Source organism: Streptomyces sp. NPDC029138 (genome assembly GCF_055564375.1).
This window is the reverse complement of sequence record NZ_JBVHWM010000060.1, coordinates 1-56569: the sequence shown is the minus strand read 5'-3', so window position 1 is coordinate 56569 and position 56569 is coordinate 1. Positions and strand designations below refer to the sequence as shown.

The following is a 56569-nucleotide window of genomic DNA, read 5'->3' as shown; positions in this document are numbered from 1 at the left end:
CGCCCCGCAGCCGGGCCGTCACGGTCTTGTCGGCCCCGGTGTCCACATGGACGTCGGCGAGCCCGCAGCGGCGCTCCCAGGGTCCCTGGGTGAGCCGTACGCTCTGCACCTTGGCGTGCGGGACGAGCGAGAGGCGGCGACGCAGCAGGCCGCTCCGGGCGGCGAACACCGCGTCGGTGACCGTTAGCCGGTGCCCGCGCCACCACACCGGCACGCACCACCGGGCCCGGCGCGGCACCCGCGACAGCTCCCGGGGCACGGTCACGCCGGGCAGCACGCGCGCGACGACCGATTCGGCGGCCGCGCGCGGGGCGACGGGAATCAGCACGGAGTTGGCGGAGCCGGCCACGTCCAGTTCCACCCGTACCCAGCCCGGCCGCCGCCACAGCAGCGGTTCCACGATCCGCACGGTCTGCACCCGGCCGGGTGGCACCGTCTCGTGCGTACGGTCGAGCAGCCCGTGGTCGATGCGGAGCCCGTCGGGGGACTCGCTCACCGTCCAGTCGAACTCGGTGACGAACCGGCCCACGCCGCTCGCGCCGGCCGCGCCGACCAGGGGCAGGGCGGTCGCGACGACCGTCCACAGGTTGTGGGTGGTGAGCCACAGCACGGTCGGCAGGACCAGCGCGGCGCACAGCGAGCCCCAGGTGGCGCCCGTCAGCACCAGGGAGCGTGCCAGCTCGCGCGGGGGTACGTGCAGCAGTACACGCGCCGGTGCCTCTCCGACCTCGTGCGCCGTCTCGGGCGCGAAGCCCGCCGCGCGCGCGAGCAGCTCCGCGCGCAAGGCGCGCGCCTCCCGCTCGCCCAGGAAGGCCAGCTCGTCCTTGTCCTCGGCGCCGACGACGTCGATCCGCAGCTTCGCGACGCCCGCCACGCGCGCGAGGAGCGGCCGGGAGAGGTCCACGGCCTGGATGCGTTCCAGCCGGATGTGCGCGGTGCGCCGGAACAGCAGGCCGGTGCGTATGCGCAGTTCGGTGTCGGTGACCGCGTAGTGCGTGAACCACCAGGACAGGAAGCCGTAGAGGCCGGCCGCCGGCACCAGTACCGCGAGCCCCAGCAGGAGCACGGTGCCGGTCAGCCGGGTGAGCTGCTCCTGGGCGCCGCTCGGGTCGTGCACGGCCCATCCGGCCAGCACGGCGAGCGGCGCCCACGCCCGGCGGAAGGGCGTGACCGGGTGCAGCCGGCGCTCGGTGACGGGCGGGCGCTCCGGTGCGCCGTCGTGAGACACGTCTTCGTGAGGTGTGCCGTCGTGCGGTGCGCCGCCGCCCGGTATGCCGCCGTCCGGTATGCCGTCGGTGCCGCCGGGGGAGGTCACAGGCCCGCCGATCGTGCCTCGCCCAGCTCGGTCAGCCGGTCGCGCAGGCGTTCCGCCTCGGCCGGGTCGAGGCCGGGGATGGTCGCGTCGGTCGCGGCGGCGGCCGTGTGCAGCTGTACGGTGGCCAGCCCGAAGCGCCGCTCCAGCGGTCCGGAGGTCACCTCCACCAGCTGCATCCGCCCGTACGGCACCACCGTCTCCTCACGCCACAGGACACCGCGGCTGATCAGCAGGTCGTCGGCGCGCTCGGCGTACCGCCACGAGCGCCAGTTGCGCTCCAGCAGCCACCAGCACCAGGCGGCGCACGCCGGCGGCAGCAGCGCCCAGGCCGCCCACGCGGGCCCCGCGAGAAGGCCCGGGAGGAGCCCCGCGGCGAGCGCGAGCACCACCGTCCACACCACCAGCAGCAGCCGGCGCACCCGCAGCAGACCGGGCCGCAGCCCGCGCCACACCGGCTGGTCCGCCGGCGCTTCGGTTCCCTCGGGACTCCCCGTTTCCATGAGCCCAGCGTACGTAGGGGAAACTGGGCCCATGACTCCTACGACGGAGACCACGGTCGGCATCGGCGGCGCGGCGGAGAGCACCGACATGGTGCTCAACATCGGGCCCCAGCACCCGTCCACGCACGGCGTGCTGCGGCTCAGGCTCGTGCTGGACGGGGAGCGCATCGTGCGCGCCGAGCCGGTGATCGGGTACATGCACCGGGGCGCCGAGAAGCTCTTCGAGGCGCGCGACTACCGGCAGATCATCGTGCTCGCCAACCGCCACGACTGGCTGTCGGCGTTCTCGAACGAGCTGGGCGTGGTCCTCGCGGTGGAGCGGATGCTCGGCATGGAGGTCCCCGGGCGCGCGGTGTGGACGCGCACGCTGCTCGCCGAGCTGAACCGGGTACTGAACCACCTGATGTTCCTCGGCTCCTACCCGCTGGAGCTGGGCGGGATCACGCCGGTGTTCTACGCGTTCCGGGAGCGGGAGGTGCTCCAGAACGTCATGGAGGAGGTCTCCGGCGGGCGCATGCACTACATGTTCAACCGTGTCGGCGGCCTCAAGGAGGACCTGCCGGCCGGCTGGACCGCACGCGCGCGGGAGGCCGTCGCCGCCGTGCGCTCGCGCATGGACGTATTCGACGACCTGGTGCTGGGCAACGAGATCTTCCGGGGGCGCACGCGCGGGGTGGGCGTGCTCACGCCGGAGACGGTGCACGCCTACGGCGTGAGCGGGCCCATCGCGCGCGCCTCGGGCGTCGACTTCGACCTGCGCCGCGACGAGCCGTACCTGGCCTACGGCGACCTCCAGGACACCCTGAAGGTCGTCACCCGGAGCGAGGGCGACTGCCTCGCCCGGTTCGAGGTCCTGCTGGAGCAGACCCACAACGCGCTCGACCTCGCCGACGCCTGCCTGGACCGGCTCGCCGAGCTGCCGCCCGGGCCGATCAACCAGCGGCTGCCGAAGGTGCTGAAGGCGCCCGAGGGGCACACGTACGCGTGGACCGAGAACCCGCTCGGCATCAACGGCTACTACCTGGTCAGCAAGGGTGAGAAGACGCCGTACCGGCTGAAGCTGCGCTCGGCCTCGTACAACAACATCCAGGCGCTGACCGAGCTGCTGCCGGGAACGCTGGTGGCGGACATGGTCGCGATCCTGGGGTCGCTGTTCTTCGTGGTCGGCGACATCGACAAGTAGGCCGACCGCGCGGGCCGGCACGGGGACCGGCGGGGGTACGGCTCATCGGCCGGGCGCATCTCATTGGTGGCTGTGCGCGTCCCGCGGGTCCGGCTCCAGGGGGTCCGGGATGCCGACCGGCTGGAGCAGCCAGCCGAAGTCGCCGAGGCCGCCCGGTGCCGTCAGCTCCGCTGCCTCACCGGCGCTCGCCAGGGCGCGCACATAGGCGGAGGGGTCCGTGGAGGCGAGCGCGAGCGGGGGGCGCGCGCCGGTGATGTCGAGGACGTGCAGGGCAGCACGTTGCGTGAGCAGGCGCGCGCCGGGAAGCTCGCGCGCCGTTTCACGGGTCCCCTGCGCGGCGTGCGGGGGTGTCTGCGCCGCGTGCGGGGATGTCTGCGCCGCGTCCGGGGGCGCTGACGCCGTGTCGGAGGGAGTGTGCGCCGTGCTGGAGGGCGTGTGGGCCATGCCGGCCGGCGTGTGTGCCGTACCGGCTGCCGCCGCGCACGCGTCCAGTGCCACGTGGGCCGTGATGTCGCAGGAACCGTCCGGGACGGGGGCCGTCTCGCGTCCCTCGCGGAAGCCGGTGAGGGTGCCGAACGGGGGGCGCGTGTCCACGGTGTGCGCGTAGTCCACGGCCACCGCGAGCCCCCGTACCACCCGGTCCACGGCCGACGCCCAGGCCCGGTCCCGGGGCAGCCCGATCTCCGCCCGCAGCCCCTCCTCGGCCGGCAGCGGCCACCAGCGCGCGAGCCAGTCGGCCGGCGCGCCCGTCACGGGCTCCCCGAGCCGTTCGGAGCCGTCCTCCGCGACGAGCACCAGCCGGGGCACGCCCGTGGAGTCCACCTCCACGACGTCCACGGGGACGTTGTCCAGCCACTCGTTGGCGAACAGCAGCCCGGTGACCGCGTCCGGGAGTTCGCTCAGCCAGGTGATCCGTTCGTCCAGGCCGGCCGGGCGGTCGGCGATCTCGACGGCGTACGCACGCGCGCGTGCGGCCACGTCGGCCGGCAGGGCGGCGAGCACCCCGCTGACCAGTTCACCGCGCCCGGCGCCCATGTCGACGAAGTCCAGTACCGCAGGCCGCCCGAGCGCCGCGTCGACCCGGCACAGCAGCCGGGCCACGGCCCGCGCGAACAGCGGGGAGGCGTGCACGGACGTGCGGAAGTGACCGGCCGGTCCCTCCGGTCGCCGGTAGAAGCCGCCGGGCCCGTACAGGGCCCTCCCGGCCGCCGCGCGCCAGCCGCGCGGACCGGAGTTCCCGCTGTTCCCGCGCGCGTCGTCCGCCGTCGTCCCATCCGTCACCGCACCAGACTAGGCACACAGATGATCACGGCATCCACCTTGGGGAGTACGCGCGCCGGGCACGGATCGACCCTTCGGTTGACCCCTGCACGCATCTGGTTTCCCTACTCTGGGTTACGTGCAGCGCCTCTATGACTTCCTCCGCCGCCACCCGACCTGGGTCGACTCCTTCTGGGCCGTCGTCCTGTTCGGGCTGTCCGCGCTGAGCGTGGTCAATCTCGACGGGGTGCAGGGCCACCACGGGACGATCCCCGGCGGGATGGCCGTGTCCACCGTCCTGTGCGTCGTCGTGGCGCTGCGCCGCCGTTTCCCGGAGCCGATGCTGCTGCTCGCCCTGGTGACCGGGCTGGCCCAGCTGATCCTGGACGTCGAGACGACCGTCGCCGACTTCGCCATGCTGGTGATCACCTACACGGTCGCGACGGTCGGCGCGCGCTGGGCCTCCCGGCTCGCGCTCGCCGTCAGCCTCTGCGCGGCGACCGCGGCCCAGATCCGCTGGCCGGCAGAGAACACCGGCTTCCTCGGGCAGGCCGCCATAGCGGTCTTCCAGACGGTGCCCTTCGCCCTCGCCTGGGTGCTCGGCGACTCCATGCGCACCCGGCGGGCCTACTTCGCCCAGTTGGAGGAGCGCGCGGCCCGCCTGGAGAAGGAGCGCGAGGCGCAGGCGAAGGTCGCGGTCGCCGCCGAGCGCGCCCGTATCGCGCGCGAGCTGCACGACGTCGTCGCGCACAACGTGTCGGTGATGGTGGTGCAGGCCGACGGCGCCGCCTACGTCATGGACACCGCGCCCGACCAGGCGAGGAAGGCCCTGGAGACGATCTCCTCGACCGGCCGCCAGGCGCTGGCCGAGATGCGCCGTCTGCTGGGCGTGCTGCGCACCGGCGAGCACCAGGAGAGCGGGGAGTACGTCCCGCAGCCCGACGTGGAGCAGATCGACGACCTCATCGAGCAGTGCCGCAGCTCCGGCCTCCCGGTCGACTTCAAGGTGGAGGGCACCCCGCGACCACTGCCCAGCGGCGTGGAGCTGACCGCGTACCGGATCGTGCAGGAGGCGCTCACCAACACCCGCAAGCACGGCGGGCCGGGCGCGGGCGCGAGCGTCCGCCTGGTCTACTTCGACGACGGTCTCGGCCTGCTGGTCGAGGACGACGGCAAGGGCGCCCCGCACGAGCTGTACGAGGAGGGCGGCGCCGACGGGCAGGGGCACGGCCTGATCGGCATGCGCGAGCGCGTCGGCATGGTCGGCGGCACCCTGGACGCCGGCCCGCGCCCGGGCGGAGGATTCCGCATCAGCGCCCTGCTGCCACTCAAACCGGCGCACTGACCAGCCGTACGCCCCCACCCGCCCTCCCACGGCAACAGAAGACACGGAAGAGGACCCGATGACGATCCGCGTGATGCTCGTCGACGACCAGGTGCTGCTGCGCACCGGGTTCCGGATGGTGCTCGCCGCCCAGCCGGACATGGAGGTCGTCGCGGAGGCGGGCGACGGTGTCGAGGCCCTCCAGGTGCTGCGGTCCACCGCCGTCGACGTCGTCCTGATGGACGTCCGGATGCCGAAGCTGGACGGCGTGGAGGCCACCCGGCGGATCTGCGAGGAGCCGGACGCGCCCAAGGTCCTCATCCTGACCACGTTCGACCTGGACGAGTACGCCTTCTCCGGGCTGAAGGCGGGTGCCTCCGGCTTCATGCTCAAGGACGTGCCCCCCGGTGATCTCCTTGCCGCCATCCGCGCCGTGCACAGCGGTGACGCGGTCGTGGCACCCTCCACCACCCGGCGCCTGCTGGACCGCTTCGCGCCGATGCTGCCCTCCGCCGGCAAGGAACCCCAGCACAAGGAGCTGGAACGCCTCACCGAGCGGGAGCGCGAGGTGATGGTGCTCGTCGCGCAGGGCCTGTCCAACGGCGAGATCGCGTCCCGGCTGGTGCTGAGCGAGGCGACCGTGAAGACCCATGTGGGCCGCATCCTGACCAAGCTCGGCCTGCGCGACCGGGTGCAGGTGGTCGTGCTGGCGTACGAGACGGGGCTGGTGCGCGCCGGCGGCCACGGCTGACGGCCGCGGGCCCGGGCCCGCTTCATCAGCGCAGGACGCCCTCGATGAAGTCGCTGCCCAGCCGGGCCACCGCGGACAGGTCCAGCTGGTGCTGGACGTACCGGCCGCGGCGGCAGTCGGTGATCAGGCCCGCCTTCTTCAGCACCGTCAGGTGCCGGGATATCTCGGGCGCCGACATGCCGTGCGCGTCGGCCAGTTCGCTCGTGGTGTGCGGGGCGCGCGCGAGGTGCCGGCACAGCCGCATCCGCACCGGGTGGGCCAGCGCCGCCAGCCGGCGCGTGAGCTGTTCGACGGACGGCGCCTGCGGCCGGGGACCGCTCGCGGGGTAGGTGATCGACGGCTGCCAGCCGTACCGGTGCAGGACCATCACGTGCGGCCAGCCGAGGCTGGTCGGCACCAGCACGAGGCCGCCGTCGCCGGTGGCGGTGCGGCCCACGAGCAGCTTGTCGACCGTGACGAGCCCGGCCTCCTCATCCAGGGAGACGGCCCCGGACAGGGCCGCGAGGGCCTCGCCGAGGCCCTTGCGGCGCAGCAGCTCGGTCTTGTGCCGGGCGTCGGCGGCCAGCTGGGGCTGGATGCGGGCCCAGGTGTCGGCGAAGAAGGCGTCGTCGCAGTCGAGCATCAGCTGCCGGAACCAGGCCCGCACGGCTGGCGGATCGGTCAGCAGGCGGCGCGTGAACCGCTCCTGTACGGCACCGCGCGCGGCGGCCAGTTCCAGGGAGCGGCGGCGCAGCTCCGGGTCGTCGAGCGGGCCGGGCTCCTGGACGTCGTAGCGCAGCTGGCAGGTGAACTCCAGGGCCGCGTTGACGAACTGTTCGTCCGTCAGTTTGTCCAGTTGGTCCAGCTCTTCGGCGAGCGTGGCGCCGGGGAGGGCGCGCCCGCCGGGGAGGCCGGCGAAGGGGGCGAAGACGTCCGAGAACGTCGTACGCCACAGGAAGTCCGCCTCGCACAGCCGGTCGGCCAGGCAGGGCTCCAGCCGGGAGGAGACGGCGGTCGCCCAGCCCCGCAGCTCCGGGTGGTGCCCGGGCTCGCTGAGCGCGTGCAGCGCCATCCCCAGCTCCGCCAGCGGAGAGGGCACGACGGAGACCCTCTCCAGGGGCAGCCCGGTGATGTCGATGGTCACGCTCATGCCCTCCATCGTGCACCCGGCCACTGACAGTGCCCGCGTCGATTGACGGCAGGCGTCAATCCACGGGACATCGGGCCCGGGCGGGAGCAGGCTGAAGGCACCGGGCAGCCGCGTAGCCCGATCCGTCACCGAGCGGTCGTGACAGTCAGCGATCACTCAGCAATCGCTCAGCAACCGTCAGGAATAGCACAGCGATCACTCGGTGATCAGTCACGATCAGTCGACGCCGAGAAGGCCATCCGCCATGAGCATCACCCAGCAGTACCTCCTCGACACCCACCGCGCCCGTCTGCACGGTGAGCCCGGGCCGCCCGCGCCGGGCCGGGGCGACCTCGACCTCGTCCGTGAGCTGCGCGACTACCGGCGCTTCCGCGCGGTCATCGCCGAGCGCCCGGCGCACGGGCGACTGCGCGGCGCCCTGAGCCGCTGGCTGCGCCCCCGCGCCCTGGGCTAGGCCCTCTCCGGCAGGCGGTCCACGAAGTCCCGCACGGCCGCGCGGACCTCGTCCGCCGTCCACTCCAGGCCCGTGGCGCGGACGGTGACCTCCGTGCACGCCAGGCCGGGCCCCTTGGCCTCCCAGGCGTTCGCGAAGAGCATCACCGAGGTCTCCTCGCCCTGGCGCACCGCCGCCTCCGCCGCCACCTCGGGCTCGTACGGCAGCCAGACCTGGAACTCGTGGGTGTGCGGCTCCTCCGGGTGGACGCGGGCCCAGGGCACCCCGGCCGCCGCGAAGCCCTCGCGCAGCGCGGCGGCCACCACGCGCGCGTGCCGCACGTACTCGGGCAGCCGGGGCAGCTCACGGTCCAGGCCGACGAGCGCGGACAGGACGGTCGGGAACTGCTGGAAGACCGTGCCGCCGTACCGGTGCCGCCAGGTCCTCGCCTCCTCCACCAGCGTCCTGGGGCCGGCGAGCGCGGCGCCGCCGAAGCCGCCGAGGGACTTGTAGAACGACACGTAGACGCTGTCGGCCAGGCCCGCGATCTCCTCCAGAGGGCGCCCGAAGTGCTCGGTGCACTCCCACAGGCGCGCTCCGTCGAAGTGCACCACCGCGTCGCGCTCCCGGGCCGCCTCGACGACCTCGGTCAACTCGTCCCAGGTGGGCAGCAGGAAACCGGCGTCCCGGAGGGGCAGCTCCAGCATCAGCGCGCCGAAGGGCTCCTCGAGGTCGCGTATACCGGCCGCCGTGGGCAGTCGGTGCCCGCCGCCCACCCTGACCGGACGCAGGCCGCTGACCTGGCTGAACGCGTGCCGCTCATGCACCTCCGGGTGGGCCAGGGGGTGCAGGGCCACCGCCGTGTCGCCGGTGCGGCCCGCCCAGCAGCGCAGGGCCACCTGCTGGGCCATGGTGCCCGTCGGGAAGAACGCGGCGGCCTCCGTGCCGAGCAGCGCGGCCACCCGCTCCTCCAGGGCGGCCACGATCCGGTTGCCGTAGATGTCGGCCGGCTCGTCCAGGTCGTACACGTCGGCCGCCGCCTCGGTCAGCCACGCGAGACGGTCGCGGATCGAGCCGTCCCAGCCCGCGCGGGCCAGCGTGCGGCGCGCCCGCCGCCGGGCCGCCGCGCGCCGCTCGCGCAACCGCTCCTGCGCCGCTTGTCCCGTGTCCTGTTCCTGCGCCGCGACCTGCGCCGCGCCCTCCGCCCCGTCCCGCGTCGCGTCTTGCCCGGTGCCGTGCTCGTCCGTGTGGGTCATGCCGCGGATCATGCCGTGCCGGACCGGTGGGGGCACCGGGATTTCCGCGCGCGCGGAACCGCCGCGGCGGCGTGGCGAAACCCACAGCCTGTGGACAACCGGCCGCCGCCCCACCCGATAGCGTTAACATGACGAGAAATCGTCCGGTACCCAGAGCGGACTGGAACGGGAAGGCCGCCGTCGCGTGAGTACAGTCCACCAACCAGACCTCAAGGACCGCCCCGCGCGGCTCACCGTCGGCGTCGTCGGCGCCGGTCGCGTGGGCCCCGCGCTGGCCGCGTCCCTCCAGCTCGCCGGGCACCGCCCGGTGGCCGTCTCCGGAGTCTCCGACGCCTCCCGCAGGCGCGCCGAGACCATGCTCCCGGACGTCCCGCTGGTGCCGCCCGCAGAGGTGCTCCAGCGCGCCGACCTGGTGCTGCTCACGGTCCCCGACGACGCCCTGCCCGGCCTGGTCGCCGGCCTCGCCGAGACCGGCGCGGTACGGCCGGGACAGCTGCTCGTGCACACCTCCGGCCGGTACGGCGCGAAGGTGCTCGACCCGGCCCTGCGCGCGGGCGCGCTGCCGCTGGCCCTGCACCCGGCGATGACCTTCACCGGCACGCCGGTGGACGTCCAGCGGCTCGCGGGCTGCTCCTTCGGCGTCACCGCGCCCGAGGAGCTGCGGCTGGCCGCCGAGGCCCTGGTGATCGAGATGGGCGGCGAGCCGGAGTGGATCAGCGAGCAGAACCGCCCGCTGTACCACGCGGCCCTCGCGCTCGGCGCCAACCACCTGGTGACCCTGGTCGCCCAGTCCATGGAGCTGCTGCGCGCGGCCGGCGTGGAGGCGCCCGACCGGATGCTCGGCCCGCTGCTCGGGGCCGCCCTGGACAACGCCCTGCGCTCCGGCGACGCGGCCCTGACCGGTCCGGTCGCGCGCGGGGACGCCGGTACGGTCGCCGCGCACGTCACCGAGCTGCGCAAGCACGCCCCGCAGACCGTGGCGGGCTACCTGGCGATGGCCCGCGCGACCGCCGACCGCGCGCTCGCCCACGGCCTGCTGAAGCCGGAACTCGCCGAGGACCTCCTCGGGGTACTCGCCGACGGAGGCCAAACGAGCCAGGGAGGCGAGGGAACCGACGGCACGAACGGCTCCGACGGCACGACCGGCACGGAGGGGAACGACCGATGACCACCGCCCTGCTGAGCACCGCCGAAGAGCTGCACGCGCGCGTGCGCCACGGCCGCCGCGCCGTCGTGATGACCATGGGCGCCCTGCACGAGGGCCACGCGACCCTCATCCGCACCGCGCGGGCGGTCGCCGGCCCGGACGGCGAGGTCGTCGTCACGGTCTTCGTCAACCCGTTGCAGTTCGGCGCGGGCGAGGACCTGGACCGTTACCCGCGCACCCTGGACGCCGATCTCAAGCTCGCCGAGCAGGCGGGCGCGGACGCGGTGTTCGCGCCCGCCGTGGACGAGGTCTACCCGGGCGGCGAACCGCAGGTGCGCGTCTCCGCGGGCCCCATGGGCGAACGCCTGGAGGGTGCCTCGCGGCCCGGGCACTTCGACGGGATGCTCACCGTCGTCGCCAAGCTGCTGCACCTCACCCGCCCCGACGTCGCCCTGTTCGGGCAGAAGGACGCCCAGCAGCTGGCCCTGATCCGGCGCATGGTGCGGGACCTGAACTTCGGCGTCGAGATCGTCGCCGTACCGACCGTGCGCGAGGAGGACGGGCTCGCCCTGTCCAGCCGCAACCGCTACCTCTCGCCGGACGAGCGCCGCACCGCCCTCGCGCTGTCCCGCGCGCTGTTCGCCGGCCGGGACCGGCACGCGGCGCAGGAGGCGCTGCGCGCGCGGGCCCGGGAAGTGCCCTCCACGCACGCGCGTGCCGAGGCGCTGAGCGCCATAGGGGAGTCCCGCGCGGCGGCCGACGCGCACGCGGTGGCCACCGCCGCGCCCGGCGGCCCGGCGGCCGTCCGCGCCGCCGCCCGCCAGGTCCTGGACGAGGCCACCCGCTTCGACCCGCCGCTCCGGCTGGACTACCTGGCGCTGGTCGACCCCGCCGACTTCACCGAGATCGGCGACGACTTCACCGGCGAGGCCGTCCTCGCCGTCGCCGCCCGGGTCGGCACGACCCGGCTGATCGACAATCTTCCTCTCACCTTCGGAGCCGCCTCGTGACCAGCACAGGCATACGACTGCACGCACCCGCCCCCGGGTGGAACATCTCCGCGGACGTGGTCGTCGTCGGCTCCGGAGTGGCCGGCCTGACCGCTGCACTGCGCTGCGAGGCCGCCGGGCTCACCACGGTCGTCGTCACCAAGGCCCGCCTGGACGACGGCTCCACGCGCTGGGCGCAGGGCGGCATCGCCGCCGCCCTCGGCGAGGGCGACACGCCGGAGCAGCACCTGGAGGACACCCTGGTGGCCGGCGCGGGCCTGTGCGACGAGGAGGCGGTGCGCATCCTCGTCACCGAGGGCCCCGACGCCGTGCGGCGGCTGATCTCCACCGGCGCCCACTTCGACACCGACGACGAGGGCGACATCCACCTCACCCGCGAGGGCGGCCACCACCGGCGCCGGATCGCGCACGCGGGCGGCGACGCGACCGGCGCGGAGGTCTCCCGGGCTCTCGTGGAGGCCGTACGCGCGCGTGGGCTGCGCACCATCGAGAACGCGCTGGTCCTGGACCTGCTGACGGACGCCGAGGGCCGTACGGCCGGGGTCACCCTGCATGTGATGGGCGAGGGTCAGCACGACGGCGTGGGCGCCGTGCACGCCCCCGCCGTGGTCCTCGCGACCGGCGGCATGGGCCAGGTGTTCTCCGCGACCACCAACCCGTCCGTGTCGACCGGCGACGGCGTGGCGCTGGCGCTGCGCGCGGGCGCCGAGATCAGCGACCTGGAGTTCGTCCAGTTCCACCCGACCGTGCTGTTCCTCGGCGCGGACGCCGAGGGCCAGCAGCCGCTCGTCTCCGAGGCGGTGCGCGGCGAGGGCGCGTACCTGATCGACGGGGACGGGGTGCGCTTCATGGCGGGCCGGCACGAGCTGGCCGAGCTGGCGCCCCGGGACATCGTCGCCAAGGGCATCATGCGGCGGATGCTGGAGCAGGGCGCCGAGCACATGTACCTCGACGCCCGGCATTTCGGCGCCGACATGTGGGAGCACCGCTTCCCGACCATCCTGGCCGCCTGCCGCGCCAACGGCATCGACCCGGTCACCGAGCCCATCCCGATCGCCCCGGCCGCCCACTACGCCTCCGGCGGCGTCCGCACCGACGCGCAGGGACGCACCACGGTCCCGGGCCTGTACGCCTGCGGCGAGGTCGCCTGCACCGGTGTGCACGGCGCCAACCGGCTCGCCTCCAACTCCCTGCTCGAAGGCCTCGTCTACGCCGAGCGGATCGCCGCCGACATCGCCGCCGTCCGCGCGGCGGACGGCCTCCACGCGCGCGTGCCCGCACCGGTCCCGCACCCCGAGACGCCGGCGCACCCGCTGCTCACCCCCGAGAGCCGCTTCGCCATCCAGCGGACCATGACCGAGGGCGCGGGCGTGCTGCGCTCCGAGGAGTCCCTCGCCAGGGCCGCCGACCAGCTCCAGAAGCTGCACACCGAGGCCCGGGACGCGCTGGAGGAGGACGGCAAGACCGCCGAGCCCGGCGTGGACACCTGGGAGGCGACGAACCTCCTGTGCGTGGCCCGGGTCCTGGTCGCCGCCGCCCGGCTGCGCGAGGAGACCCGCGGCTGCCACTGGCGTGAGGACCGCGCCGAGCGCGACGACGCGAACTGGCGGCGCCACATCGTCGTACGGCTCAATCCCGACCGGTCGCTGGCCGTACGCACCACCGACACCGCAGACTTCCCCCCTGTCCGGTAACACCCCCGCCCCAGGAGCAGTGACAGACGTGAGCACCGACGACCTTCCCCTCGCCTCGACCGGCGGCTGCGGCGACGGCTGCGGCGACGGCTGCGCCTGCGGCGCCGAGGGCGACGAGGAGTACCTGGAGTGCGGGCTGGACCCCGCGCTCGCCGAACTGCTGGCCGCCGCCGGACTCGACCCGGTCGAGGTCGAGGACATCGCCAACGTCGCCATCCAGGAGGACCTGGACGGGGGTGTGGACGTGACGACCGTGTCGACCATCCCCGAGGACGCGGTGGCCACCGCCGACTTCACCGCGCGCGAGGCGGGCGTCGTGGCCGGCCTGCGGGTCGCCGAGGCCGTGCTCTCCGTGGTCTGCACGGACGAGTTCGAGGTCGAGCGGCACGTGGAGGACGGCGACCGGATCGAGGCCGGGCAGAAGCTGCTGTCGGTCACCACGCGCACGCGTGACCTGCTCACCGCCGAGCGCAGCGCGCTGAACATCCTGTGCCGGCTGTCCGGCATCGCGACCGCCACGCGCGCGTGGGCGGACGCGCTGGAGGGCACCAAGGCGCGGGTGCGGGACACCCGCAAGACGACCCCGGGCCTGCGGTCGCTGGAGAAGTTCGCCGTCCGCTGCGGCGGAGGCGTCAACCACCGCATGTCGCTGTCCGACGCGGCCCTGGTGAAGGACAACCACGTGGTCGCCGCCGGCGGTGTCGCGCAGGCCTTCAAGGCGGTACGGGAGGCCTTCCCGGACGTGCCGATCGAGGTCGAGGTCGACACCCTGCACCAGCTGCGCGAGGTCGTGGACGCGGGCGCCGACCTGATCCTGCTGGACAACTTCACGCCCGGCGAGTGCGAGGAGGCCGTCGGCATCGTCGGCGGGCGGGCGCTGCTGGAGGCCTCCGGGCGGCTGACGCTCGCCAACGCGCGCGCGTACGCCGAGACCGGCGTGGACTTCCTGGCCGTCGGCGCGCTGACCCACTCCTCGCCGATCCTGGACATCGGCCTGGACCTGCGCGAGGCGGAGTAACGGCCATGCTCCTCACGATCGACGTCGGCAACACGCACACCGTCCTCGGCCTGTTCGACGGTGAGGACATCGTCGAGCACTGGCGCATCTCCACGGACGCGCGCCGCACGGCGGACGAGCTGGCGGTGCTGCTCCAGGGCCTGATGGGCATGCACCCGCTGCTCGGCGAGGAGCTTGGCGACGGCATCGACGGCATCGCGATCTGCGCGACCGTCCCGTCGGTGCTGCACGAGCTGCGCGAGGTCACCCGGCGGTACTACGGCGACGTGCCCGCCGTCCTGGTCGAGCCGGGCGTGAAGACGGGCGTGCCGATCCTCACCGACAACCCCAAGGAGGTCGGCGCCGACCGGATCATCAACGCTGTCGCGGCCGTCGAGCTGTACGGCGGCCCGGCGATCGTCGTGGACTTCGGTACGGCGACCACGTTCGACGCGGTGTCCGCGCGCGGGGAGTACGTCGGTGGGGTGATCGCGCCCGGCATCGAGATCTCCGTGGAGGCGCTCGGCGTCAAGGGCGCGCAGCTGCGGAAGATCGAGGTGGCCCGGCCGCGCAGCGTGATCGGCAAGAACACGGTCGAGGCCATGCAGGCGGGTATCGTCTACGGGTTCGCCGGGCAGGTCGACGGGGTGGTCAGCCGGATGGCCCGGGAGCTGGCCGACGACCCGGACGACGTGACGGTGATCGCCACGGGCGGTCTGGCGCCGATGGTGCTGGGCGAGTCCTCGGTCATCGACGAACACCAGCCGTGGCTGACCCTGATCGGCCTCCGCCTGGTCTACGAACGCAACGTGTCACGCCTGTGAGGCCCGGCCGGGACCGGCCTGCCGGGAACCTCACCGGCGCCCCGGAAACGCCGCTGGCCCTCGCCGGCTGACTCCAGCGGCTTCCCCGGGACCGCCACCGGCCTGGCCGGGGGCCCAGCGGCCCCGCCAATGTGGCCCCCGCCCGCCGGGGAGCCACCGGTCCCACCTGGCGACACCGCCTTCCGTCCCGTCCGGCGAGCCACCGGCCCCGTCCGGCGAAACCTCCGATCCCGTCCCGCGGCTCCACCGTCCCCGTCGGCGAGCTATTGGCTCCGTCCCGCGGCTCCACCGGCCCCGTCGGCGAGCTACCGGCTCCGTCCCGCGGCTCCACCGGCCCCGTCGGCGAGCTATTGGCTCCGTCCCGCGGCTCCACCGGCCCCGTCGGCGAGCTATTGGCTCCGTCCCGCGGCTCCACCGTCCCCGTCGGCGAGCTGCCGGCTCCGTCCCGCAGCTCCACCGTCCCCGTCGGCGAGCTGCCGGCTCCGTCCCGCGGCTCCACCGGCCCCGCCGGCGAGCTGCCGGCTCCGTCCCGCGACACCTCCGGCCCCGTCAGCGAGCTACCGGCCCCGTCCCGCGACACCTCCGCCCCGTCAGCGAGCCACCGTCCCCCTCCCGTGACACCTCCGCCCCGCCCACGACGACGCCCGCCCCCGTCGTTGGCACCGGATGAGGGAAAGCCGGAGCGACACGCGGGGAAATGGCGTTCGGATTCGTCGGTTTTGTCTGATTAGTCGGTAACGTCGCCGCATGCCCACGCCATACGGATCCCGCGGCGGCATGGCGTTCGGCGTGGAGGAGCTGCGTGTGCTCCGCCGCGCCCTCGCCCTCGCCCTTCACCCCGGCCACGCCTCCGCCGAGGACGTGCAGGACTGTTTCCGGCTCGCCGAGTCGCTCGACGAGGCGATGTGCGAGGGGGCCAGACTGCGCGCCTTCCTGGTGGCCGACCTGGGCCGGTACCGAGCCGCCCTGCCCGGTACCGCCGCCGGCTATCTCACCCTCCTGGAGGAGGCGCTCGGGGCCGGGCACCGGCCGACGCCGGACGACCTCGTCGCACTCCGGGCACTGCGCGGGAACCCCGCGGCGGCGGCGCTGCTGGACCGCTGCCAGGCACTGGCCGAGCAGGACGTACGGGCGCGGTTCGCGCAGGGCGCGCGAAAGGTGCCGGCGCCCGCCGTGCCACCCGCGAGGACGCGCCTGCTGGCCCTCGCGGGCGGCGCGGGGGAGTCCGGGGCCCCGCAGGGCGAAGGGGAGGCCGACGGGCCCGCCACACCCCCGCAGGAGCCCGCGCGGGAGCCCGGGCAGAAGCCGTCGCCCGGCCCCTCGGAACGGCCCACGCCGGAACCGGCCGCTCCGAAGCGGCCCATCCCGACACCCGGAGAGGTCTTCCCGCGCCGCAAGCCGACACCCCCGGCGGAGTCCGCGCCCCACCAGCTGGCGGCGGGTTAGGCGCGCCCCCGCCCCTTTCGGGCGTTCCGGCGTGGCTACTCTGGAGCCATGGACTACGTCTCCGCGCTCGTGCCCCCGGTCGTCATGGCCGTGTTCTTCATCGGTGTGGTCAGGGTGATCGTGAAGACCCAGGGCGGGGCCGCCAAGGCCAAGGAGGACGCCGCCGTGGACGCCGCCCTCGCCCGGGTGGAGGGCACGCCCAAGGCCTCCGCCACCGGCGACGCCTGAGCGGGCCGCGGCACAGCGCACCGGATCACACGGGATCACAGCAGGTCGCAGCAGGTCATAGCAGGTCACCGGCCTTCGGATCGCCCTGCGAGCCCGTCGGCCGACCCCCGGCCGACCATGACCGATCCCTCCCGTCGACCCCCCGGCCGACCCTTCGCGTACGACTCCCCGCGCCCCGGCGCCGCGCGAGTCGTACGCCCTTTTTGTTCCCGTTTGCAACTCTAGCGCACGTTCGGCACGCCATTGCCGGGATCTCCCACTATTGTTCTGAGTTGTGCCTCGCCCATTGGGAGAACTCGAAGACGCGGTCATGACGCGGGTGTGGAAGTGGAACCGCCCGGTGACCGTTCGAGAAGTCCTGGAAGATCTCCAGCAGCAACGCTCCATCGCGTACACCACCGTGATGACGGTTTTGGACAATCTCCATCAGAAGGGCTGGGTGCGTCGCGAGGCCGAAGGACGGGCCTATCGATATGAGGCCGTGTCGACACGAGCCGCCTACGCCGCCGCCCTCATGAACGACGCCTGGTCGCAGAGCGACAACCCGGCCGCCGCTCTCGTCGCCTTCTTCGGCATGATGAGCGAGGAACAGCGCCAGGCGCTCAGGGACGCCGTTCGCATCGTCCAGGGACCGGAAGAAACGCGGGAAGCCCCCGAAGCCCGCCGACAGGAACCCGCCGAACCCCGGCAAGAGGAGAACCCCGGCGCGCAGGAGGACGCCGACGGGCGATAGCGTCCGCTCATGTCAGCAGAGCGCCCCGAAGTCTCCGCAAAAGCCATCACCGTCCGACGGGCCCGGACCAGCGATGTCCCCGCCGTGCGCCGCCTCCTCGACGCCTACGTCCGTGACCGCATCCTGCTCGACAAAGCCACGGTCACGCTTTACGAGGACATCCAGGAGTTCTGGGTCGCGGAACGCGACGACAACGCCGAGGTGGTCGGCTGCGGCGCGCTGCACGTCATGTGGGAGGACCTCGCGGAAGTCCGCACACTGGCGGTGAAGCCCGGCCTCAAGGGCGCCGGCGTCGGTCATCAGTTGCTGGAGAAGTTGCTCCAGACCGCGCGCTGGCTCGGCGTTCGACGCGTTTTCTGCCTGACCTTCGAAGTCGACTTCTTCGGGAAGCACGGCTTCGTGGAGATCGGGGAGACGCCGGTCGACACCGATGTGTACACGGAGCTGTTGCGTTCCTATGACGAGGGCGTCGCGGAGTTCCTCGGTCTCGAACGAGTGAAGCCGAACACCTTGGGCAACAGTCGGATGCTTCTGCATCTGTGATCGTCATTGCCCCGGTGGCCTATGTCCGAAACGCGCATGTTTCCGGACGGGGGCGGTCCACTGAGTCACTCCCGAGGGTTTGTGTTTTTCCGGCAAAAGCGGTTTGCTTTCCGACGTACTGCAGTACTGCATATAACAGGGGCGGCGAAACGGCGGACGCCGCACACCCCTGGCCCTCAACGTTATCGATGAAAGGAAATGCGGTGGCACAGAAGGTTCAGGTCCTTCTTGTCGACGACCTCGACGGCGGCGAGGCGGACGAGACCGTGACGTTCGCGCTGGACGGCAAGACGTACGAGATCGATCTCACGACTGCGAATGCGGACAAGCTGCGCACGCTTCTTGAGCCCTATGTGAAGGGCGGGCGTCGTACCGGCGGCCGTACCTCCGGTGGGCGTGGAAAGGCGCGTGCCGCTTCCGGCGGCAACCAGGACACCGCGGCGATCCGCGCCTGGGCGAAGGAGAACGGTTACGAGGTCAACGACCGCGGCCGGGTTCCCGCCTCCATCCGCGAGGCCTACGAGAAGGCCAACGGCTGATCCCGCCGGTCGGCGGGATGTCCGGCGCACGCGCGCCGAAGCCGGACCCGGTGACACTGCGCTGCCACCGTGTCCACCAGTCGCACGAGATCGGGGGCGCTCCCCTCGCGCCCCACGGGGGGCGACGCCGGCATGACCGGCATGGCGGGCAGCGAGGCCTCGACCTCCCGTCCCGGACCAGGGGGCCGCAACCACACAGCGGCCCCCTGCACGGACGGCTCGCGCCCGGACTCGGCCCGTGCGGCGGCGGTCCCCGCCGGTGGCGGCGGGGCCTCCAGGGTGTCTCCCGCCCCGAGCGCCCGTAGGTCCAGGGTCACCGTGCCCCACTCCAGCCAGGCCAGCAGGCCGGGCAGTTCCTCCGCGCTGCCCGCGGCCACCAGCAGCTCCATCCGGTCGCCCCGCAGGGCCACCGGGGAGCCCGGCGCGAGATGCCGGAGCGCCTTCGCGCCCGCCTCGGCCGGTACGTCCAGCACGTCGAACCGCACCCCCGTACGCAGCCGCAGCGGCCGTCCGGGCACGGTCGGCCACCCCAGATCGTTCTCGTACCAGTGCCGGGCCCGGGCCTCCGGGCCGGCGAGAAGACCGGCGGGCGGACCGGCGGCCGGGGTGCCCGGATCGACGGGCCGGCGGGGAAGGGGGACCGTGGAGGTCATGGGGACCGAGCCAACCATGCCAAGTGAAACTGCCGAACCCCCCTTCGGGTTACGCTGGGTGGCCTGTCGGCTGCGCAGAGTGCCGAAAAGGGGGGCGCTTGGGGGCCCGGGGAGGCGCAAGGTTGTTCGCCCATAGCGGAGGGAACCGGTGCGCGCCGCATGGAGTGTCAGTCCCCGCGGGTAAGACATGCCTAGTGGGAGGGGGCGACACGCAGGAAAAGGCCGTCTCACGTTCGCCATCGGCGTACTGGCGACTGGGGTAACTGCCTGGCCTGCGGGAACATCGTCTCGCACCATCGGGTTGGAGCAGATGTCGGCGTCACGGGTCAGGAGGCCATCGACGGTGTCGGCAGTTGGAATGAGCGGTCCCCGCTTGCGGGACTAAGCTGCGGAAGGACAGGGAGGGGAAGTTCCCCCCACTGCCTGACCGCTCTGAGGAGCGATTAACGATGTTCGAGAGGTTCACCGACCGCGCGCGGCGGGTTGTCGTCCTGGCTCAGGAAGAAGCCCGGATGCTCAACCACAACTACATCGGCACCGAGCACATCCTCCTGGGTCTCATCCACGAGGGCGAAGGTGTCGCCGCTAAGGCCCTGGAGAGCCTCGGCATTTCGCTTGAGGCGGTCCGCCAGCAGGTGGAGGAGATCATCGGTCAGGGCCAGCAGGCCCCGTCCGGGCACATCCCCTTCACCCCCCGTGCCAAGAAGGTCCTGGAGCTGTCGCTCCGCGAGGCCCTTCAGCTGGGCCACAACTACATCGGCACGGAGCACATCCTGCTCGGCCTGATCCGCGAGGGCGAGGGCGTCGCCGCCCAGGTCCTGGTCAAGCTGGGCGCAGACCTCAACCGGGTGCGGCAGCAGGTCATCCAGCTGCTCTCCGGTTACCAGGGCAAGGAGACCGCCACCGCGGGCGGCCCGGCCGAGGGCACGCCCTCGACCTCTCTCGTCCTGGACCAGTTCGGCCGGAACCTCACCCAGGCCGCTCGTGAGTCCAAGCTCGACCCGGTCATCGGGCGCGAGAAGGAGATCGAGCGGGTCATGCAGGTGCTGTCCCGCCGTACGAAGAACAACCCGGTGCTGATCGGTGAGCCCGGCGTCGGCAAGACCGCCGTCGTCGAGGGCCTCGCCCAGGCCATCGTCAAGGGCGAGGTGCCCGAGACGCTCAAGGACAAGCACCTCTACACGCTGGACCTCGGTGCCCTGGTCGCCGGCTCCCGCTACCGCGGTGACTTCGAGGAGCGCCTGAAGAAGGTGCTCAAGGAGATCCGCACCCGCGGCGACATCATCCTGTTCATCGACGAGCTGCACACGCTGGTCGGTGCGGGTGCCGCCGAGGGCGCCATCGACGCGGCTTCGATCCTGAAGCCGATGCTGGCCCGCGGTGAGCTTCAGACCATCGGTGCGACCACCCTGGACGAGTACCGCAAGCACCTGGAGAAGGACGCGGCCCTGGAGCGCCGTTTCCAGCCCATCCAGGTCGCCGAGCCGTCCCTGCCGCACACGATCGAGATCCTCAAGGGCCTGCGCGACCGGTACGAGGCGCACCACCGCGTCTCCATCACGGACGAGGCCCTGGTCCAGGCGGCCACCCTGGCCGACCGGTACATCTCGGACCGCTTCCTGCCGGACAAGGCGATCGACCTGATCGACGAGGCCGGATCGAGGATGCGCATCCGCCGGATGACCGCTCCGCCGGACCTGCGCGAGTTCGACGAGAAGATCGCGGCCGTCCGCCGGGACAAGGAGTCCGCGATCGACTCCCAGGACTTCGAGAAGGCGGCTTCTCTCCGTGACAAGGAGAAGCAGCTGCTCGCCGCGAAGGCCAAGCGGGAGAAGGAGTGGAAGGCCGGCGACATGGACGTCGTCGCCGAGGTCGACGGCGAGCTGATCGCCGAGGTGCTGGCCACGGCCACGGGCATCCCGGTCTTCAAGCTGACCGAGGAGGAGTCCAGCCGCCTGCTCCGCATGGAGGACGAGCTCCACAAGCGGGTCATCGGCCAGGTGGACGCCGTCAAGGCGCTGTCGAAGGCGATCCGCCGTACGCGCGCCGGTCTGAAGGACCCGAAGCGTCCGGGTGGCTCGTTCATCTTCGCCGGCCCGTCCGGTGTCGGTAAGACCGAGCTGTCCAAGGCGCTCGCCGAGTTCCTCTTCGGTGACGAGGACGCGCTGATCTCCCTCGACATGTCGGAGTTCAGCGAGAAGCACACGGTGTCGCGTCTCTTCGGTTCGCCCCCCGGATACGTGGGCTACGAGGAGGGCGGCCAGCTGACGGAGAAGGTGCGCCGCAAGCCGTTCTCGGTCGTCCTCTTCGACGAGGTCGAGAAGGCCCACCCGGACATCTTCAACTCGCTGCTCCAGATCCTGGAGGACGGTCGCCTGACCGACTCCCAGGGCCGGGTCGTGGACTTCAAGAACACGGTCATCATCATGACGACCAACCTCGGCACCCGGGACATCTCCAAGGGCTTCAACCTCGGTTTCGCCGCCGCGGGTGACACGAAGACCAACTACGAGCGCATGAAGAACAAGGTGTCGGACGAGCTGAAGCAGCACTTCCGCCCCGAGTTCCTCAACCGCGTCGACGACGTGGTCGTCTTCCCGCAGCTGACGCAGGAGGACATCCTGCGGATCGTCGACCTGATGGTCGGCAAGGTGGACGAGCGCCTGAAGGACCGGGACATGGGCATCGAGCTGTCCCAGTCCGCGAAGGAGCTGCTGGCCAAGAAGGGTTACGACCCGGTGCTGGGCGCCCGGCCGCTGCGCCGCACGATCCAGCGCGAGATCGAGGACACGCTGTCGGAGAAGATCCTCTTCGGCGAGCTGCGCCCCGGTCACATCGTGGTCGTGGACACCGAGGGCGAGGGCGACGCCGCCACGTTCACCTTCCGGGGTGAGGAGAAGTCGGCGCTGCCGGACGTCCCGCCGATCGAGCAGGCCGCGGGTGGGGCTGGGCCCAACCTGAGCAAGGAGTAAGCGTCAGCCTCCGGCGGTTCAGCCGAATGTGAGGGGCCGGTGCCTTCGGGCACCGGCCCCTTTCGGCTTTCTCGGGGTCACACGAGGGTGACGTCCGCCTCGGGGAAGAAGCGGGCGTAGCGGGAGACGGGGAACCGACTCCCGGCCTGGTGGTGCAGGAACACCGAGCGGAGACCCGGCAGCCGGGCCGCCAGGGCGGAGAGATACTCGTCGCCGCGCATCACGACGACCCGCAGCACCTTGATGCCGGGCATCTCGGGCATGCGTTCGAAACAGCGCGGGAATGCGCGGGCGATGTGCGCGTTCACGTGCAGCTCGGTCAGCTGGGGAAGTTCGGCGACCGCCGCCCAGTCGGTGGCCGTCACTTCCTTGGTCAGATGCCCGAGGCTGAGCTTCCGCAGGCCGCTCCAGTGCTGGAGCCCGCGCAGCCCCGTGTTGTCGGTGCTGCCCCGTCCCAGGGTCAGTGCTTCGAGGGGCGCGTCGACCGGCAGGGCATGCGTGAGGTCGGTGCCCGGCAGTTCCTGGGAGACCGAGAGACGCTTCAGCGACCCCAGGGACCGAAGCCCGGCCAAGGTCCCGACACGGGCGAGGAGGAGATTGACGAGCGGGAGCGTGGACAGGCGGTCCAGGCCCTCCGTGGCCGGGCAGTCCGCCAGGTTCAGCTCGTTGAGCGAGCGGTAGGGCGACAGTGAGCCGAGGTCGGTCAGGCGAGGGTTGTCCCGCAGTTCCAGCGCCAGCACCGACGCGGGTTCCGGTACGGCGGCCAGGATGTCCTCGACCCGGAGCGGGCCGTGGAAGGAATGGCCGTACCAGGGCCGCATCCCCGCCAGGGTCAGGCGCTGCGCGGGTGAGGTGCAGGTCAGGAGGAGGCCCGTGCGGTCGAGGTGGTTCAGGACCTCGGCCGCGTATTCCTCGGTGTCGAAGCGGTGCCAGGTCCCCACGAGCTGACGACGTACCTCCAGGTCCTTGTGTTCCCGGAACCGCCGCAGCACCGCCAGGGCGCCCTCCGGCTCCTCCTCCCCGAGGAGCGACGCGGTGACGGTCACACCCCGCGCCTCCTCGTCCGTCAGCCCGTACGGACCCGGCAGCAGCTCCAGCACCAGCGGGCCCGCCTCCGCCAGGGCTCGCGCGCCTCCGTCGTGCGCGGCGGAATCAAAGCGGCGGCCCGCGCCTCCACCTCCGCCCGGACCCCCGGCTCCAGAGCCGCCGTGTGTTCCAGGCAGGCCAGGGCCAGCAACGTCAGGCGGGGTGACTCCCGGGCCAGCAACTGGCGCAGCACGGCGGCCCGCTCGCGTGGGCGGGCGTGGGCCACCGCCATGCGGATGACGTCCTCCCACTGGGTGTCGTCGGCGTGGCTGACCAGGACGTCCAGGTGGCCCTCCGCCACGGCGTGACGCGCGCCCAGGTAGTCCTGGAAGGTGCGGTGGACGAAGTCCACGACGCCCTCGGCCGGCCGGCGCAGCAGGCCGCTGCGCAACAGCAGGGCGCGCAACACCGCCGCCGCGTCCCCCTGCCCTGCCGCCGGCGCGACCGCAGGCAGGCACCGCTCCACGATGCCCTCGGCCGTCTCCGCGTCCATCTCCGTGCGGCCGCTCAGGACCAGGGCGTAGGCCAGCCGCTGGAGCAGTTCCAGCTGTGCTTCCTCACCCGGCTCCACCCCCATCCCGCGCTCCCGGTCCCGCCGGGTGAGCAGCATCGACAGGGCGGCGTCGTACAACTCCTTGCGCCCGGTGGGGAGGTAGCCCCGGCGTTCCCGGTGCAGAGCGCAGATCAGGCCGCACATCAGGGGGTTGGTGGCCAGGCGGGCCAAGTCGCGTTTGGTGTGGAGGGAGTCCAGGAGCGGTCCCTCGTACTCCGGTGCCCGCGCCGCCTCGTGCCAGCGGTGGACGAACGTCGCCACCTCCGTGCGGCGCATCGGGGCCAGGGTCAGTTCCCGGAAGCCCTCCTGGGCCAGCCAGTCGGGGCGTACGGCGGTGGGGCGGGAGGTCAGCAGCCAGTGGTTGCCGGGGTAGGCCGTGAGCAGGGAGCGCAACCAGTCGCGGGTGCGGTGGCGGTCGGCGGCCGCGATCTCGTCCAGGCCGTCCACCAGGACCAGGCCGCGCCCCGCGGTCAGGACACGGTCGGCCCAGCCCTCCGGCGGGGTCAGCGGGCAGCTCACCGCCTTCAGGAAGTCGGCGGGAGGCGGCAGCGGGCCCGTGCGGATCAGGGTGCGCAGCGGGAGGACGTACGGGACGCGGTCGGCGTCGCGGGCGGCGGTGACCGCCAGCCACTGCACCAGCGTGGTCTTGCCGGAGCCGGCGTCGCCGCGCAGCAGCACGCGGGAGTCGGTGAGCAGGGCCTCCTCGGCGGGCAGCCGGCCCGGCGCGGTGGGCGGGCGTTCGCCGGGGGCCGGGTCCGGGGCGGAGTCCCCGGCCGCGGTCGCCTCCAGGCTGAGATAGGCGACTTCGAGGGGCCAGCGGTCGGGGGAGTCGCGCAGGTCGATGCCGTAGATGGTGATGTGGTTGTGGCAGTCGGCGACGTAGGGCAGGTAGCGGCGTTCGAAGGCGAGGTCGCGCGCGCCGGGGCGGGGAGTGCGGGCGATCAGCTCGTCGATCCGGGCGATCAGTTCCCGCTGCGTCCGGGTCTGCTCCACCAGGGTCCGGGCCACGAACGTGGAGCGGCGGGTGAAGAACTCCAGGATGTGCAGGCAGGCCCACTGGGTCGCCGAGTCCAGGAAGGCGCGGGCGTCGGCGGACAGGCCGTCCGGGGGCGGGGCGTGGCGGCGCAGGTGCCGGGCGAGATCGTGGCTGCCCAGCCGTACGGCCTGTACGTCGTCCATGTCCAGGTCGCCGAGGGCGAGGAGCGTGCGGGTGAGGGTGTCGGTGACGGCCGTCTCCTCGTCGGGCGGGAACGGCCGCTCGCCCGGGGACTCCATGGCCTGCGTCACCAGCCGGCCGGCGAGCCGGCGCACCTCCTTCTCGCCCAGCGTCCGCCGCTCGCCCCGGAACGACACCAGCGCGGACAGTCGTACCGGCCGGTCGGCCAGTCCCGCGCCCGGCCCGTCCTGGACGAACAGCTTCTTCACCAGTGGGCCGAGCAGGCCGGACGCCAGCTTGCTGCCCAGTACGGCCGGCTCCATCCGCCACCCCCGTGCGCGTACGACGTACGGATGGAGCCTAGCCAGAGCGGTCGGTCGGCGTTACGACAACTGTCCGTTGTAGTCCGGGAGTTTGAAGGTCTTCTCGGCGTGGCCGCCGGACAGGTCCGTGGCGCTGTTGCCGATGTTCGCGATGATCGTGTAGCCGTCGTTCTCGATGCCGGCGCGCTGGGCGGTCTTGTAGGCGGCGACGTCCTTGAAGAGGTCGGCCAGGCCGCGGACGTGGAGGCCGGAGACGTCGTAGCCGTCGTGTTCGAGGTTGTACTCGGTGGGCCAGTACAGGACGCCGGGGCGGGCGGTGACGAAGAAGAGGGAGACGCCGTGCTCCTGGGCGTAGCGGGCGACGTCGAGGACGGGCCGGTTGGCCGGCTGGGGGTAGCTGAAGCCGAAGTCGGTCTCCAGCGTGGTGTTGTCGATGTCGAAGACGATCGCCTGCTTCTCGCCGGGCCTGGCGGCGGCGATGCGGTCCTTCAGGTACGGGAGGGCCTGGTCCATGACGGCCTGGCAGTCCTTCTGCCAGGTGGCGTAGTCGACCTCGGCGGAGGAGGTGCTCGTGGTCGCGGCCTCGGCCGGGGCTGCCGTCGCGGCCGGAGCGGCCAGTGCGGCCAGGGCGGTCACGGAGACGGCGGTCACGGAGATGCGGCGTGCCCAGGGGCGTCTGGTCATCGGTGGGGGTCCTCTCGCGTCTCTGAATGTCAGGGGCATGATCTGAGGCGAGGGTGGCGCGAGGGGAACCGTAGGGTTACTGGAGGGTAGGCGCCTAGAGGCCTGCGTCACATTTCTGCAATCGCGGACAGGGGGTGCCGGTGATATGGGGCACAGGCGAAATGTCCGGTACTAGCCTGGATAGTGGGATGTGCCGGATAGGCAAAAGGGGAGAAAAAGGGACCTTTCCCCGGGAACTCCGAGTAGGAACTGCGCCGTCAGGGCAGTGGGAGCCCAGGGAGCGGCTGTCAAGAAAGCGGTGGTTTTACCGGCCACTACTACCCGATGTCGTAGATAGGGCGTTTTGGGCTTGATGGGGTGCTCGGTTACCAAGGGATGGCCGCTTCGGTGAAACGTCTCCAAGGACGTCTGTGCGCCGAGTGGCAGAAGAGTCCCCGAGTTCACGAGGTCCAGATGTTCCAGCGCTTCACGTCCCGTTCTTCCCGTACGTCCTCTCTCCGTGCCCGTGTGACCGTCCTGGCTGCCGGACTCGGCGCCACGGCCGTGCTGGGTACCGGGGTCGCGAGCGCCGCCACCGCGACCTCCTGGGTCGACCCGGTGAAGAAGTACACGCTCTCCGCGGGCTTCGCGCAGGCCGGCAACCACTGGGCGCACAAGCACAGCGGCCAGGACTTCGCCGTGCCGACCGGCACCGAGGTCGTCGCCGCGCACGGCGGCACCGTCGTCAAGGCCGGCCCCAACGGCGCCGGTGACGGCCCGGCGTACGGCAACGCCGTCGTCATCAAGCACGGCAACGGCACCTACTCGCAGTACGCGCACCTGTCCCGGGTCGACGTCAGGATCGGCCAGGTCGTCCGGACCGGCCAGCACATCGCCCTGTCCGGCTCCACCGGCAACTCCACCGGTCCGCACCTGCACTTCGAGATCCGTACGACCCCGAACTACGGCTCCGGCATCGACCCGGTGTCGTTCCTGCGCGCCCAGGGCGTGCGGGTCTGACCTAGTCCTTCTCGCGGGCGTGCTCGTGCGCCTGCGTGATGAGGTCCAAGGCGACTTCGAGAACGGCCTCGCGCTTCTTCTCGGAGTCGCCTTCGAGGTCCTGCATCACGAACATCCCGGCGTGCAGCGTGAACATCGCGCTGACCGAGCGGACCTGGTCGACCAGCTCCGCCTCCGGGTCGATGAGGATGTCCCGCAGTCCGCGCATCCGGTCCTTGAACGTGTCGCCGATGCGCAGTTCCCGTACCGTCGCCTGGTTCTCCTGCATGAAGCGGAACAGCGGTTCCGCGCCGGCCAGCGCCTCGCTGTAGCGGCGGACGATCTCCTGCTTGGTCTCCAGGGTGTGCGGCTGCTGTCCGCCCCACTCGATCAGGTCCTCGATCGGCTGCGTCAGATCCGCGAAGAGACTGACGATGATCTCTTCCTTGGTCTTGAAGTGGTAGTACAGGGCCGCCTTCGTGACGTCGAGACGCTCGGCGATCTCCCGCAGGGAGGTCTTCTCGTAACCCTGCTCCGCGAAGAGTCCGAGCGCCACGTCCTGGATGCGCTGGCGGGTGTTGCCGCGGCGCTGCTGCTTGGTGCCGTCCATGGTGAGGCCCATCCTCGTACTCCTCGCGCTCCCGCGGAAACTTACTTGACGCCCGGCTAGTAGCGGGTCTACCTTCCGCAGTGTAGTAACTAGCCGGGCGGCAAGTAAGTACTGCCGCAGGGGGAATGGGAAGACGATGGCGGACACGGTCGAAAGTGTCATAGCAGGGGGCGAACAGCCCCAAAGTGCGGCCGAGGGCAAACAGCCCAGGAGTGTGCGGGTGGTGCTGCTCGCACTCATGATCGCGATGATGCTCGCGATGCTGGACAACATGATCGTCGGTACGGCGATGCCGACGATCGTCGGCGAACTGGGCGGCCTGGAACACCTCTCCTGGGTCGTGACCGGTTACACCCTGGCCACCGCGGCCTCCACCCCGGTGTGGGGCAAGATCGGTGACATGTTCGGGCGCAAGGGCGCCTTCCTCAGCTCGATCGTGATCTTCCTGATCGGCTCGGCGCTGAGCGGCATGGCCCAGGACATGGGCCAGCTGATCGCTTTCCGGGCCGTGCAGGGCCTGGGCGCCGGCGGTCTGATGGTCGGCGTCATGGCGATCATCGGCGATCTGATCCCGCCGCGGGAGCGGGGCAAGTACCAGGGCATGATGGCCGGCGTCATGGCGCTGGCGATGATCGGCGGTCCGCTGGTCGGCGGCACCATCACCGACAACTGGGGCTGGCGCTGGGCCTTCTACATCAACCTGCCGCTCGGCGCGGTCGCCCTCGCGCTGGTCACCGCCGTGCTGCACCTGCCGAGGAAGCGGGCCAAGGCGGGCATCGACTACCTCGGCGTGCTGCTGCTGACCGTCGGCATCACCTCCATCGTGCTGGTGACCACCTGGGGCGGCACCGAGTACGCCTGGACCTCCGCGCGGATCATGGAGCTGACCGGCATCGGCGTGGCCGCGCTGGTCGGGTTCGTGTTCTGGCAGACCAAGGCCACCGAGCCGGTCCTGCCGCTGCACATCTTCAAGAGCCGCAACTTCACCCTGATGTCGGTGATCGGCTTCATCACCGGCTTCGTGATGTTCGGCGCCACCCTGTTCCTGCCGCTGTACCAGCAGGCCGTCCAGGGCGCCTCCGCCACCAACTCCGGTCTGCTGCTCCTGCCGATGCTCGGCGCGATGCTCGTGACCTCGATGGTCGCCGGGCGCGTCACCACGAACACCGGCCGGTACAAGGTGTTCCCGATCGTCGGCGGCGTCCTGATGACCGTCGGCCTGTACCTGCTGTCCCTGATGGACACCGAGACGACCCGTCTGACCTCCGGTGTCTACATGGCCGTGGTCGGCGCGGGCATGGGCTGCCTGATGCAGATCACCATGCTGGTCGCGCAGAACAGCGTGCAGATGAAGGACATGGGCGTGGCGTCCTCCTCGGCCACCCTGTTCCGTACGCTCGGCTCCTCCTTCGGCGTGGCCATCATGGGCGCCCTGTTCAACCACCGGGTCCAGGACGTCATGGCCGAGCGGGCCGGCGCGCTGGGCAAGAACATCACCGAGAGGTCGGCGCAGCTGGACGCGAAGAGCCTGGAGAAGCTCCCGGCGGTGGCACGCGAGGCCTACCAGCACGCGGTGTCCTCGGGTACGCACTCCGCGTTCCTGCTCGGCGCCGTGATCTCGGTGCTGGTGCTGATCGCTGCGCTGTTCGTCAAGGAAGTGCCGCTGAAGGGCGGGCCGAAGGCCGCCACGGAGGGTGCCGACGCGCCGCCGGTGGCTGTGGTCGAGGCCGTCTGAGGCACGACTGAGCCTGCCCCGGCCGAAGGCCCCGGTGCGTGTCCGCCACGCCGGGGCCTTCGGCCGTTCTTCGCATCGGCTCCGCTGTCAGACCCCCGTGTCACCATCGGCCCATGGACAGAATCCGCCGCCTGCGTCTGGCCAAGGACGCCATGGACCGGGACTGGGCCGACCCGGGCCTCGACCTGGACGTGGTGGCGGCGCACGCCGGGTACTCGCGGTATCACTTCCTGCGCGCCTTCAAGGAGGCGTACGGCGAGACGCCCGGTCAGTACCTGACCCACCGGCGGATCGAGCGCGCCGAGGAGATGCTGCGCACCGCCAATCTCACGGTGACCGAGATCTGCACCCTGATCGGCTTCAGCAGCCTCGGCACCTTCTCCGCCCGTTTCAAGGCCCGCACCGGCCTCACCCCCAGCGCGTACCGGGCGAAGCACGTCGGCCGGGGCGCCGCGCTCATACCCGGCTGCTACGCGATGCTCTGGGCCGGCGGTTTCAAAACCGCAACATCGAAGAAGCGCCCCACGCCCGGCCCTGCCTACGGTGACGAGCAGGAACCACCGCCTCGCGACAGGAGAGCGCAGCCATGATCAAAGGCCTGGCCATCAGCACCGTATGGACCACCGACCAGCAGCGGACGAAGGCCTTCTTCACCGAGAAGCTGGGCTTCGAGGTGCGCACCGACCTCGCCCTGGGCGACATGCGCTGGATCACCGTCGGCGCCAAGGACCAGCCCGACCTGGAGCTGGCGCTGATGAGCCTGGACGGCCCGGGCCTCGACCCCGAGTCCGCCGAGGCGCTGAAGAAGCTGGTCGCCAAGGGAGTGCTGGGCGCCGGGGCGTTCCACACGGACGACTGCCGGGGCGACTACGCGACCTTCAAGGCACGCGGAGTGGAGTTCATCCAGGAGCCGAAGGAGCGGCCGTACGGCATCGAGGCCATCTTCCGCGACGACAACGGCAACTGGTACTCGCTGACCGAGCGCAGCGAGGAGCTGGACTTCTCCAAGGACTTCGGGTGACCGCGGAACCGGCCGTGCTGCCGGATCACACGGCGGTGCGGGTCGCCCTGTGGCGGGCGCTGCACGTCCAGGCCGATCCGCCGCCGCACGTCATCGAGGACGAGACCGGGCTGCGGCTGGCCGACCCCGGCGACGACTGGCGGTCCCGCCCGGACATGGACGAGCGGGACACCCGGCCCGTGCGGGCGTCCATCGCGGCCCGCGCCCGGTTCGTCGAGGACCTCGTCGTGGAGCAGGCCGCGCGGGGCGTCGACCAGTACGTCGTGCTCGGCGCCGGGCTGGACACGTTCGCGCAGCGCCGGCCGGAGATCGCCGCGCGGCTGCGGATGTTCGAGGCGGACCGGCCCGGGCCGCAGGAGTGGAAGCGGCGCCGGCTCGCCGCGCTCGGGTACGGCGTGCCCGACTGGCTGCGGCTGGTGCCGGTCGACTTCGAGGGGGACTGGTGGGGGCGGCTGCTCGCGGCCGGTCTCGACCCGGGCCGCCCGGCGGTCGTGGCCTGCACCGGCGTGACCATGTACCTCACCCGGGACGCCATCACCGCGAGCTTCCGGCAGGTCGCGACGCTCGCTCCGGGCTCCACGCTCGCCACCACGTTCCTGCGGCCGGCCGAGGACGTCGAGCCCGGGCTGCGGCCCTTCCACGAGGCGGCGGAGAGGGGTGCGCGCGCGTCCGGCACGCCGTTCCTCAGCTACTTCACGCCCCCGCGGATGGTGGCCCTGATCCGCGAGGCCGGCTTCCGCGACGCCCGCCACGTACCGGCGGAGGAACTCACCCGCCGCTACTTCGCCGGCCGACCGGACGGGCTGCGCCCGTCGAGAGCGGAGGAACTGGTGGTGGCCACGACCTGAGCAGCACCGAGCCGTGGCGGCAGGGGTGCCGGACGGCCGGTCCTCAGCGCGCGGTCTCCGCCCTGATGAGCGGCGCGTCCCGCGAGAGCTCCCGGAAACCGACACCGTGGAACAGCCCGCGCGCCTGGGGATGGCCCGGAGCGCCGAGGCCGGGTCGTCGACCGCCCGGCCGGCAGCTGAGCGTCGCCTCGCTGTTCACCAGGTCCGGGCGGGTGGCGGTGACACGCTGCGCCAGACCCTGCCTGAGCTGCACATCGGCGGCCGTCACACGCTCGGAGTCCGCCAGGGTGCGCCACTGTGGCAGGACTCCGCCGAGGCTGCGAACCGTTTTCCGGGCTACGGGACTAGGCGCCGCCGGACACGGGCAGCACCGGGTAGCTGCCCGTGTTGGTCGGGGCGTGCTCCGGCAGCCACAGGACGGCCACCGCACCCTCGGCGGGAACGCCGGCGGGCGCCCCGGCGGGCCGTACGTTGCGGAACGTCAGCCGGGCGCCCAGCACCCGCGCCTGACCGGCCGCGATGGTCAGACCCAGGCCGTGGCCCTGCCCGGCGCGGTCCTTGCTGCCGGTGCGGAACCGGCTCGGGCCCTCGGCGAGCAGCTCCTCCGGGAAGCCGGGGCCGTGGTCGCGGACCCGGATGACCCGCCCCTCCACGGTGACCTCGATCGGCGGCCTGCCGTGCCGGGCGGCGTTGGCGAGCAGGTTGAACAGCACCCGCTCCAGCCGCCGCGGGTCGGTGGTGACCTCCGACTCGTGCACCACCCGCACGGTGATGTCCGGATCCTTGGCCGCCACCCGGCGCGCGACGAACTCGCCGAGCATGATGTCCTGCAACTCCGCCCGCTCCGAGGCCCCGTCCAGCCGGGCCACCTCCAGGACGTCCTCGACCAGGGTGCGCATCGCCTTGGCCCGGTCCAGGACCAGCTCCGTGGGCCGGCCGGGCGGCAGCAGCTCGGCGGCCGTCAGCAGGCCCGTCACCGGGGTGCGCAGCTCGTGCGCGATGTCGGCGGTGACCCGCCGCTCGGCCTCCAGGCGCTGCCGCAGGGCGTCCGCCATGGCGTCCACCGCGCGCGCGAGTTCGTCGGTCTCGTCCCGTACGACCCCGCCGATGGCCTCCTGCACCCGGACGTCGGTCTCGCCGGCCGCGGCCTGGTTCGCGGCGGCCGCCGCCTTGCGCAGCCGGCGGGACAGCTGCCCGCCGATCAGCACCCCCAGCGCGCTGCCGCCGAGCACGACCGCGACCGAGCCGATGACCAGGGCCTGGTCCAGGTCCTGCAACATGTCGGTGCTGCGGTCCGGGAGATGGCTGTGCAGGGACAGCACATGCCCGTCCTTCACGGGTACGGCCGCCCAGATGTCCGCCACCCCGGCGTGCTCGGAGACATCGCTCGCCCGCCGGCCCCGCTCCACCTTCTCGCGCAGCGCGGCAGGCAGTTCCGGGTCGTCGACCTTGACGTAGGGGAAGACGGGCCCCCGGTTCAGCTCGTAGTTGCGCTGCGCCATCAGGACCCGGTCGTTGGCCAGCTCGCGCGCGTTGTCCAGCATCGAGACGCGGGCCGCGTTGTGCACGACCAGGCTCAGTACGATCGCCACCAGGCCGGCCACCAGCGCGATGGCCGCGCTGACCTTCCATCTGAGCCCGGTGCGCAGGCCCGCGCGCTCCATGCGCCGGACCGGATGCCGCAGAATCCCCCGCATACCGCCGCTCCGCTCAGGCCTTCAGCTTGTAGCCGAAGCCGCGGACCGTCTCGATCCGGTCCTGGCCGATCTTCTGCCGCAGCCGCTGCACATGCACGTCCACGACCCGGGTGTCGCCGCCCCAGCCGTAGTCCCACACCCGCTCCAGCAGCTTGTCGCGGGAGAGCACGGTACCCGGCGCGGCGGAGAACTCCAGCAGCAGCCGCATCTCGGTCGGCGTCAGCGCCACCGGCTGCCCGGCCCGGCGCACCTCCATGCCGTCGGTGTCGATCTCCAGGTCCCCGAAGGCGAGCGTGCCGCCGCCGACGGTCGACCCGGCCTCCTCCGCCTGCGCGGCCCCGCCGGCGTGCCCGAAGCGGCGCAGCACCGCGCGGATCCGGGCGACCAGCACGGCACCGTCGAAGGGCTTGGTCACATAGTCGTCGGCGCCCGCCTCCAGGCCGAGGACGACGTCGATGGAGTCGGCCCGCGCCGACAGCATGATCACCGGCACGGTCGACTCGTCCCGGATCCGGCGGCACAGGCTGACGCCGTCCAGGCCCGGCACCATGACGTCCAGCAGCGCGATGTCGGGGCGGTTCGCCCGGAACGCCTCCAGGCCTGACAGGCCGTCGGGCATCGCGGTGACCGCGAAGCCGTCCCGCTCCAGGGCGAGCTGGGTGGCCTCGCGGATGACGTCGTCGTCCTCCACGAACAGGACGTGGGTCTGGTCTGCCATCCGGGTGCTCTCAGTCCTCGTGGGGTAGGTGTGGCGGTCAGGTGTGCGGGGCGGGGCGGTCAGCTGTCCGGCACGGGTGTCGGGCCCCCGCCGGCGGACTTGCTGTACTCGTTGCGCGTGGGCTTGCCCTGGGCGAACCGTCCCGCCTTCCAGGTGTACGGGGTCACGATCTCACCGGACGGGCTGGAGATCGGGTCGCCCTTCTCGTAGTACTGCCTGGTCACCGAGAGGACGCCCTGGTCGATCTCCGCGTAGACCGGGGACTCCTCGCTCTTGAAGACGCTCCTGAACGAGCCGCTGTCGTCCCGGTACACATACGAACCGATGCCGACCGCGTCGGCACAGGTCAGCACGTTGATGACGACATCGTCCACCGGGGCCCCGGTCAGATTGCCGTAGGAGACGTCGACCGGGTACTCATCGCCGTTGCACGGTTTCAGCTCTCGCTTGACCGCCGGCGACACCTCGGGATCGCTCTTGATCAGCGCGACGGGGTCCACCCGCCGGTAGCTCTCGGACGGGCTGGGGGAGGGGGAGGCGACGGCCCCGGCCACCGCCGAGGCGTGTGCCGGGCCCTCGTCCCGCGCGCCCGTGCCCCCGCTGCCGCACGAGGCGACGAAAAGGGCGAGGGCGGCGAGCGCGGCCCCCACCGCGATCACCGCCTGTGTACTGCCTCGGGCCCGGTCGGGCCCGGCCCCGGTCAGGCCGCGCAACGCTCCCGCTCCTCACGCTCGAGAGCGCGTGCGTCCAGATCGCGGGCCTCCAGCTCCTCACGGAGCCGGGCGAGCGCCCGGTGCAGCGTGCTCTTGACCGTACCGGCCGACATGCCGAGGGCAGCGGCCGTCTCCTCAGTGGACATCTGCTCCCAGTGTCGCAGCACCACGACACTGCGCTGCTTCGGTGCGAGCACCTTCATGACGTCCATCAGCAGAGCCCGGTCGGCGTGCTGCTCGGTGGAGTCCTCCACACGGGCGTCCGGCAGCTGCTCGGTCGGCACCTCTTCCAGCTTGCGCGCCCGCCACCACTCGGTCCGCGTGTTGATCATGACCCGGCGCAGATAGGCGTCGGCGAGCCGCTTGTCGGCGATGCCCTCCCAGCGGCCGTACGTCCGCACCAGCGCCGTCTGGAGCAGGTCCTGGGCGTCGACCGGGTCCGGGACCAGCCGACGCGCGCTGCGCAGCAGCGCGTCCTGCCGGCTGCGGACGTACTCCTCGAATTCGAGCACCTCGCCCTGCGCCATGATCAACCGCCTCCGATTCCCCGTTGTGCTTCCGGCTCTTGCCCGAAGTCCCGCTCTCCCCGCGCCCGGTGGTCGGCCGGGCACGGAGAAGAAGCTACGGAGTGGTTGTCACGAGGCTGTGCGGACCAGCCTGCGGCTGGCAATCGGCTATCCGTCGGTTGTGTAACGGACGGGGGAACGGGGTAAAGCGCGCGGGCGATTCGCTGCGCTATAGGGTGATTTGCCCGGCCGGAGGCTTCGTAACGGACACCGAACGGCTGTGACCTGGCTGTGCGTCAGCCGAGCGGCAGCCGATAGAGACCACCCGGAAGCGGCTCCACCAAGCCGTCCGCGACCAGCCCGTCGAGCGCCCGCGCCCGCTGCACCGGCTCGTGCCACACCCGGTCCAGCACCGCCTGCGGCACCGGCGCGTGCGCCTCCCGCAGCACGGCCAGCAGCTTGCCGCGCACCTGCCGGTCCGTACCGGCGTACGTCTGCCCGCGGCGCGGCGGGCCCGCGTGCTCCGGCTTGCCCGCGAGCCGCCAGGCGCACTGCGCGGCGATCGGGCACCGCGGACACCCCTCGTTCTTCGCCGTGCACACCAGCGCGCCCAGCTCCATGGAGGCGGCGGCCCACCGCGCGGCGGTCCGCTCGTCCTTCGGCAGCAGCTCCCGCGCCAGGCGCCGCTCGGCGGCCGTGGTCGCGTTCGGCGGGTACTGCACCCCCGTCACCGCCCGCGCGAGCACCCGGCGCACATTGGTGTCCAGCACCGCGTGCCGCTGCCCGTACGCGAACGAGGCCACCGCGGCGGCCGTGTACTCACCGATGCCGGGCAGCGCGAGCAGCTGCGCGTGATCCGTCGGTACGTCCCCGCCGTGCCGCTCCGTTATGGCGACCGCGGCGCCGTGCAGGCGCAGGGCGCGGCGTGGATAGCCGAGCCGGCCCCAGGCGCGCACCGCCTCGCCGGGCGCCTCCTTCGCCAGGTCGGCCGGGCGCGGCCAGCGGGCCAGCCACTCCTCGTAGACGGGCAGCACCCGGTTCACCGGGGTCTGCTGGAGCATGAACTCGCTGACCATCACGCCCCACGGGCCCGCCTCCGGGCGGCGCCAGGGGAGGTCACGGGCGTGGGCGTCGAACCAGGCGATCACAGGGGCGTGCAGCATCTCAGTCATGGCTCTTCCGATCCTGCCACGGGTTGGCGGACCTGATGGGCGACGGCGCGGTCACTCAGCGTGGCGGAACGCGAAGAACCGCGCCGCCCGCGGCAGTTGCCGGGATGATGATCCGGAAAAGTTGGCGCCGGCGCGGCGGGTGGCGCGAGCGAGCGCGGCGATCTCTCGTACAGTTTGCGCCGTGGGATCTCTGCGCAATCCGGTCGGGCCGCTTCCCTCCACCATCTACTGGCGTCGGAGGGCCGTACTGCTGTCCGTGGTCGCCCTGTTGGCGGTGGTGATCACGTGGATCGTCACCGCAGGCGGCGGGGGCGGCAAGAAGAACGCCGACGGCTCCAACGGCAAGAATCCCACACACACCATCACGCCTGGACCGAGCCCGTCCGGTTCCGCCATCAGCCAACATCCCGGCGGACGCGACGAGTCGGGCGGCGGCGACACCGGCGGCAGTGACTCCGGTTCCGCGTCCGGCTCCGGTTCCGCCTCCGGCGGGGACGGCGGCTCGGCCGGCGGCTCCTCGGGCGCAGGCGACGGCTCGGGTTCGGGTTCCGGTACGGCGTCCGGTGGCGGCGGCGTCGGTACGGGCGACACGCTCCCGGCGTCCTCCACGCTGCCCAACTGCACAACCGGTGCGGTGGCGTTGAGCCTGCGCAGCGTGCACAACTCCTACTCGCCGGATCAGACGCCGACCTTCGAACTCACCGCGAAGAACAGCTCGTCGGCCGACTGCAAGGTCGATCTCGGTCCCAAGAACGCGGTGTTGACGGTCACACCGGCGGACGGCGACGACACGTTCTGGTCCTCGGCCGACTGCCCCAAGGGCGCGGGCAGCCTGGTGTTCCGGGTGCCCGCCGGCCAGAGCATCACGTACACCGTGAAGTGGGACCGCAAACCGAGCGCGGCCCACTGCGAGACGCCGTCCGGCGGTTCGGCGAAACCGGGCACGTACCTGCTGGAGGCCAAGACCCCGGGGTTCGGGAAGGCCCAGGCGTCGTTCGTGCTGTCGGCTGACTGAGGAGGGGGCGGCGCCGGTGCGGCTGTAGCCCCCTGAGGGGCGCGGGGAACTGCGCGAGAAACCACGACGCACCCGCAGCCGCCTTACCGCGCCCGGCACCGAGTTTCTCAGGCGCCCGGCCGGACCTCAGACGTATCGCTCCAGGATCGACGACTCCGCCAAGCGCGACAGCCCCTCCCGTACGCTCCGCGCGCGGGCCTCGCCGACCCCGTCCACGGTCTGTAGGTCGTCGACGCTCGCGGCGAGCAGCTTCTGGAGGCCCCCGAAATGCTCCACCAGCCGGTCGATGATGGCACCCGGCAGCCGCGGCACCTTGGCCAGCAGCCGGAACCCGCGCGGGGACACCGCCGAGTCGAGCGTCTCGGGAGACCCCGTGTAGCCCAGCGCGCGCGCCACCGTGCCGAGTTCGAGAAGCTCCGCGTGGGTCAGTGCGTCCAGCTCGGCCAGCGCCTCCTCGACCGTGCGGGACCGCTTGGCCGTCGGCTCGGGCACATAGTCCCGGACGACCAGCTCGCGGTCGGGTTCGACCCCGGCGATCAACTCCTCCAGCTGGAGGGCGAGAAGACGGCCGTCCGTGCCCAGCTCCACCACGTACTCGGCGATTTCGGTGGCGATACGGCGGACCATCTCCAGCCGCTGCGCCACGGCGGACACGTCCCGGACCGTCACCAGGTCCTCGATCTCCAGCGCCGACAGCGTGCCCGCGACCTCGTCCAGCCGGAGCTTGTACCGCTCCAGGGTCGCCAGCGCCTGGTTCGCGCGGGACAGGATCGCCGCCGAGTCCTCCAGGACGCGGCGCTGACCGTCGACGTAGAGAGCGATCAGCCGCATCGACTGGGAGACCGAGACCACCGGGAAGCCGACCTGCTTGCTCACGCGGTCCGCCGTGCGGTGCCGCGTGCCCGTCTCCTCCGTGGGGATCGTCGGGTCCGGGACCAGCTGGACGCCCGCGCGCAGGATCTTCGACAGGTCCGACGACAGCACGATGCCGCCGTCCAGCTTGCACAGCTCCCGCAGCCGGGTCGCGGTGAACTCGACGTCCAGCACGAAACCGCCCGTGCACATCGCCTCGACCGTCTTGTCGGAGCCGAGGACGATGAGCCCGCCGGTGTTGCCGCGCAGGACGCGCTCCAGGCCGTCACGCAAGGCCGTACCGGGTGCCACGGCGCTCAGCGAGGCGCGCATCAGACGATCGGAACCGGCACTCCCACCGGACTTTCCGGGAGCTGCTGCCCGGTCGTTGGCTGCCACTGCACTCCTCCGGTCGCAGGTTCTGACGCGCTCCCGCACCCGCACTCGGTTCGTACGGACGGGCGAGACCTGCGCAAAGTCTACCGGCGCTCCTCCGCCTCCCGTGGGGCCTCTCGGCGACGGGAGCGTGGCAGAACCCGGAGCGCGTCCCCCATGTCGGCGACTTCCAGGACCTTCATGCCGTCCGGCACCTTCCCCGGATCGGACGGGACCAGCGCGTGCGTGAAGCCCAGCCGGTGCGCCTCGGCGAGCCTGCGCTGCACGCCCGTGACCCGTCTGACCTCGCCCGCGAGCCCCACCTCGCCGATCGCGACCAGGTTCTTCGGCAGCGGGGTGTCGCTGGCGGCGGAGGCGAGGGCGAGCGCGATGGCGAGGTCGGCGGCCGGCTCCGACAGCTTCACGCCGCCGACCGTCGCCGAGTAGATGTCCCGCTTGCCGAGCGCGCTGATCCGGCCGCGCTGCTCCAGGACGGCCAGCATCATCGACACACGCGAGGTCTCCAGGCCGGACGTCGTACGCCGCGGGGAGGGGATCTGGGAGTCGACGGTCAGCGCCTGCACCTCGGCCACCAGCGGGCGGCGGCCTTCCAGGGTGACGGTCAGGCAGGTGCCCGGGACCGGCTCGGCCCGGCGGGTCAGGAACAGGCCGCTGGGGTCGGCGAGACCCACGATGCCCTCGTCGTGCAGCTCGAAGCAGCCGACCTCGTCCGTCGCCCCGTAGCGGTTCTTCACGCCCCGCACCAGACGCAGGCGCGCGTGCCGGTCGCCCTCGAAGTGCAGGACGACGTCCACCAGGTGCTCCAGCAGGCGGGGGCCGGCGATGGCGCCGTCCTTCGTGACGTGGCCCACGAGCAGCGTGGACATGCCCCGCTCCTTGGACGCCCGGATCAGCGCGCCCGCCACCTCGCGGACCTGGGCCATGCCGCCGGGCGCGCCCTCGATCTCCGGGGAGGCCACCGTCTGCACCGAGTCGAGGATCAGCAGGGACGGCTTGACCTCGTCCAGGTGGCCCAGGACGGCGGACAGGTCGGTCTCGGCGGCCAGATAGAGGTCGTCGTGGAGTGCGCCGATGCGGTCGGCGCGCAGCCGGACCTGGCTCGCCGACTCCTCGCCGGTCACATAGAGAGTGCGGTGCTCGGGGTCGGCCGCCTTGGCGGCCACGTCCAGCAGCAGGGTGGACTTGCCGACGCCGGGCTCGCCCGCGAGCAGGACGACCGCGCCCGGAACGAGACCGCCGCCGAGCACCCGGTCCAGCTCCGGCACGCCGGTCGAGCGGGCGGTGGCCTGCCGGCCGTCGACCTGGCCGATGGGCAGCGCGGAGGTGGTCACCCGGCCCGGTGTCGTGGTCCGGACCGCGGGCGCGCCGTACTCCTCGACCGTGCCCCAGGCCTGACACTCCGGGCAGCGGCCGAGCCACTTGGCCGTCTGCCAGCCGCACTCGGTGCAGCGGTAGGACGGGCGGTCCTTGGTGGTCTTGGTACGGGCAGCCATGCGGAAACCGTAGCCGGGAGCACTGACAACGGGACCGGCGGACGGGTGCGAAGGCGCGGAGAGCACGTGTGGGTGAACCGTTCTCGGCCATCACCCACCGGGATCCAGACGCGGAATAAAGGGTTCCTGTCCCCTTATGAGGGATCGTTTCACCCGTACGGATTAAAAGTGCTCAAGGTTCCAGAACGGGCACTCCGCCGCCGCCTACGGTCGCACGGGTGATGAGCAGCAGTCCGGAGACGACCACCCGCACGACAGGCGCGCACCGGGCGCATCGCGGGGCACGTGAGGCCCGTGACGCACGACGCGAAGCGCGCGAGAACCGTGAGGCGAAGGAGGCGCGCGACCGCGCCGCCGCGCGCACCGTCGCCCAGCGCACGCCGGCGCGTTACGAGCCGTACCTGGACGGCCTGTTCACCTACTGCCTGTCCGTCCTGTGCGACCACGACACGGCCGTCGCCGCCCTCGGCGACGTCATCGCCCTGGCCGAACGACGGGGCCACCGCGCCCCCGAGGCCCCCGGTGACCGCAGGGCCTGGCTGTACGCACTGGCCCGCTGGGCCTGCCTCCGCAAGCTGGCCGAGGCCAAGCAGAAACGTCAGGCCACGCATGCGGCGGGGCGCGGTGGGGCCGGGCGCGGCGGGGCGGGGGGCGCCGGAAAAGGGTCGGACGGGGGCGGCGGGAGGAAGTCCGGCGGTGCGGGGAAAGGGAATGCCGGGAGTGCCGGGAGCGCGGGCGGGGGTGGCGCCGGGGTAGCCGGGACTGCCTGGGCTGCCGGGACCGGGACCGGGGCCGCCGGGACTTCATGGGCGCCCGGGGCTGCCGCTGGCGGGGCTGTCGGGACAGACGGGACTTCCTGGGTCCAAGGGATCACCGGGTCCGCCAGGCCTTCGGGGTCCGCCAGGCCTTCGGGGTCCGCCGGGCTTGCGGGGTCCGCCGGGCCTGTGGGGTCCGCCGGGCCTGCGGGGTCCGCCGTATCCGGGCCCGCCGGGCCCGGCGGGCCCGCCGTGTCCGGGTCCGCCGGGCCCCCCGCAGGGACTCGGTGGCCCCCCGCAGCCGCCGGGGCTTCCCGGACCCCCGGGCCCACCGGCAAAGAGGCCCCCGCATCAGCCGCCCTCCGCCCGGAGATCCAGGAGCAGCGGCGTCGGGAACTCGCGCTGCTGGCCTGGCCGGAGGCCGCCGGCACCACGCCCGAGCAGCGCGAGGCCCTGGAACTCGCCGTCCGTCACCACCTGGCCACCCACGAGGTCGCCGCCGTCCTCGGCATGGAGCCCGCCGCCGCGCGGGAGCTGCTCGCCTCCGCCGCCTGTGAGGTCGAGCGCACGCGCGCGGCCCTCGCCGTGGTCGAGACGGGCGGCTGCCCGAGCGTGGCCCACCTCACCGGCGACAACCGGCTGGTCCTCAGCACGGCCCTGCGCCGCGAGCTGGTCCGGCACGTCGACGACTGTCCGCGCTGCCGCCGCGCCGCCGAGCGCGCCGCCCCCGGCCGCTGGCCCGGCGCCACGGTCACCCCCGCCGAACTGCCGGTCCTGGAGGCCCCGCGCGCGGCCCTCGGCACGGCCCTGGCACGCCACCCGCGCACGCGGGGCACGGCCGTACCCCGCTTCGACCGGCGCGGCTTCCCGATGGACCCCAAGGACCGCGCGGCCCGCCGCGACCGCATCCGCGCGCGGGCGGTCACGACGACGGTCGTCGCCACGGTGGTCGCCGCGCCCGTCCTCGCCCTCTGGGCCGCCTATCGGGGCGGCCCGGCCGGGGAGGACGACGGGCGCTCGGCGACCGCGCGGGAGGCGCAGGGTCCCGAAGCGCTCGGCGGCGACACGTCCGGCGGCTACGAGAACGCGGGGAACGCCAGCGTGAAGCCGGGCCTCCGCATGGGCAGGAACGGCAAGGCGGACGTCTCGGTGGAGGTCGTCAGCGTCGACGGCATGGGCGGGAAGGGCGCGGGACAGCTGGACGTCAGCGCCGCCAACGACGGGGACACGACCCTGATCACCCTCACGGCGTCCGGCGCGGCCGAGGTCCGCTGGTCGGTGTCCACGTCGGCCGCCTGGCTCTACTTCAGCCAGTCCTCGGGAACCCTGGAGCCGGGCCAGACGTTGACGATCAAGGTGTACGTCGACCATCTGCGCGAGCCGTCCGGCCACTGGCACGCGCAGGTGGCGGTGGCACCGGCGGGCGCGGTGGTCTCGATCGACGGCTACGGCACGGCACCGAGCCGCCCGACCCCGACTCACGCCTCACCGACACCCCCGTCGCCGCCGCCGAGCACACCGCCCACCGAGCCCCCCGCCACGCAGTCCCCACCGCCGGCGGACCCGACGCCGACCCCGACGACCCCGCCACCCTCCGACTCATCGACCCCGACTCCCAGCCCCACCGACACCGACACCGAGACTTCGGCCCCGACGGACAGCTAGGCGGGGCGGGTCCTTCCCGCCGAGCGAGTCGGGGGGAAGGGGCGGCGCAGGGGGAAGGTCGTTACGGGGTCGCCGGGTCGGCCGGGTGGGGCGCCAGCAGGGGCAACTGCGACGCCAGCCGCGCTTCGCACAGCTCGACCAGGCGGTCGTAGCCCGCCTTGCCCATCAGCTCCGTCAGCTCGGCCCGGTAGGACACGTACACCGGCTCGCCCGCGCCGTGCGCCGACGTCGCCGAGGTGCACCACCAGTGCAGGTCATGCCCGCCCGGTCCCCAGCCCCGGCGGTCGTACTCCCCGATGGACACCTGGAGCACCCGCGTGTCGTCCGGCCGGTCGATCCAGTCGTAGGTCCGCCGGATCGGCAGCTGCCAGCACACGTCAGGCTTGGTCTCCAGCGGCTCCCGCCCCTCCTTCAGCGCCAGGATGTGCAGCGAGCAGCCGGCCCCGCCCGCGAACCCGGGCCGGTTCTGGAAGATGCACGACCCCTGGAACGGCCGCGTCTGCCGGGAACCCTCCTCGTCCTCGGAGACCCACCCGCCCCGCGTGCCCTCGTCATGGTGCTGCCAGATCTCCGGCGTGAGCCGCGCCACGTGCTCGGCGACCCGCTTCTCGTCGTCCTCGTCGGAGAAGTGCGCCCCCAGCGTGCAGCACCCGTCGTCCGCACGGCCCGCCTGAATGCCCTGGCAGCCACTGCCGAAGATGCAGTTCCAGCGAGAGGTCAGCCATGTCAGGTCGCAGCGGAAGACCTGCTCGTCGTCCGCCGGATCAGGAAACTCCACCCAGGCGCGGGCGAAGTCGAGCCCCTTCTCGTCGCCCATCTTCGCCTCCATGGAAGTTTTGGCGGCCTTACGTCCTTTGCCCGCCTTGTCGACCTTCGCCTTTTTCGTCTTTGGCACGCGTCCAGGGTAAGTGGCCCGGCCCCGCATCGGGGACCGAGCACGGACGTTCTGGCAGTAGCGTTCCGTACATGAGACTCGGTGTCCTGGACGTGGGTTCGAACACGGTGCATCTGCTGGTGGTGGACGCCCACCCCGGCGCGCGCCCGCTGCCCGCGCATTCGCACAAGGCCGAACTCCGGCTCGCCCAGCTCCTCGACGACAGCGGTGCCATCGGCGACGAGGGCATCGACCAGCTGATCGCCGTCGTACGGGACGCGCTCCAGGCCGCCGAGGACAAGGGCGTCGAGGACCTGCTGCCGTTCGCGACCTCCGCCGTCCGCGAGGCCACCAACGCCGACGAGGTCCTCGCGCGCGTGGCCGACGAGACCGGCGTACGACTCCAGGTCCTCACCGGCGCCGAGGAGGCCCGGCTCACCTTCCTCGCCGTACGCCGCTGGTTCGGCTGGTCCGCCGGAAAGCTGCTGGTCCTGGACATCGGCGGCGGCTCCCTGGAGATCGCCTTCGGCATGGACGAGGAACCGGACACGGCCGTCTCCCTCCCGCTCGGCGCCGGCCGTCTCACCGCCGGCTGGCTGCCCGGCGACCCGCCCGCCCCGGAGGACGTCCGCGCGCTGCGCCGCCACGTTCGCACGGAGATCGCCCGCACGGTCGGTGAATTCAGCCGCTTCGGCGCCCCCGACCACGTGGTCGGCACCTCCAAGACCTTCAAACAGCTCGCCCGCATCGCCGGCGCCGCTCGCAGCGCCGAGGGCCTCTATGTCCAGCGCGAACTCAAGCGCGAGTCCCTGGAGGCCTGGGTCCCGAGGCTGGCCGGCATGACGATCGACCAGCGGGCCGAGCTTCCCGGCGTCTCGGACGGCAGGGCCGGCCAGCTCCTCGCGGGCGCCCTGGTCGCCGAGGGCGCGATGGACCTCTTCGGCGTGGAGAGCCTGGAAATCTGCCCCTGGGCCCTGAGGGAGGGCGTGATCCTCCGGCGCCTCGACCACATGGGCTCGGATTAGCGCCCCGAAGGGGCGCGGGGACTGCGCGAACAACCACGACGCACCCGCACCCGCGCAAATGGCAAACCTCACAACGGCGAATAGGCACCCAACGCAGGCACCACCCAACGCCGTAAGGTGACGGACGTGGCTGAACCAACAGACGTGCGTATCGCACTGTCGACCGCCTCCGTCTACCCGGAGTCGACGGCGACGGCCTTCGAGATCGCCGCGCGCCTCGGTTACGACGGCGTCGAGGTCATGGTGTGGACCGACCCGGTCAGCCAGGACATCGAGGCGCTGCGCCGCCTGTCGGACTACCACGGCGTCCCGATCCTGGCCGTCCATGCCCCCTGCCTGCTGATCACCCAGCGGGTCTGGTCCACCGACCCCTGGGTCAAGCTCCAGCGAGCCCGGGCGGCGGCGGAGAAGCTGGACGCGTCCACCGTCGTCGTCCACCCGCCGTTCCGCTGGCAGCGGCAGTACGCCCGGGAGTTCGTCGACGGGATCTGGCGCATGGCGAACGAGACGGACGTACGGTTCGCCGTCGAGAACATGTACCCCTGGCGCTACCGCGACCGCGAGATGCTCGCCTACGCCCCCGACTGGGACGTCACCAACGACGACTACCGGCACTTCACGATCGACCTCAGCCACACGGCGACGGCCCGCACCGACGCCCTGGGCATGATCGACCGCATGGGGGACCGGCTCGGGCACGTCCACCTCGCCGACGGCCGGGGCTCCGCCAAGGACGAGCACCTGGTCCCCGGCCGGGGCACCCAGCCCTGCGCCGAACTGCTGGAGCGCCTGGTGCACACCGGCTTCGACGGCCATGTCGTGATCGAGGTCAACACCCGGCGGGCGATGTCCGGCGCCGAGCGCGAGGCCGACCTCGCCGAGGCCCTGGAGTTCACGCGCAAGCACCTGGCCGCGGCGGCCGTACGGGTGACCCGCCGATGACCGCCACCCCGCCGGCGAACGACACCGCCCCCGAGCCCGCCCGGCGCCGGGGCCGGCCTCCGCGCACCGAGTCCGCCGGCACCCGGGACCGTATCCTCGCCGCCGCCCGCGAGGAGTTCTCCGCGCGCGGGTACGAGAAGACGTCCGTACGCGGCATCGCCAAGGCCGCCGGCGTGGACTCCGCGCTCGTCCACCACTACTTCGGCACCAAGGAGCAGGTCTTCGCGGCGGCCATCGAGGTCGCCTTCGCCCCCGCCCTGAACGCGCCGAACGCGGTGGCCGACGGCCCGCTGGACGGCGTGGGCGAGCGGCTGACCCGCTTCATCTTCGGCGTCTGGGAGAACCCCACGACCCGCACGCCCCTCCTCGCCATCCTCCGGTCCGCCGTGAACAACGAGACCGCCGCCGCCGTCTTCCGCCGTCTCGTCGCCTCCCAGCTGCTGCGTCGCATCGCCGCCCAGGTGGACCTGCCGGACGCGGAGCTGCGCGCCGAGCTGGCCGCCGCGCAGATCGTGGGTACGGCGATGATGCGCTACGTGATCAAGCTGGAGCCGCTGGCCTCGGCGGACCTGGAGCAGATCATCGCCCGGGTGGCACCGGTCGTACAGCACCACCTGACGAGTCCGTGAAACGCGCGTCCCGTAATTCGGACACCTTGTCCCGCCAGCTGGATGACCGGCGTACGCTCGACAACAGCCACATCCGTCTGAAGGAGCGAGCGACGATGCCCGAGCTGAGGTCCCGCACAGTCACCCACGGCCGCAACATGGCGGGCGCCCGCGCCCTTATGCGCGCCTCCGGTGTACCCGGTGCGGACATCGGCCGGAAGCCGATCATCGCCGTCGCGAACTCCTTCACCGAGTTCGTGCCGGGCCACACCCACCTCCAGCCGGTCGGCCGGATCGTCAGCGAGGCGATCACGGAGGCGGGCGGCATCCCGCGCGAGTTCAACACGATCGCCGTGGACGACGGCATCGCCATGGGCCACGGCGGCATGCTGTACTCCCTGCCCTCCCGCGACCTGATCGCCGACTCGGTCGAGTACATGGTCGAGGCCCACTGCGCCGACGCCCTGGTCTGCATCTCCAACTGCGACAAGATCACCCCGGGCATGCTGATGGCGGCTCTGCGCCTGAACATCCCGACGGTCTTCGTCTCCGGCGGCCCCATGGAGTCCGGCCGCGCCACCCTCGTGGACGGCACGGTCCGCACGCTCGACCTGGTCGACGCGATCTCCGACGCCGTCAACGACAAGATCTCCGACGAGGACATCCTCCGTATCGAGGAGAACGCCTGCCCGACCTGCGGCAGCTGTTCCGGCATGTTCACCGCCAACTCGATGAACTGCCTGACCGAGGCCATCGGCCTCTCCCTGCCCGGCAACGGCTCGGTCCTCGCCACCCACACCGCGCGCAAGCAGCTCTACGTCGACGCGGCCCGCACGGTCATGGACCTCACCCGCCGCTACTACGAGCAGGACGACGAGTCGGTCCTGCCGCTCAACATCGCCACCATCCAGGCCTTCGAGAACGCCATGGCCCTGGACATCGCGATGGGCGGCTCCACCAACACGATCCTCCACCTGCTGGCAGCCGCCCAGGAGGCGGGCGTCCCCTTCGGGCTGGACCAGATCGACGCCGTCTCGCGCCGCGTGCCCTGCCTGGCCAAGGTGGCCCCCAACGTCGCCAAGAACCGCACGTACTACATGGAGGACGTGCACCGCGCCGGCGGCATCCCCGCCCTCCTCGGCGAGCTGCACCGCGCCGGCCTGCTCAACGAGGACGTCCACGCCGTCCACAGCCCGTCCCTGTCCGACTGGCTGAAGACCTGGGACGTCCGCGGCGGCTCCCCGTCCCCCGAGGCGGTCGAGCTGTGGCACGCGGCGCCCGGCTGCGTCCGCTCCTCCGAGGCCTTCTCCCAGTCCGAGCGCTGGGAGGCCCTGGACGACGACGCCGAGAACGGCTGCATCCGCTCCGTCGAGCACGCGTACTCCAAGGACGGCGGCCTCGCGGTCCTGCGCGGCAACCTCGCCGTCGACGGCTGCGTGGTGAAGACGGCCGGCGTGGACGAGTCGATCTGGACCTTCGAGGGCCCGGCGGTCGTCTGCGAGTCCCAGGAGGAGGCCGTCCAGCGCATCCTGACCCAGGAGGTCAAGGACGGCGACGTCGTCGTCATCCGCTACGAGGGGCCCAAGGGCGGCCCCGGCATGCAGGAGATGCTGTACCCGACCTCGTACCTGAAGGGCCGCGGCCTCGGCAAGACCTGCGCCCTGATCACCGACGGCCGCTTCTCCGGCGGCACCTCGGGCCTCTCCATCGGCCACGCCTCGCCCGAGGCGGCCTCCGGCGGCACGATCGCCCTGGTCCAGGACGGCGACCGCATCCGCATCGACATCCCGAACCGCACGATCGAGCTGTTGGTCGACGAGGCCGAGCTGGCCCGCCGCGAGCAGGCCCTGAACGGCGTCCACGCCCCGAAGAACCGCGACCGCAAGGTCTCCGCCGCCCTCCGCGCCTACGCGGCGATGGCGACGAGCGCGGACAAGGGCGCGGTGCGCGACGTCTCCCTGCTGGGCTGATCCCCGGCAGAAGGGGCCGCTCCCGGTCGGGGGCGGCCCCTTCGCCGTATCAGTGGGCCGTTGGACCTATCCGCGTGATCGGGCTGTTCACCGTCTCCGGGTCACCAGGCCCTTCATCGCGTCCAGGGTCACCAGGCCGACGGTTTCCCGCCGTCCACGGCGAACACCGTGCCGTCGGGTGCGGCGGCGAGGACGCGGGCGCCGACCGGCACCGGCGCGGGCGGGGTGCTCATGACCTCCGCCGAGTTCGCGCCCAGCCGCGCCGGCGTCTGCCCGACGAGCCTGCCGTTCCCGGCGTCGACGGCGAGCAGCCGGCCGTCGCTCGCGGTGAGGTACACCTGCCCGCCCCGGACGACGGGCGCCGAACCGCGGCTCACCGACGTCTCCAGATGCCACAGGTGCTTGCCCGACGCCCCTGACGCCAGGTCCACGGCGTCCAGGGAGCCGCCGGTGGCCAGCACGTACACGACATTCCCGCGCACGGTCGCGTGCGCGCCGTCGAGGACGGCGGGCAGCGCGACGCGCCGGGTCGCACCCGTCCCGGGCGTGTAGCGGACGATCTCCTCGGCGCCGTACGCGCTGTCCACGGCCAGGAAGAACACCGAACCGTCCTGCGCCGCGAACGGTTTGAGCCAGCCGTGGAGCCGTACGTCCCACCGCACCCGGCCCGTGCCCGGGTCCACGGCGGTCACCCGGGTGCTCGTCCCGTCGGCGGACGTACGCGTCGCATACGCCGTCGAGGCACCGGGGAACGCGTCGAACGCCGGCACGCCCTGGCCGGGGACCGCGCTCCGCCAGCGGGTGGCGCCGGTCGCGCCGTGCACGCCGGTGACCGTGCCGTCGGCGCTCGTGAGCAGGGCCGTGTCACCGGCGTACCGCACGGTCGTCCCGGCCGGCAGCCGCCGCTGCCACACCTGCCTGCCCGTGGCCGGGTCCAGCCCCGCGAGCCGTGAGCCGCCGTCCGTGTACGGCTGCACCAGCCCGCCGGAGAGGGCCGGAGGCCCGCTCGTGGAGCGGGTGTCGACCGAGCGCCGCCACAGCAGCCCGCCGTCGCTCGCGGAGAGTGCGAAGACCACACCCGGCCGCGCGCAGAACACCTTCCCGCCCTCGTACGCGCAGTGCGGCATGCCCTCGCCGCCGACCGCCGGCCGGGCCGTCCACGTACTGCCGGAAGCCGCCGTCAGGGTCGGCGCGCTGTCCCCCTTGGCTGCCTGATCGTTTCCGCCGGAGGCCCACACCGAGACGAGCGCACCGAGCAGCGTCAGCCCAAGACCTCCGGCCGCCAACGCCACCACCCGCCGACGCCACAGGCGCCGGACCGTACGCCGACCGGCGCCCTCGGAACGACCGGCTCCCGCAGGAGCACCCCCTGCCTCCGCCTCGACGTCTGCCGGAGCCCCGTCCTCGCTCGTCGGCTGCTCCACGCCCGTCCGCTGCGCGGGTATGAACGCCTGGGTGTCGTACGAGGCCGCCACCGAGCGCAGTTCCCGCATCAGCTCGTCCGGCGTGGGCCGGTCCGCGGGCTCCTTGGCGAGACACCGCCGCACCAGCGGCGCGAGCCCCTCCGGTACGCCGGTCAGGTCGGGCTCGTCATGGACCACCTGGTAGGCGACGACGTACGGGCTGTCGGAGTCGAACGGGCCGCGCCCGGTTGCCGCGTGCACCATGACCGAGCCGAGCGCGAAGATGTCGGCGGCCGGGCCGACTTCACGGGGCCGCCGGAACTGCTCGGGCGCCATGAACGGCGGCGTGCCGATCAACTTGCCGGTCTCGGTGCGCAGTTCGCTGTCCTTGGGCCGGGAGATGCCGAAGTCGATGACTTTCGGCCCGTCCTCGGCCAGCAGCACGTTGCTGGGTTTGAGATCCCGGTGCACCACCCCGACCCGGTGGATGTCCCGCAGCGCCTCGGCGAGCCCGGCCATCAGCCGGCGCAGCTGCTCCGCGGCCATGGGACCCTTCCGCTTCACGTGGTCGGAGAGGGTCGGCCCGGGGATGAACAGGGTGGCCATCCAGGGGCGTTCGGCCTCCGGATCGGCGTCCACGACGGACGCCGTGAAGGCCCCGCTGACCCTGCGCGCGGCGGCCACCTCCTGCCGGAAACGGCCCCTGAACTCGGGATCCCGCGCGAACTCGGCGTGTACGACCTTCACGGCGAGCCGCATCCCGGACGTGCTCCGGGCGAGGTGTACGACCCCCATGCCGCCGGAGCCCAGGCAGGACTCCAGCCGGTAGTGCCCGGCGTACTCGGGAAGTTCCGCTTCCGCGCCCGCTCCGGTGTTGCGCTGTGGCGCCATGGACCACCCCCGTGCTCTTCGTCCGCGCGCGCGACGCACGGAGCCTAGTCGATGACTCGTACGAGACCGAGGCGGCTTGCTAGCGTCTGGGTGCGAGTCGCGCACATGCGTTTCGCGCCGAGTTTCAAGGAAACGACGGGGGAGGACCATTTTCATGTCAGTCGACCGCGCACAAGAGGCCGAGGCCATCGAGAGCGGAGCCGGCGGTGCCGAGAGCGTGGTGACGGAGGCGGCGGCAGCCGTCCGCACCTACGCCGTCGCGCCCGGCGTCCGGTTGAACGTCCGCAGTGGCCCGGGCACCCAGTACAACCTGGTCCGCGTTCTGCCGGAGGGCGTCCGGGTGCCGATCTACTGCCAGACGCCCGGCACGACGGTGTCGGGCACCTACGGCACGACGAACATCTGGGACCTCATCGACAGCGGCGAGTACGTCTCGGACGCCTACGTCCACACAGGCACCGACGGCTACATCGCCCCACGCTGCGGCTGACCCAGCCCGCACGCACGCGGCACGGCCGGGGCGGGCCGGGCCGGGCACCGCTCCCGGCTGACACCGACCGGCACCTGCTCCGGGCACGGCCAGCGCCGGCTGCGGTCTATACGGGCATGGCTGGCTGCGGGCCATACGGGCAGGGCCGGCTGCGGTTCATACGGGCACGGCCGGTTGCGTCACGTGACCACCGCAGGCTGCGTCACACGGGCGCCGCCGGCGGCGGTCCACACAGGCGCGGCCGGCCGCAGGCCATACGGGCACGGCGGGCCGCGGTCCACACGGGCACGGCCAGCTGCGTCACACGGGCACGGCCGGCCACGGTCCACACGGGCACGGCCGGGGCGGTCCATACGGGCCCGGCTGGGACCGGGCTGGGGGCGCGCCGATCCCCGCCGACGTCGGCAGCGGTCTGCGGTGGCAACCGATCCCGGCTGACGTCGGCAGCCGCCCGCGTCGGCAACCGGACACCCCGCCGGGGTCTTGCCTCGGCGGGGCACCGACCGACGCGGAACCCGCCACCCAGCGGGGACCGGGCCGGCCCGGGAGCGGCCGTCCCACCACGCCCCCCGCCCCGCGCACGCCCCACCCACACCCCGCCCCGCCCGGAAACCCATCCACCCCTGGGGCGATAATCGTCCCGTGAGCGACGAAACCGGCACCCCGGACACCTCGGCGGGCTCCGACGGCCGCGCGGCCCAGGGCGATGGCGTGCCGCCCCAGGACGGCGGCCCCCGCCCCGAGTCCCTGCGCTTCTTCGGCACCTCCTGGGTGAACCACGACAACGGCTACGCGGCCCGCCGCGCCGGCGTCGCCGTCGGCTCCCTCGCCACCGCCGTCGTCTCCTGTCTGGTGCTGCGCCTCGCCTACGAGGGCATCCAGATCGCCGACACCGGCTCCTTCGTGACCGTGCTGATGGTCGCCATGTTCGCGATCTGTAGCGCGCTCGCCTTCCGCAACACCTGGGAGGGCTTCGGCAAGCGCCACGACCCGCAGCGTCAGGCCTCCCTGCGCGGCCTGCTCGCCGTCGGCTTCGTCGGCTCCCTCCTCGCCTACTTCTTCCGCTCCCTCACCGAGGCACCGGGCGAGAAGCTGCACCGGGAGGAGTACGAGCAGGCCCGCGAGGCCCACGCACGCCGCTCGACCCGCCGCACCGGCAACCCGTCGAGGAAGAAGCGCCGCCGGTAGAACGACCGGCGGAACGACAACGGCGGCGCGACGACGGCGGCACGAAAAAGGGATACGGCAGGCGCCTGCCGATGCCGTAGACAGGACGCCATGACCGTCACTCAGCCGTCGCCCGCCGACCCCCACGCCTCCCACACCGCCCGAGCCGCGTCCTTCAACTCCGCCGCCGCCCAGTACGCCGCGAACCGCCCCTCCTACCCGCCCGCCCTCTTCGACGCCGTCGAGGAACTGGCCGGCCGCCCCCTTCCCGGAGCCAGGACGGTGGACGTCGGCGCCGGAACCGGCATCGCCACCGCCCTCCTGCACGCTCGCGGCGCCGACGTCCTCGCCGTCGAACCCGGCGCGGGCATGGCCGCCGAGTTCCGCCGCGCGCACCCGCACATCCCGCTCGTCCGGGGCAACGGCAACGCCCTCCCCGTCGCCGACGCCCACGCCGACCTCATCACCTACGCCCAGGCCTGGCACTGGACCGACCCGGCCCACTCGGTGCCGGAGGCGCTGCGCGTGCTGCGTCCGGGCGGTGCGCTGGCGCTGTGGTGGAACACCGAGGCGCTGGACGTGGAGTGGATCGCCGACGCCGCCCGCCGCGTCGGCCGTTTCCTGGGCCTCGACGTCGCCGCCGAGACGCGCAAGGCCAGTGAGCGCGTCGAGCTGGCCGACCCCAGCGGGCGTCTGGACTTCGCCCGCCGCACGGTCCGCTGGAGCCGCCGCGTCCCGGTCGACACCCACCTCGCCAACCTCGGCAGCCACTCGGCCTTCCTCGTCAGCCCCGAGGAGCGCAGGACCGCCTTCCTCGACGAGGAGCGCACCCACCTCCTGAAGGTCTTCCCGGACGGCACGGTCGAGGAGACCTACGACGTCCTCCTCCTCGTCTCCCGCAAACCCTGACCCAACGCCCCACTCCTCTCACCCCTTTCACCGGCTCTCACCTCTCCTGCTCCCTCGCACTTGACGTCCCAACCCCTCCAGCCCAATTATTCATCACATGGTGAATTACGAGCCGGACCCTCCGTCCCTCTCCGCCTCCCCGACCCCCGCCGTCCACGCCGCCGTCCACGCCGACGACCTCACCGTCACCCGCGGCCCCCGCACGGTCCTGCGCCACCTCAGCTTCACCGTCCCTCGTGGCCAGATCACCGGCCTGCTCGGCCCCTCCGGCTGCGGCAAGTCCACCCTCATGCGCTCGATCGTCGGCACCCAGGCCAAGGTCACCGGCACCCTGGATGTCCTCGGCCACCCGGCCGGCCACCCCACCCTGCGCAGCCGCATCGGCTACGTCACCCAAGCCCCCTCCGTCTACGACGACCTCACCGTCCGTCAGAACCTCGACTACTTCGCCGCGATCCTCGACCCCGGCCGCGCCGCCGCCGACCGCCGCCACCAGCACGTCACCCAGGCCATCGCCGACGTCGACCTCACCAGCCACGCCGACGTCCTCGCCGGCAACCTCTCCGGCGGCCAACGGGGCCGCGTCTCCCTCGCCGTCGCCCTCCTCGGCACCCCCGAACTCCTCGTCCTCGACGAACCGACCGTCGGCCTCGACCCCGTCCTCCGCCGCGACCTGTGGAACCTCTTCCACGACCTCGCCGCCGCCCGCGGCACCACCCTCCTCGTCTCCTCCCACGTCATGGACGAGGCCGAGCGCTGCCACCGCCTCCTCCTCATGCGCGAGGGCGAGATCCTCGCCGGGGGCACCTCCCGGCCGGAAGCCGGGGGAGACACCCCGGACGCCCTGCGCACCCGCACCGGCACCGACACCGTCGAGGCCGCCTTCCTGCGCCTGGTCGACGAGGCCGCCACGGGCCGCACGAAAGAGAGCACCCGATGAGCCCCAGCCCCCTGAGCACGGTGAGTACGACGACCCCGGCTGCCCCCGCCACAGGCCCCAGCGCCCTCAACGCCTCCCGCACCACCGCCACCGCGGCCCGGGTCCTGCGCCAGCTCCGCCACGACCCGCGCACCATCGCGCTGCTGATCCTCATCCCCTGCCTGATGCTGATCCTGCTGCGCTACGTCTTCGACGCCAGCCCACGCACCTTCGACAACATCGGCGCCTCGCTGCTCGGCATCTTCCCGCTGATCACGATGTTCCTGGTCACCTCCATCGCCACCCTGCGCGAACGCACCTCCGGCACCCTCGAACGCCTCCTCGCCATGCCCCTCGGCAAGGCCGACCTCATCGCCGGCTACGCCCTCGCCTTCGGCGCCCTCGCCATCGTCCAGTCCGCCCTCGCCACCGGACTCGCGGTCTGGCTCCTCGGCCTCGACGTCACCGGCTCCCCCTGGCTGCTCCTCCTCGTCGCCCTCCTCGACGCCCTGCTCGGCACGGCCCTCGGTCTCTTCGTCTCGGCCTTCGCGGCCTCGGAATTCCAGGCGGTCCAGTTCATGCCCGCGGTGATCTTTCCCCAGCTCCTCCTCTGCGGCCTGTTCACCCCCCGCTCCGACATGCACCCCGCCCTGGAGGCCGTCTCCGACGTCCTGCCGATGTCGTACGCCGTCGACGGCATGAACCAGGTCCTCCACCACACCGACATGACGGCGACCTTCGTCCGCGACGTCCTGATCGTGGCCGGCTGCGCGCTGCTCGTGCTGGGCCTGGGCGCGGCGACGCTACGACGGCGTACGGCGTGACCGCGCACCCCGCCGGGCGACATTCCGCCCACCGGACAACCCACCCGCACACCGCACCCCGGTGCCAGACTGAACCGCATGAGCCAGAAAGTCGCAGTCCTCGGCACCGGCAAGATCGGCGAAGCCCTGCTCAGCGGAATGATCCGGGCCGGCTGGGCCCCCGACGACCTCCTGGTCACCGCCCGCCGCCCCGAACGCGCCGAAGAACTCCGCACCCGCTACGGAGTAAGCCCGGTCACCAACACCGAGGCCGCCAAGACCGCCGACATCCTGATCCTCACGGTCAAGCCGCAGGACATGGGCACCCTCCTGGACGAACTCGCCCCGTACGTCCCCGCCGACCGCCTGGTCATCAGCGGAGCCGCCGGTATCCCCACCTCCTTCTTCGAGGAGCGCCTGGCCGCGGGCACCCCTGTCGTCCGAGTCATGACCAACACCCCCGCCCTCGTCGACGAGGCCATGTCGGTCATCTCCGCCGGCAGCCACGCCACCGAACAGCACCTCGCGCACGCCGAGGAGATCTTCGGTGGCGTCGGCAAGACCCTTCGCGTCCCCGAGAGCCAGCAGGACGCCTGCACCGCGCTCTCCGGCTCCGGCCCGGCGTACTTCTTCTACCTGGTCGAAGCCATGACCGACGCCGGCATCCTGCTCGGTCTCCCGCGCGACAAGGCCCACGACCTCATCGTCCAGTCCGCGATCGGCGCCGCCGTGATGCTCCGCGACAGCGGCGAACACCCCGTCAAGCTCCGGGAGAACGTCACCTCCCCGGCCGGCACCACCATCAACGCCATCCGCGAGCTGGAGAACCACGGCGTACGAGCCGCCCTCATCGCCGCCCTGGAAGCCGCCCGCGACCGCAGCCGCGAACTCGCCACCGGCAAGAAGGACTGACCCGACCGCCCCACGCCGGCCCCCGGGCGGTGGCCCGCCCGCCGCCCGGAGCGCTTCCAGGCAGACCGCCCCCCCGCAGACCGTCGCCCGGCTAACGGGCGGTGCTCAGCGAAGGCTCCGCCACGGGCGGCAGCAGCCCGATCGCCCTGTAGGCCGTATCGACCGTCGGCCGAGCCAACGCCCGCGCCTTCTCCGCACCATCGCGCAGCACCCCCTCCACATACGCCGGATCAGCGCACAGCTCCCGGTGCCTGGCCTGCACCGGCCGCAGCACCTCCACCACCGCCTCCGCGGTGTCCTTCTTCAAAGAGCCGTACGAGTCGTAAACGTCTGCCAGTGACTCAGGGTTCCCGCCCGTGCACGCAGCGAGAATTTCCAGCAGATTCGCGAGGCCAGGACGCTCAGCCCGGTCGTGGACGACGTCCCGCCCGCTGTCCGTCACGGCCCGCAGCACCTTCTTGCGCACCACGTCCGGCTCGTCCAGCAGATAGACGACCCCCGCCCCCGAGTCGTCCGACTTCCCCATCTTCCGCGTCGGGTCCTGAAGGTTCATCACCCGCGCAGCCACCTGCGGAAGCGTCGCCCTCGGCACCACGAACGCCTGCCCGTACCGCTGGTTGAACCGCACCGCCAGATCCCGGGTCAGCTCCACGTGCTGCGCCTGGTCCTCGCCGACCGGCACCTCGTCCGTGCCGTACGCCAGGATGTCCGCCGCCATCAGGACCGGATACGTCAGCAGCGACAGCCGCACGCTCCCCCCGCGCTCCCGCTCCTTCGCGGCCTTCTCCTTGTACTGGATCATCCGCCGCATCTCACCGTCGGTCGCCACGCACTCCAGCAGGTACGACAGCCGCGTGTGCTCGTCGACATGGCTTTGCAGGAACACCGTGCACACCTCGGGGTCGAGCCCGGCCGCCAGCAACAGCGTCGCCGTCTGCCGGCTGAGCCTGCGTACGCGCGCCGGATCGTGGTCCATGGTCAGCGCGTGCAGATCCACCACACAGAACAGCGAGTCCGCCCGATGCTGGTCCACCTCTGCCCAGCGCCGCATGGCCCCCAGGTAGTTGCCCAGGGTCAGGTGCCCGGTCGGCTGAATCCCGCTGAAGACCCGAGTCATCTCCACTCCACCTTCTGGTCGGGACCGCCGCCCCTGCGGCCGGCCCCCGAGACCCGGAGGGAGATACGAGAACGGCCGCCGAAGCGGCGGCCGTTGAGTGCATACGTGAGTACGGCCGCCGTCAGGCGGCCCACCAGAGCTGGGTACACGTACGCGTCATCACGCACTCCACAGTACGCCTCCGGGGTGTCCCACGGCAGCGAGTTGACACACCCCGTGCCGCTACGTAGTGTTCTCCGAGTTGTCCGACGTGAGCGCCGACCCCGGTCGGTCCCCGGACAGCCATTCCGCAAGCACCACCCACTCAATCGACGCTCTGGTGTCGACTGCTTTGGCGTGCGTATTTGCGAAATGAGGAATCCGCGTTCGAAAGGACGCGGGCCCCCGATTAGCTCGGGAGCCAGGAATCCGCTAAAGTCTCACTCGTCGGAGCGGCCCAACGGCCGGGAAGACAACCCCCACTGACCGGGGATCAGACGCCGAAAGGATCTGATAGAGTCAGAACCGCCGGAAAGGGAAACGCGAGAGCGGGAACCTGGAAAGCACCGAGGAAATCGGATCGAGAAAAGATCTGATAGAGTCGGAAACGCAAGACCGAAGGGAAGCGCCCGGAGGAAAGCCCGAGA

Annotated in this window: 51 protein-coding genes and 2 pseudogenes (1 of these 53 cut by a window edge); 33 read left to right on the top strand and 20 right to left on the bottom strand. The window is 72.3% G+C overall.

What is annotated here, in order from left to right; all coding sequences use genetic code 11:
- Positions 1–1315, bottom strand: partial view of a PH domain-containing protein gene (locus tag ACZ4WH_RS33620; RefSeq protein ID WP_468187968.1) — the 5' portion only. Its footprint begins 95 nt before the window's first position; 1315 of the gene's 1410 nt are visible here — the first part of the coding sequence; the start codon lies at positions 1313–1315; its stop codon lies beyond the left edge, outside the window.
- Positions 1312–1815 carry a PH domain-containing protein gene (locus ACZ4WH_RS33615; protein ID WP_468187966.1) on the bottom strand — a complete coding sequence of 168 codons (504 nt, stop codon included), beginning with the start codon at positions 1813–1815 and terminating at the stop codon, positions 1312–1314. The genes ACZ4WH_RS33620 and ACZ4WH_RS33615 overlap by 4 nt, the downstream gene beginning before the upstream one ends.
- Before the next feature lie 31 nt (positions 1816–1846).
- On the opposite strand from ACZ4WH_RS33615, the gene ACZ4WH_RS33610 reads away from it, so the two are divergent.
- On the top strand, positions 1847–2998 hold the full coding sequence (locus ACZ4WH_RS33610) for an NADH-quinone oxidoreductase subunit D (protein ID WP_468187964.1): 1152 nt from the start codon (positions 1847–1849) through the stop codon (positions 2996–2998).
- Between the two features lie 60 nt (positions 2999–3058).
- Here ACZ4WH_RS33610 and ACZ4WH_RS33605 read toward each other — a convergent pair whose 3' ends face one another.
- Entirely contained in the window at positions 3059–4279 is a 1221-nt protein-coding gene (locus ACZ4WH_RS33605) for an SAM-dependent methyltransferase (RefSeq protein ID WP_468187962.1), read from the bottom strand.
- 118 nt (positions 4280–4397) lie between these two features.
- On the opposite strand from ACZ4WH_RS33605, the gene ACZ4WH_RS33600 reads away from it, so the two are divergent.
- Together ACZ4WH_RS33600 and ACZ4WH_RS33595 are read left to right on the top strand one after the other, a co-directional pair.
- Positions 4398–5603 (top strand): sensor histidine kinase, encoded by a 1206-nt coding sequence (locus ACZ4WH_RS33600; protein WP_468187961.1) that lies wholly within the window; start codon positions 4398–4400, stop codon positions 5601–5603.
- A gap of 58 nt (positions 5604–5661) precedes the next feature.
- Entirely contained in the window at positions 5662–6333 is a 672-nt protein-coding gene (locus ACZ4WH_RS33595) for a response regulator (protein ID WP_468187959.1), read from the top strand.
- 25 nt (positions 6334–6358) lie between these two features.
- Here ACZ4WH_RS33595 and ACZ4WH_RS33590 read toward each other — a convergent pair whose 3' ends face one another.
- Entirely contained in the window at positions 6359–7462 is a 1104-nt protein-coding gene (locus ACZ4WH_RS33590; protein ID WP_468187957.1) for a DUF5937 family protein, read from the bottom strand.
- A 244-nt stretch (positions 7463–7706) separates the two neighbouring features.
- On the opposite strand from ACZ4WH_RS33590, the gene ACZ4WH_RS33585 reads away from it, so the two are divergent.
- Entirely contained in the window at positions 7707–7916 is a 210-nt protein-coding gene (locus ACZ4WH_RS33585; RefSeq protein ID WP_468187955.1) for a hypothetical protein, read from the top strand.
- Here the strand turns inward: ACZ4WH_RS33585 and ACZ4WH_RS33580 are convergent.
- A complete protein-coding gene (locus tag ACZ4WH_RS33580; RefSeq protein ID WP_468187954.1) occupies positions 7913–9151 on the bottom strand; it encodes a threonine aldolase family protein in 1239 nt (412 codons plus the stop codon). The genes ACZ4WH_RS33585 and ACZ4WH_RS33580 overlap by 4 nt on opposite strands.
- Positions 9152–9335: 184 nt before the next feature.
- Here ACZ4WH_RS33580 and ACZ4WH_RS33575 point away from each other — a divergent pair, with 184 nt between their 5' ends.
- The 10 genes from ACZ4WH_RS33575 (at position 9336) to ACZ4WH_RS33530 (ending at position 18312) form a co-directional block, all read left to right on the top strand.
- Positions 9336–10319: a Rossmann-like and DUF2520 domain-containing protein gene (locus ACZ4WH_RS33575; RefSeq protein WP_468187952.1), complete on the top strand. Its 984-nt coding sequence runs from the start codon at positions 9336–9338 to the stop codon at positions 10317–10319.
- Positions 10316–11308 (top strand): pantoate--beta-alanine ligase, encoded by a 993-nt coding sequence (gene panC / locus ACZ4WH_RS33570; RefSeq protein WP_468187950.1) that lies wholly within the window; start codon positions 10316–10318, stop codon positions 11306–11308. Before ACZ4WH_RS33575 ends, panC begins: the two co-directional genes overlap by 4 nt.
- On the top strand, positions 11305–13002 hold the full coding sequence (locus tag ACZ4WH_RS33565) for an L-aspartate oxidase (RefSeq protein WP_468187948.1): 1698 nt from the start codon (positions 11305–11307) through the stop codon (positions 13000–13002). Before panC ends, ACZ4WH_RS33565 begins: the two co-directional genes overlap by 4 nt.
- Positions 13003–13030: 28 nt before the next feature.
- Entirely contained in the window at positions 13031–14020 is a 990-nt protein-coding gene (gene nadC / locus ACZ4WH_RS33560; protein ID WP_468187946.1) for a carboxylating nicotinate-nucleotide diphosphorylase, read from the top strand.
- A 5-nt stretch (positions 14021–14025) separates the two neighbouring features.
- The gene (locus ACZ4WH_RS33555; RefSeq protein WP_030651508.1) at positions 14026–14823 is read left to right on the top strand and encodes a type III pantothenate kinase; all 798 of its coding nucleotides are present in this window, start codon (positions 14026–14028) and stop codon (positions 14821–14823) included.
- Positions 14824–15600: 777 nt separating this feature from the next.
- The gene (locus ACZ4WH_RS33550; RefSeq protein WP_468187978.1) at positions 15601–16269 is read left to right on the top strand and encodes a hypothetical protein; all 669 of its coding nucleotides are present in this window, start codon (positions 15601–15603) and stop codon (positions 16267–16269) included.
- A 48-nt stretch (positions 16270–16317) separates the two neighbouring features.
- Positions 16318–16497, top strand: coding sequence for a hypothetical protein (locus ACZ4WH_RS33545; protein WP_468187944.1), 180 nt, complete (start codon positions 16318–16320; stop codon positions 16495–16497).
- Positions 16498–16807: 310 nt separating this feature from the next.
- Complete coding sequence (locus tag ACZ4WH_RS33540) at positions 16808–17230, top strand: BlaI/MecI/CopY family transcriptional regulator (protein ID WP_468187942.1); 423 nt, start codon at positions 16808–16810, stop codon at positions 17228–17230.
- A 9-nt stretch (positions 17231–17239) separates the two neighbouring features.
- Positions 17240–17773 carry an amino-acid N-acetyltransferase gene (locus ACZ4WH_RS33535; RefSeq protein WP_468187940.1) on the top strand — a complete coding sequence of 178 codons (534 nt, stop codon included), beginning with the start codon at positions 17240–17242 and terminating at the stop codon, positions 17771–17773.
- Between the two features lie 203 nt (positions 17774–17976).
- Positions 17977–18312, top strand: a complete 336-nt coding sequence (locus tag ACZ4WH_RS33530) for a histone-like nucleoid-structuring protein Lsr2 (RefSeq protein ID WP_468187938.1) — start codon at positions 17977–17979, stop codon at positions 18310–18312.
- On the opposite strand, the gene ACZ4WH_RS33525 is transcribed toward ACZ4WH_RS33530, so the two are convergent.
- Entirely contained in the window at positions 18291–18965 is a 675-nt protein-coding gene (locus ACZ4WH_RS33525; RefSeq protein ID WP_468187936.1) for an SCO3374 family protein, read from the bottom strand. The two genes, ACZ4WH_RS33530 and ACZ4WH_RS33525, sit on opposite strands and share 22 nt — an antisense overlap.
- A gap of 449 nt (positions 18966–19414) precedes the next feature.
- On the opposite strand from ACZ4WH_RS33525, the gene ACZ4WH_RS33520 reads away from it, so the two are divergent.
- Positions 19415–21937, top strand: a complete 2523-nt coding sequence (locus ACZ4WH_RS33520) for an ATP-dependent Clp protease ATP-binding subunit (RefSeq protein ID WP_468187935.1) — start codon at positions 19415–19417, stop codon at positions 21935–21937.
- A 77-nt stretch (positions 21938–22014) separates the two neighbouring features.
- Here ACZ4WH_RS33520 and ACZ4WH_RS33515 read toward each other — a convergent pair.
- Positions 22015–25055: pseudogene (locus tag ACZ4WH_RS33515) on the bottom strand (NACHT domain-containing protein).
- Between the two features lie 60 nt (positions 25056–25115).
- A complete protein-coding gene (locus tag ACZ4WH_RS33510; RefSeq protein WP_468187933.1) occupies positions 25116–25739 on the bottom strand; it encodes an HAD family acid phosphatase in 624 nt (207 codons plus the stop codon).
- Positions 25740–26192: 453 nt separating this feature from the next.
- Between ACZ4WH_RS33510 and ACZ4WH_RS33505 the strand changes: the two genes are divergently transcribed.
- A complete protein-coding gene (locus ACZ4WH_RS33505; RefSeq protein ID WP_468187931.1) occupies positions 26193–26738 on the top strand; it encodes a M23 family metallopeptidase in 546 nt (181 codons plus the stop codon).
- A 1-nt stretch (position 26739) separates the two neighbouring features.
- On the opposite strand, the gene ACZ4WH_RS33500 is transcribed toward ACZ4WH_RS33505, so the two are convergent.
- Positions 26740–27339 carry a TetR/AcrR family transcriptional regulator gene (locus ACZ4WH_RS33500; protein ID WP_468187929.1) on the bottom strand — a complete coding sequence of 200 codons (600 nt, stop codon included), beginning with the start codon at positions 27337–27339 and terminating at the stop codon, positions 26740–26742.
- Positions 27340–27463: 124 nt separating this feature from the next.
- Here ACZ4WH_RS33500 and ACZ4WH_RS33495 point away from each other — a divergent pair, with 124 nt between their 5' ends.
- The 4 genes from ACZ4WH_RS33495 (at position 27464) to ACZ4WH_RS33480 (ending at position 30931) form a co-directional block, all read left to right on the top strand.
- On the top strand, positions 27464–29062 hold the full coding sequence (locus ACZ4WH_RS33495; RefSeq protein WP_468187927.1) for an MDR family MFS transporter: 1599 nt from the start codon (positions 27464–27466) through the stop codon (positions 29060–29062).
- 113 nt (positions 29063–29175) lie between these two features.
- A complete protein-coding gene (locus ACZ4WH_RS33490; protein WP_468187925.1) occupies positions 29176–29652 on the top strand; it encodes a helix-turn-helix transcriptional regulator in 477 nt (158 codons plus the stop codon).
- Entirely contained in the window at positions 29649–30083 is a 435-nt protein-coding gene (locus ACZ4WH_RS33485) for a VOC family protein (protein WP_468187923.1), read from the top strand. Before ACZ4WH_RS33490 ends, ACZ4WH_RS33485 begins: the two co-directional genes overlap by 4 nt.
- A complete protein-coding gene (locus ACZ4WH_RS33480; RefSeq protein ID WP_468187921.1) occupies positions 30080–30931 on the top strand; it encodes a class I SAM-dependent methyltransferase in 852 nt (283 codons plus the stop codon). The genes ACZ4WH_RS33485 and ACZ4WH_RS33480 overlap by 4 nt, the downstream gene beginning before the upstream one ends.
- A 43-nt stretch (positions 30932–30974) precedes the next feature.
- On the opposite strand, the gene ACZ4WH_RS33475 is transcribed toward ACZ4WH_RS33480, so the two are convergent.
- The 6 genes from ACZ4WH_RS33475 to ACZ4WH_RS33450 form a co-directional block, all read right to left on the bottom strand.
- Entirely contained in the window at positions 30975–31199 is a 225-nt protein-coding gene (locus ACZ4WH_RS33475; RefSeq protein ID WP_468187919.1) for a hypothetical protein, read from the bottom strand.
- Between the two features lie 76 nt (positions 31200–31275).
- Entirely contained in the window at positions 31276–32628 is a 1353-nt protein-coding gene (cseC, locus tag ACZ4WH_RS33470) for a two-component system sensor histidine kinase CseC (RefSeq protein ID WP_468187917.1), read from the bottom strand.
- Between the two features lie 13 nt (positions 32629–32641).
- Positions 32642–33346 carry a two-component system response regulator CseB gene (cseB, locus tag ACZ4WH_RS33465; protein WP_468187915.1) on the bottom strand — a complete coding sequence of 235 codons (705 nt, stop codon included), beginning with the start codon at positions 33344–33346 and terminating at the stop codon, positions 32642–32644.
- Between the two features lie 59 nt (positions 33347–33405).
- Positions 33406–34059 (bottom strand): hypothetical protein, encoded by a 654-nt coding sequence (locus ACZ4WH_RS33460; protein ID WP_468187914.1) that lies wholly within the window; start codon positions 34057–34059, stop codon positions 33406–33408.
- Positions 34047–34586, bottom strand: coding sequence for a SigE family RNA polymerase sigma factor (locus ACZ4WH_RS33455; RefSeq protein ID WP_356341915.1), 540 nt, complete (start codon positions 34584–34586; stop codon positions 34047–34049). Before ACZ4WH_RS33455 ends, ACZ4WH_RS33460 begins: the two co-directional genes overlap by 13 nt.
- A gap of 275 nt (positions 34587–34861) precedes the next feature.
- On the bottom strand, positions 34862–35737 hold the full coding sequence (locus tag ACZ4WH_RS33450) for an HhH-GPD family protein (RefSeq protein ID WP_468187912.1): 876 nt from the start codon (positions 35735–35737) through the stop codon (positions 34862–34864).
- A 181-nt stretch (positions 35738–35918) separates the two neighbouring features.
- Between ACZ4WH_RS33450 and ACZ4WH_RS33445 the strand changes: the two genes are divergently transcribed.
- On the top strand, positions 35919–36752 hold the full coding sequence (locus tag ACZ4WH_RS33445) for a hypothetical protein (protein ID WP_468187910.1): 834 nt from the start codon (positions 35919–35921) through the stop codon (positions 36750–36752).
- Between the two features lie 126 nt (positions 36753–36878).
- Here the strand turns inward: ACZ4WH_RS33445 and disA are convergent, their stop codons facing one another.
- On the bottom strand, positions 36879–38003 hold the full coding sequence (disA, locus tag ACZ4WH_RS33440) for a DNA integrity scanning diadenylate cyclase DisA (RefSeq protein ID WP_361694237.1): 1125 nt from the start codon (positions 38001–38003) through the stop codon (positions 36879–36881).
- Between the two features lie 80 nt (positions 38004–38083).
- A complete protein-coding gene (radA, locus tag ACZ4WH_RS33435; RefSeq protein ID WP_468187908.1) occupies positions 38084–39493 on the bottom strand; it encodes a DNA repair protein RadA in 1410 nt (469 codons plus the stop codon).
- 221 nt (positions 39494–39714) lie between these two features.
- On the opposite strand from radA, the pseudogene ACZ4WH_RS33430 reads away from it, so the two are divergent.
- Positions 39715–40128, top strand: a pseudogene (locus ACZ4WH_RS33430) (hypothetical protein); the annotation flags it as partial.
- Positions 40129–40500: 372 nt separating this feature from the next.
- Positions 40501–41913 carry a BACON domain-containing protein gene (locus ACZ4WH_RS33425; protein ID WP_468187976.1) on the top strand — a complete coding sequence of 471 codons (1413 nt, stop codon included), beginning with the start codon at positions 40501–40503 and terminating at the stop codon, positions 41911–41913.
- A gap of 61 nt (positions 41914–41974) precedes the next feature.
- Here ACZ4WH_RS33425 and ACZ4WH_RS33420 read toward each other — a convergent pair whose 3' ends face one another.
- A complete protein-coding gene (locus ACZ4WH_RS33420; protein ID WP_468187906.1) occupies positions 41975–42808 on the bottom strand; it encodes a DUF3109 family protein in 834 nt (277 codons plus the stop codon).
- Between the two features lie 71 nt (positions 42809–42879).
- On the opposite strand from ACZ4WH_RS33420, the gene ACZ4WH_RS33415 reads away from it, so the two are divergent.
- The 4 genes from ACZ4WH_RS33415 (at position 42880) to ilvD (ending at position 47332) form a co-directional block, all read left to right on the top strand.
- Positions 42880–43812: a Ppx/GppA family phosphatase gene (locus ACZ4WH_RS33415; protein ID WP_468187904.1), complete on the top strand. Its 933-nt coding sequence runs from the start codon at positions 42880–42882 to the stop codon at positions 43810–43812.
- 117 nt (positions 43813–43929) lie between these two features.
- Entirely contained in the window at positions 43930–44754 is an 825-nt protein-coding gene (locus ACZ4WH_RS33410; protein WP_468187903.1) for a sugar phosphate isomerase/epimerase family protein, read from the top strand.
- Positions 44751–45383 (top strand): TetR/AcrR family transcriptional regulator, encoded by a 633-nt coding sequence (locus ACZ4WH_RS33405; RefSeq protein WP_468187901.1) that lies wholly within the window; start codon positions 44751–44753, stop codon positions 45381–45383. The genes ACZ4WH_RS33410 and ACZ4WH_RS33405 overlap by 4 nt, the downstream gene beginning before the upstream one ends.
- A gap of 95 nt (positions 45384–45478) precedes the next feature.
- Positions 45479–47332, top strand: a complete 1854-nt coding sequence (ilvD, locus tag ACZ4WH_RS33400; RefSeq protein ID WP_468187900.1) for a dihydroxy-acid dehydratase — start codon at positions 45479–45481, stop codon at positions 47330–47332.
- A 128-nt stretch (positions 47333–47460) separates the two neighbouring features.
- On the opposite strand, the gene ACZ4WH_RS33395 is transcribed toward ilvD, so the two are convergent.
- The gene (locus tag ACZ4WH_RS33395) at positions 47461–49626 is read right to left on the bottom strand and encodes a serine/threonine-protein kinase (protein ID WP_468187898.1); all 2166 of its coding nucleotides are present in this window, start codon (positions 49624–49626) and stop codon (positions 47461–47463) included.
- Positions 49627–49780: 154 nt separating this feature from the next.
- Here ACZ4WH_RS33395 and ACZ4WH_RS33390 point away from each other — a divergent pair, with 154 nt between their 5' ends.
- The 6 genes from ACZ4WH_RS33390 to proC all read left to right on the top strand — a co-directional run bounded on the left by ACZ4WH_RS33390 (position 49781) and on the right by proC (position 54826).
- The gene (locus ACZ4WH_RS33390; RefSeq protein ID WP_468187896.1) at positions 49781–50116 is read left to right on the top strand and encodes an SH3 domain-containing protein; all 336 of its coding nucleotides are present in this window, start codon (positions 49781–49783) and stop codon (positions 50114–50116) included.
- A gap of 642 nt (positions 50117–50758) precedes the next feature.
- Positions 50759–51304 carry an EamA/RhaT family transporter gene (locus tag ACZ4WH_RS33385; protein ID WP_468187894.1) on the top strand — a complete coding sequence of 182 codons (546 nt, stop codon included), beginning with the start codon at positions 50759–50761 and terminating at the stop codon, positions 51302–51304.
- Positions 51305–51394: 90 nt separating this feature from the next.
- Positions 51395–52192, top strand: a complete 798-nt coding sequence (locus ACZ4WH_RS33380) for a class I SAM-dependent methyltransferase (RefSeq protein WP_468187892.1) — start codon at positions 51395–51397, stop codon at positions 52190–52192.
- A 97-nt stretch (positions 52193–52289) separates the two neighbouring features.
- Positions 52290–53132, top strand: a complete 843-nt coding sequence (locus ACZ4WH_RS33375; protein WP_468187890.1) for an ABC transporter ATP-binding protein — start codon at positions 52290–52292, stop codon at positions 53130–53132.
- Positions 53129–53935, top strand: coding sequence for an ABC transporter permease (locus ACZ4WH_RS33370; RefSeq protein ID WP_468187888.1), 807 nt, complete (start codon positions 53129–53131; stop codon positions 53933–53935). The genes ACZ4WH_RS33375 and ACZ4WH_RS33370 overlap by 4 nt, the downstream gene beginning before the upstream one ends.
- Positions 53936–54013: 78 nt before the next feature.
- Positions 54014–54826, top strand: a complete 813-nt coding sequence (gene proC, locus ACZ4WH_RS33365) for a pyrroline-5-carboxylate reductase (RefSeq protein WP_468187886.1) — start codon at positions 54014–54016, stop codon at positions 54824–54826.
- Between the two features lie 91 nt (positions 54827–54917).
- Here proC and trpS read toward each other — a convergent pair whose 3' ends face one another.
- Complete coding sequence (gene trpS / locus ACZ4WH_RS33360) at positions 54918–55943, bottom strand: tryptophan--tRNA ligase (protein WP_468187884.1); 1026 nt, start codon at positions 55941–55943, stop codon at positions 54918–54920.
- Between the last annotated feature and the right edge of the window lie 626 nt (positions 55944–56569).

Bases quoted from the DNA above. Each gene is read 5' to 3' on its own strand.
- ACZ4WH_RS33615 (WP_468187966.1), bottom strand. From the start codon at position 1,815: ATGGAAACGGGGAGTCCCGAGGGAACCGAAGCGCCGGCGGACCAGCCG.
- ACZ4WH_RS33610 (WP_468187964.1), top strand. From the start codon at position 1,847: ATGACTCCTACGACGGAGACCACGGTCGGCATCGGCGGCGCGGCGGAG.
- ACZ4WH_RS33595 (WP_468187959.1), top strand. From the start codon at position 5,662: ATGACGATCCGCGTGATGCTCGTCGACGACCAGGTGCTGCTGCGCACC.
- ACZ4WH_RS33590 (WP_468187957.1), bottom strand. From the start codon at position 7,462: ATGAGCGTGACCATCGACATCACCGGGCTGCCCCTGGAGAGGGTCTCC.
- ACZ4WH_RS33585 (WP_468187955.1), top strand. From the start codon at position 7,707: ATGAGCATCACCCAGCAGTACCTCCTCGACACCCACCGCGCCCGTCTG.
- ACZ4WH_RS33580 (WP_468187954.1), bottom strand. From the start codon at position 9,151: ATGACCCACACGGACGAGCACGGCACCGGGCAAGACGCGACGCGGGAC.
- panC (WP_468187950.1), top strand. From the start codon at position 10,316: ATGACCACCGCCCTGCTGAGCACCGCCGAAGAGCTGCACGCGCGCGTG.
- ACZ4WH_RS33555 (WP_030651508.1), top strand. From the start codon at position 14,026: ATGCTCCTCACGATCGACGTCGGCAACACGCACACCGTCCTCGGCCTG.
- ACZ4WH_RS33550 (WP_468187978.1), top strand. From the start codon at position 15,601: ATGGCGTTCGGCGTGGAGGAGCTGCGTGTGCTCCGCCGCGCCCTCGCC.
- ACZ4WH_RS33545 (WP_468187944.1), top strand. From the start codon at position 16,318: ATGGACTACGTCTCCGCGCTCGTGCCCCCGGTCGTCATGGCCGTGTTC.
- ACZ4WH_RS33540 (WP_468187942.1), top strand. From the start codon at position 16,808: ATGACGCGGGTGTGGAAGTGGAACCGCCCGGTGACCGTTCGAGAAGTC.
- ACZ4WH_RS33535 (WP_468187940.1), top strand. From the start codon at position 17,240: ATGTCAGCAGAGCGCCCCGAAGTCTCCGCAAAAGCCATCACCGTCCGA.
- ACZ4WH_RS33525 (WP_468187936.1), bottom strand. From the start codon at position 18,965: ATGACCTCCACGGTCCCCCTTCCCCGCCGGCCCGTCGATCCGGGCACC.
- ACZ4WH_RS33520 (WP_468187935.1), top strand. From the start codon at position 19,415: ATGTTCGAGAGGTTCACCGACCGCGCGCGGCGGGTTGTCGTCCTGGCT.
- ACZ4WH_RS33510 (WP_468187933.1), bottom strand. From the start codon at position 25,739: ATGACCAGACGCCCCTGGGCACGCCGCATCTCCGTGACCGCCGTCTCC.
- ACZ4WH_RS33505 (WP_468187931.1), top strand. From the start codon at position 26,193: ATGTTCCAGCGCTTCACGTCCCGTTCTTCCCGTACGTCCTCTCTCCGT.
- ACZ4WH_RS33500 (WP_468187929.1), bottom strand. From the start codon at position 27,339: ATGGGCCTCACCATGGACGGCACCAAGCAGCAGCGCCGCGGCAACACC.
- ACZ4WH_RS33495 (WP_468187927.1), top strand. From the start codon at position 27,464: ATGGCGGACACGGTCGAAAGTGTCATAGCAGGGGGCGAACAGCCCCAA.
- ACZ4WH_RS33490 (WP_468187925.1), top strand. From the start codon at position 29,176: ATGGACAGAATCCGCCGCCTGCGTCTGGCCAAGGACGCCATGGACCGG.
- ACZ4WH_RS33485 (WP_468187923.1), top strand. From the start codon at position 29,649: ATGATCAAAGGCCTGGCCATCAGCACCGTATGGACCACCGACCAGCAG.
- cseC (WP_468187917.1), bottom strand. From the start codon at position 32,628: ATGCGGGGGATTCTGCGGCATCCGGTCCGGCGCATGGAGCGCGCGGGC.
- cseB (WP_468187915.1), bottom strand. From the start codon at position 33,346: ATGGCAGACCAGACCCACGTCCTGTTCGTGGAGGACGACGACGTCATC.
- ACZ4WH_RS33455 (WP_356341915.1), bottom strand. From the start codon at position 34,586: ATGGCGCAGGGCGAGGTGCTCGAATTCGAGGAGTACGTCCGCAGCCGG.
- ACZ4WH_RS33450 (WP_468187912.1), bottom strand. From the start codon at position 35,737: ATGACTGAGATGCTGCACGCCCCTGTGATCGCCTGGTTCGACGCCCAC.
- radA (WP_468187908.1), bottom strand. From the start codon at position 39,493: ATGGCTGCCCGTACCAAGACCACCAAGGACCGCCCGTCCTACCGCTGC.
- ACZ4WH_RS33415 (WP_468187904.1), top strand. From the start codon at position 42,880: ATGAGACTCGGTGTCCTGGACGTGGGTTCGAACACGGTGCATCTGCTG.
- ACZ4WH_RS33405 (WP_468187901.1), top strand. From the start codon at position 44,751: ATGACCGCCACCCCGCCGGCGAACGACACCGCCCCCGAGCCCGCCCGG.
- ilvD (WP_468187900.1), top strand. From the start codon at position 45,479: ATGCCCGAGCTGAGGTCCCGCACAGTCACCCACGGCCGCAACATGGCG.
- ACZ4WH_RS33395 (WP_468187898.1), bottom strand. From the start codon at position 49,626: ATGGCGCCACAGCGCAACACCGGAGCGGGCGCGGAAGCGGAACTTCCC.
- ACZ4WH_RS33390 (WP_468187896.1), top strand. From the start codon at position 49,781: ATGTCAGTCGACCGCGCACAAGAGGCCGAGGCCATCGAGAGCGGAGCC.
- ACZ4WH_RS33380 (WP_468187892.1), top strand. From the start codon at position 51,395: ATGACCGTCACTCAGCCGTCGCCCGCCGACCCCCACGCCTCCCACACC.
- ACZ4WH_RS33375 (WP_468187890.1), top strand. From the start codon at position 52,290: ATGGTGAATTACGAGCCGGACCCTCCGTCCCTCTCCGCCTCCCCGACC.
- ACZ4WH_RS33370 (WP_468187888.1), top strand. From the start codon at position 53,129: ATGAGCCCCAGCCCCCTGAGCACGGTGAGTACGACGACCCCGGCTGCC.
- proC (WP_468187886.1), top strand. From the start codon at position 54,014: ATGAGCCAGAAAGTCGCAGTCCTCGGCACCGGCAAGATCGGCGAAGCC.
- trpS (WP_468187884.1), bottom strand. From the start codon at position 55,943: ATGACTCGGGTCTTCAGCGGGATTCAGCCGACCGGGCACCTGACCCTG.